This window comes from Nocardiopsis deserti, from assembly GCF_008638355.1.
Lineage (GTDB): Bacteria > Actinomycetota > Actinomycetes > Streptosporangiales > Streptosporangiaceae > Nocardiopsis > Nocardiopsis alborubida.
In genome coordinates this window covers 113446-171116 of record NZ_VWVS01000012.1, presented here as the reverse complement: position 1 = coordinate 171116, position 57671 = coordinate 113446, and the positions used below count along the sequence as shown (strand labels likewise).

General features: G+C 72.0%; 43 protein-coding genes and 3 tRNA genes (1 of these 46 running past the window's edge). 11 read left to right on the top strand and 35 right to left on the bottom strand.

The genetic code is table 11. The features are described 5' to 3' along the window. Positions 1 to 598: the 3' portion of a 2-phospho-L-lactate guanylyltransferase gene (gene cofC / locus FYW99_RS15840; protein WP_150252982.1), read on the top strand. It extends 95 nt beyond the left edge of the window; the window shows 598 of its 693 coding nt (coding positions 96-693); its start codon lies beyond the left edge, outside the window; the stop codon is at positions 596 to 598. 146 nt (positions 599 to 744) lie between these two features. On the opposite strand, the gene FYW99_RS15835 is transcribed toward cofC, so the two are convergent. The 3 genes from FYW99_RS15835 to leuC all read right to left on the bottom strand — a co-directional run bounded on the left by FYW99_RS15835 (position 745) and on the right by leuC (position 3404). Then, the gene (locus FYW99_RS15835) at positions 745 to 1026 is read right to left on the bottom strand and encodes an HU family DNA-binding protein (protein WP_013151244.1); all 282 of its coding nucleotides are present in this window, start codon (positions 1024 to 1026) and stop codon (positions 745 to 747) included. A gap of 349 nt (positions 1027 to 1375) precedes the next feature. Further along, a complete protein-coding gene (leuD, locus tag FYW99_RS15830; protein WP_150252813.1) occupies positions 1376 to 1972 on the bottom strand; it encodes a 3-isopropylmalate dehydratase small subunit in 597 nt (198 codons plus the stop codon). A 25-nt stretch (positions 1973 to 1997) separates the two neighbouring features. Next, positions 1998 to 3404, bottom strand: a complete 1407-nt coding sequence (gene leuC / locus FYW99_RS15825; protein WP_150252812.1) for a 3-isopropylmalate dehydratase large subunit — start codon at positions 3402 to 3404, stop codon at positions 1998 to 2000. Between the two features lie 153 nt (positions 3405 to 3557). Here leuC and FYW99_RS15820 point away from each other — a divergent pair, with 153 nt between their 5' ends. After that, positions 3558 to 4244 carry an IclR family transcriptional regulator gene (locus FYW99_RS15820; RefSeq protein WP_019608647.1) on the top strand — a complete coding sequence of 229 codons (687 nt, stop codon included), beginning with the start codon at positions 3558 to 3560 and terminating at the stop codon, positions 4242 to 4244. A 171-nt stretch (positions 4245 to 4415) separates the two neighbouring features. Here the strand turns inward: FYW99_RS15820 and FYW99_RS15815 are convergent, their stop codons facing one another. The 8 genes from FYW99_RS15815 to FYW99_RS15780 all read right to left on the bottom strand — a co-directional run bounded on the left by FYW99_RS15815 (position 4416) and on the right by FYW99_RS15780 (position 10080). Then, positions 4416 to 5333 (bottom strand): helix-turn-helix transcriptional regulator, encoded by a 918-nt coding sequence (locus FYW99_RS15815; RefSeq protein WP_150252811.1) that lies wholly within the window; start codon positions 5331 to 5333, stop codon positions 4416 to 4418. A gap of 187 nt (positions 5334 to 5520) precedes the next feature. Next, positions 5521 to 5784 carry a hypothetical protein gene (locus FYW99_RS15810; protein WP_061078216.1) on the bottom strand — a complete coding sequence of 88 codons (264 nt, stop codon included), beginning with the start codon at positions 5782 to 5784 and terminating at the stop codon, positions 5521 to 5523. 254 nt (positions 5785 to 6038) lie between these two features. After that, positions 6039 to 6114, bottom strand: a tRNA-Glu gene (locus tag FYW99_RS15805). A 110-nt stretch (positions 6115 to 6224) separates the two neighbouring features. Continuing rightward, positions 6225 to 6297, bottom strand: a tRNA-Glu gene (locus FYW99_RS15800). A 51-nt stretch (positions 6298 to 6348) separates the two neighbouring features. Further along, positions 6349 to 6420: transfer RNA gene (locus FYW99_RS15795), tRNA-Gln, on the bottom strand. Between the two features lie 134 nt (positions 6421 to 6554). Next, on the bottom strand, positions 6555 to 8000 hold the full coding sequence (gene gltX / locus FYW99_RS15790) for a glutamate--tRNA ligase (RefSeq protein ID WP_150252810.1): 1446 nt from the start codon (positions 7998 to 8000) through the stop codon (positions 6555 to 6557). Between the two features lie 127 nt (positions 8001 to 8127). Further along, positions 8128 to 9189 carry a GDSL-type esterase/lipase family protein gene (locus FYW99_RS15785; RefSeq protein ID WP_150252809.1) on the bottom strand — a complete coding sequence of 354 codons (1062 nt, stop codon included), beginning with the start codon at positions 9187 to 9189 and terminating at the stop codon, positions 8128 to 8130. Between the two features lie 90 nt (positions 9190 to 9279). After that, the gene (locus tag FYW99_RS15780) at positions 9280 to 10080 is read right to left on the bottom strand and encodes a fumarylacetoacetate hydrolase family protein (protein WP_017566304.1); all 801 of its coding nucleotides are present in this window, start codon (positions 10078 to 10080) and stop codon (positions 9280 to 9282) included. A gap of 337 nt (positions 10081 to 10417) precedes the next feature. On the opposite strand from FYW99_RS15780, the gene FYW99_RS15775 reads away from it, so the two are divergent. Next, on the top strand, positions 10418 to 11236 hold the full coding sequence (locus FYW99_RS15775) for a DUF3152 domain-containing protein (RefSeq protein ID WP_150252981.1): 819 nt from the start codon (positions 10418 to 10420) through the stop codon (positions 11234 to 11236). A 312-nt stretch (positions 11237 to 11548) separates the two neighbouring features. Here the strand turns inward: FYW99_RS15775 and cimA are convergent, their stop codons facing one another. The 11 genes from cimA to gatB form a co-directional block, all read right to left on the bottom strand. Then, positions 11549 to 13159: a citramalate synthase gene (cimA, locus tag FYW99_RS15770; RefSeq protein ID WP_150252808.1), complete on the bottom strand. Its 1611-nt coding sequence runs from the start codon at positions 13157 to 13159 to the stop codon at positions 11549 to 11551. Positions 13160 to 13471: 312 nt separating this feature from the next. Continuing rightward, on the bottom strand, positions 13472 to 14095 hold the full coding sequence (locus FYW99_RS15765) for a hypothetical protein (protein WP_150252807.1): 624 nt from the start codon (positions 14093 to 14095) through the stop codon (positions 13472 to 13474). 91 nt (positions 14096 to 14186) lie between these two features. Next, entirely contained in the window at positions 14187 to 15302 is a 1116-nt protein-coding gene (locus FYW99_RS15760; protein WP_150252806.1) for a branched-chain amino acid aminotransferase, read from the bottom strand. A gap of 247 nt (positions 15303 to 15549) precedes the next feature. After that, on the bottom strand, positions 15550 to 16614 hold the full coding sequence (locus tag FYW99_RS15755; protein ID WP_150252805.1) for a 3-isopropylmalate dehydrogenase: 1065 nt from the start codon (positions 16612 to 16614) through the stop codon (positions 15550 to 15552). Between the two features lie 775 nt (positions 16615 to 17389). Then, positions 17390 to 18979: a phosphoglycerate dehydrogenase gene (serA, locus tag FYW99_RS15750; RefSeq protein WP_150252804.1), complete on the bottom strand. Its 1590-nt coding sequence runs from the start codon at positions 18977 to 18979 to the stop codon at positions 17390 to 17392. A gap of 438 nt (positions 18980 to 19417) precedes the next feature. Next, entirely contained in the window at positions 19418 to 20413 is a 996-nt protein-coding gene (ilvC, locus tag FYW99_RS15745; protein WP_190394677.1) for a ketol-acid reductoisomerase, read from the bottom strand. 206 nt (positions 20414 to 20619) lie between these two features. Beyond that, entirely contained in the window at positions 20620 to 21144 is a 525-nt protein-coding gene (gene ilvN, locus FYW99_RS15740) for an acetolactate synthase small subunit (protein WP_150252803.1), read from the bottom strand. A gap of 20 nt (positions 21145 to 21164) precedes the next feature. Further along, complete coding sequence (locus FYW99_RS15735) at positions 21165 to 22925, bottom strand: acetolactate synthase large subunit (protein WP_150252802.1); 1761 nt, start codon at positions 22923 to 22925, stop codon at positions 21165 to 21167. 411 nt (positions 22926 to 23336) lie between these two features. Beyond that, complete coding sequence (locus FYW99_RS15730) at positions 23337 to 23564, bottom strand: hypothetical protein (protein ID WP_150252801.1); 228 nt, start codon at positions 23562 to 23564, stop codon at positions 23337 to 23339. Positions 23565 to 23625: 61 nt separating this feature from the next. Beyond that, positions 23626 to 26331 carry a putative bifunctional diguanylate cyclase/phosphodiesterase gene (locus tag FYW99_RS15725; protein ID WP_150252800.1) on the bottom strand — a complete coding sequence of 902 codons (2706 nt, stop codon included), beginning with the start codon at positions 26329 to 26331 and terminating at the stop codon, positions 23626 to 23628. Positions 26332 to 26924: 593 nt separating this feature from the next. After that, positions 26925 to 28421: an Asp-tRNA(Asn)/Glu-tRNA(Gln) amidotransferase subunit GatB gene (gene gatB / locus FYW99_RS15720; RefSeq protein WP_150252980.1), complete on the bottom strand. Its 1497-nt coding sequence runs from the start codon at positions 28419 to 28421 to the stop codon at positions 26925 to 26927. A 298-nt stretch (positions 28422 to 28719) separates the two neighbouring features. Here gatB and FYW99_RS15715 point away from each other — a divergent pair, with 298 nt between their 5' ends. From FYW99_RS15715 to FYW99_RS15700, 4 genes are all read left to right on the top strand, one after another. Then, positions 28720 to 29889: a thioester domain-containing protein gene (locus FYW99_RS15715; protein WP_150252799.1), complete on the top strand. Its 1170-nt coding sequence runs from the start codon at positions 28720 to 28722 to the stop codon at positions 29887 to 29889. Positions 29890 to 30298: 409 nt separating this feature from the next. Beyond that, positions 30299 to 31519 carry a thioester domain-containing protein gene (locus FYW99_RS15710; protein ID WP_150252798.1) on the top strand — a complete coding sequence of 407 codons (1221 nt, stop codon included), beginning with the start codon at positions 30299 to 30301 and terminating at the stop codon, positions 31517 to 31519. A 254-nt stretch (positions 31520 to 31773) separates the two neighbouring features. Next, positions 31774 to 32025: a hypothetical protein gene (locus FYW99_RS15705; protein WP_150252797.1), complete on the top strand. Its 252-nt coding sequence runs from the start codon at positions 31774 to 31776 to the stop codon at positions 32023 to 32025. Continuing rightward, complete coding sequence (locus tag FYW99_RS15700; RefSeq protein WP_150252796.1) at positions 32022 to 32960, top strand: SRPBCC family protein; 939 nt, start codon at positions 32022 to 32024, stop codon at positions 32958 to 32960. The genes FYW99_RS15705 and FYW99_RS15700 overlap by 4 nt, the downstream gene beginning before the upstream one ends. Positions 32961 to 33005: 45 nt before the next feature. On the opposite strand, the gene FYW99_RS15695 is transcribed toward FYW99_RS15700, so the two are convergent. Beyond that, positions 33006 to 33818, bottom strand: a complete 813-nt coding sequence (locus tag FYW99_RS15695; RefSeq protein ID WP_223839056.1) for a CPBP family intramembrane glutamic endopeptidase — start codon at positions 33816 to 33818, stop codon at positions 33006 to 33008. A gap of 749 nt (positions 33819 to 34567) precedes the next feature. On the opposite strand from FYW99_RS15695, the gene FYW99_RS15690 reads away from it, so the two are divergent. After that, on the top strand, positions 34568 to 35824 hold the full coding sequence (locus tag FYW99_RS15690; protein WP_150252795.1) for a thioester domain-containing protein: 1257 nt from the start codon (positions 34568 to 34570) through the stop codon (positions 35822 to 35824). Positions 35825 to 36183: 359 nt separating this feature from the next. Here the strand turns inward: FYW99_RS15690 and gatA are convergent, their stop codons facing one another. From gatA to mnmA, 7 genes are all read right to left on the bottom strand, one after another. After that, complete coding sequence (gene gatA / locus FYW99_RS15685; RefSeq protein WP_150252794.1) at positions 36184 to 37683, bottom strand: Asp-tRNA(Asn)/Glu-tRNA(Gln) amidotransferase subunit GatA; 1500 nt, start codon at positions 37681 to 37683, stop codon at positions 36184 to 36186. A 2-nt stretch (positions 37684 to 37685) separates the two neighbouring features. Continuing rightward, on the bottom strand, positions 37686 to 37985 hold the full coding sequence (gene gatC, locus FYW99_RS15680) for an Asp-tRNA(Asn)/Glu-tRNA(Gln) amidotransferase subunit GatC (protein ID WP_017566322.1): 300 nt from the start codon (positions 37983 to 37985) through the stop codon (positions 37686 to 37688). A gap of 146 nt (positions 37986 to 38131) precedes the next feature. Beyond that, the gene (locus FYW99_RS15675) at positions 38132 to 40180 is read right to left on the bottom strand and encodes a putative bifunctional diguanylate cyclase/phosphodiesterase (protein WP_150252793.1); all 2049 of its coding nucleotides are present in this window, start codon (positions 40178 to 40180) and stop codon (positions 38132 to 38134) included. Between the two features lie 309 nt (positions 40181 to 40489). Next, a complete protein-coding gene (ligA, locus tag FYW99_RS15670) occupies positions 40490 to 42892 on the bottom strand; it encodes an NAD-dependent DNA ligase LigA (protein WP_150252792.1) in 2403 nt (800 codons plus the stop codon). A gap of 40 nt (positions 42893 to 42932) precedes the next feature. Next, complete coding sequence (locus tag FYW99_RS15665) at positions 42933 to 43976, bottom strand: methionine synthase (RefSeq protein WP_150252791.1); 1044 nt, start codon at positions 43974 to 43976, stop codon at positions 42933 to 42935. Positions 43977 to 44035: 59 nt separating this feature from the next. Then, positions 44036 to 44644 carry a DedA family protein gene (locus FYW99_RS15660; protein ID WP_150252790.1) on the bottom strand — a complete coding sequence of 203 codons (609 nt, stop codon included), beginning with the start codon at positions 44642 to 44644 and terminating at the stop codon, positions 44036 to 44038. A gap of 173 nt (positions 44645 to 44817) precedes the next feature. After that, a complete protein-coding gene (mnmA, locus tag FYW99_RS15655; RefSeq protein ID WP_223839054.1) occupies positions 44818 to 45906 on the bottom strand; it encodes a tRNA 2-thiouridine(34) synthase MnmA in 1089 nt (362 codons plus the stop codon). A gap of 230 nt (positions 45907 to 46136) precedes the next feature. Between mnmA and FYW99_RS15650 the strand changes: the two genes are divergently transcribed. Both FYW99_RS15650 and FYW99_RS15645 read left to right on the top strand, forming a co-directional pair. Beyond that, positions 46137 to 47303, top strand: a complete 1167-nt coding sequence (locus FYW99_RS15650) for a DUF695 domain-containing protein (protein WP_150252789.1) — start codon at positions 46137 to 46139, stop codon at positions 47301 to 47303. A gap of 189 nt (positions 47304 to 47492) precedes the next feature. Continuing rightward, positions 47493 to 48431: a hypothetical protein gene (locus FYW99_RS15645; protein WP_223839095.1), complete on the top strand. Its 939-nt coding sequence runs from the start codon at positions 47493 to 47495 to the stop codon at positions 48429 to 48431. 62 nt (positions 48432 to 48493) lie between these two features. Here FYW99_RS15645 and FYW99_RS15640 read toward each other — a convergent pair whose 3' ends face one another. Both FYW99_RS15640 and FYW99_RS15635 read right to left on the bottom strand, forming a co-directional pair. Next, complete coding sequence (locus FYW99_RS15640; RefSeq protein ID WP_150252788.1) at positions 48494 to 49501, bottom strand: STM4015 family protein; 1008 nt, start codon at positions 49499 to 49501, stop codon at positions 48494 to 48496. Positions 49502 to 49712: 211 nt separating this feature from the next. Continuing rightward, positions 49713 to 50336 (bottom strand): DUF5956 family protein, encoded by a 624-nt coding sequence (locus tag FYW99_RS15635; protein WP_150252787.1) that lies wholly within the window; start codon positions 50334 to 50336, stop codon positions 49713 to 49715. A gap of 355 nt (positions 50337 to 50691) precedes the next feature. Between FYW99_RS15635 and FYW99_RS15630 the strand changes: the two genes are divergently transcribed. Further along, positions 50692 to 52404 carry a hypothetical protein gene (locus FYW99_RS15630; protein WP_150252786.1) on the top strand — a complete coding sequence of 571 codons (1713 nt, stop codon included), beginning with the start codon at positions 50692 to 50694 and terminating at the stop codon, positions 52402 to 52404. A 21-nt stretch (positions 52405 to 52425) separates the two neighbouring features. Here FYW99_RS15630 and FYW99_RS15625 read toward each other — a convergent pair whose 3' ends face one another. From FYW99_RS15625 to FYW99_RS15615, 3 genes are all read right to left on the bottom strand, one after another. Next, on the bottom strand, positions 52426 to 54609 hold the full coding sequence (locus tag FYW99_RS15625) for an NB-ARC domain-containing protein (protein ID WP_150252785.1): 2184 nt from the start codon (positions 54607 to 54609) through the stop codon (positions 52426 to 52428). Positions 54610 to 54849: 240 nt separating this feature from the next. Then, entirely contained in the window at positions 54850 to 56946 is a 2097-nt protein-coding gene (locus FYW99_RS15620) for a DUF262 and DUF1524 domain-containing protein (protein ID WP_150252784.1), read from the bottom strand. Positions 56947 to 57274: 328 nt separating this feature from the next. Next, positions 57275 to 57502: a hypothetical protein gene (locus FYW99_RS15615; protein ID WP_150252783.1), complete on the bottom strand. Its 228-nt coding sequence runs from the start codon at positions 57500 to 57502 to the stop codon at positions 57275 to 57277. Positions 57503 to 57671: the final 169 nt, after the last annotated feature.

Sequence of the window (57671 nt, the reverse complement as noted above, 5' to 3'; positions counted from 1 at the left end):
GCTGGCCCCGGCCGCGGGGGGCCGCCGCGAGGACCTGGCGCTGGCCATCGCCTGCGACACGGTGGCCGCGGCGCGGGCCTGCCCCACGGTGGCGGCGGTGTTCGCGGTGACCGAGGACGCGCGTGCGGGCGCCGAGCTGGCCCGTCTGGGCGCGGTGGTGGTGGGTGGCGAACCCGGTACGGGGCTGAACCCGGCGCTGGAGCACGGGGCGGCCGTCGCGCGGCGGCGCCTGCCCGCGCTCGGGGTGTGCGCCCTGTCCGCCGACCTGCCCGCGCTGCGCCCCGAGGAGCTGGAGCGGGTCCTGGCGGCGGCGGCCGGGCACGGGCGCTCCTTCCTGCCGGACGCTCCCGGCGTGGGCACGACGCTGTTCGCCGCCGCGCCCGGGCACCCGTTCATCCCGGCCTTCGAGGGCCCCTCGCGGGCCCGCCACCTGTCCGGGGGCGCCAGGGAGCTGGTGGTGCCGGACGTGGCGTCGGTGCGGCGCGACGTGGACACGTTCGAGGACCTGCGCGCCGCGGTGGCGCTGGGCGTGGGTCCCAGGACGCGCGGGCTGTGGGAGCTCGTGGGCGGCGGCCTGTGCCCGCAGAACGCGCCCTGAGCCCTCCTGAGGCCCTTCCACGCCTCCCCCTGGAACCCCTTACGGGCCAGGAGCCCCACGAGGCCTCAGGACCCCCGGGAACGCGTTCCGCCCGGGCCCCTCGAAGGGAACCCGGGCGGACGGACCCGTCGCCGTGTGGTGGCGGGTTACTTCTTGTCGCCGTTGACCAGAGCCTTGAAGTCAGCGCCAGCGCGGAACTTCGGAACGAAGCTCGCGGGGACGTTGATGGTGGCGCCGGTGGCGGGGTTGCGGGCCGTACGGGCCGCGCGCTCGGACTTCTCGAAAACGCCGAAGCCAGTGATGGCGACCTTGTCGCCCGACGCCACGGTGGCCTGAATGGTGTCAAGCACAGCGTTGACCGCTTCGGTCGCGGTCTTCTTGTCTCCGAGTCGATCGGAGATCGCGTCGATCAGGTCACGCTTGTTCATAAGGTTCCTCCGGTTCCCCCTTGCTCGCACGAAATTAGGGGAAGCAGAGGCCCTTACACAAATACAAACGCCTACGGGCAGGGCGTGTCGGGTCCATCCCCACCTGCGCGGCAGCTCCTACGGGGCTCCGGTCCAGACCGGAACCGCCTCCGACTTCAGTCCCTTTTGACCCCTTCTGCGAGCCTCAAATGCCTACGTATAACCGGATTCCGGGCACGAGACACGCTGAGCTTAAGGACGGAAGACCCGTAAGCAGGCGCTCACAGTACGTAAAGGTAAAATATTTCTGGACCGGGGGTGTCCTGCGTCACACAGGCCACGAATCCCCGGCCCAGAAGCCGATCAGTGTCTAGAGCGTCACCGGCAGCCAGGGCTTGCGGGTGCCCTCGAACTCCCCGATCGCGTCCGTGTGGCGCAGGGTCAGCGCGATGTCGTCCAGGCCCTCCAGGAGCCGCCAGCGGGTGTAGTCGTCCAGTTCGAAGGACTCCCGCACGCCCGCCGCCGGAACCCGCACCTCGCGCTCGACGAGGTCCACGGTCACCTCGGTGGCGGGGTCGGCCTCGACGGCCGCCCAGACGCGGTCGATGACCTCCTGCTCCAGCAGGACCGTCAGCAGGCCGCCCTTGAGCGAGTTGCCGCGGAAGATGTCGGCGAAGCGCGAGGACAGCACGGTCCTGAAGCCGTAGTCCTGGAGCGCCCACACGGCGTGCTCACGCGAGGAGCCGGTGCCGAAGTCCGGCCCGGCCACCAGCACGGACGCGCCCTGGTACTCGGGGCGGTTGAGGACGAAGTCGGGGTCGGACTTGCGCCACTCGGCGAACAGGCCGTCCTCGAAGCCGGTCCGGCTGACCCGCTTGAGGTAGACGGCCGGGATGATCTGGTCGGTGTCGACGTTGCTCGCGCGCAGCGGCACGGCCCGACCGGTGTGGACGTCGAACTTCTCCATGAGAGGTCTCTCCTAACGGGGCGCGCTAGAGGGCGGCCAGGTCGGCGGGCGAGGACAGGGTGCCGCGCACCGCGGTGGCGGCGGCGACCTGCGGCGACACCAGGTGGGTGCGTCCGCCGCGGCCCTGGCGGCCCTCGAAGTTGCGGTTGGAGGTGGAGGCGCTGCGCTCGCCGGGCTTGAGCTGGTCGGGGTTCATGCCCAGGCACATCGAGCAGCCCGCCTCGCGCCACTCGGCGCCGGCCTCCTCGAAGACCCGGCCCAGGCCCTCCTCGTTGGCCTGCTCCTTGACCCGCATGGAGCCGGGGACGACCAGCATGCGCACGCCCTCGGCCACCCTGCGGCCGCGGATGATCTCGGCGGCGGTGCGCAGGTCCTCGATGCGGCCGTTGGTGCACGATCCCAGGAAGACGGTGTCCACCCTCACCTCGCGCATCGGCGTTCCGGCTGCGAGGTCCATGTAGGCCAGGGCCTTCTCGGCCGCGGCGCGGGCGGAGGGGTCCTCGAACGAGGCGGGGTCGGGCACGGAGGCGTCCAGCGGCACGCCCTGGCCGGGGTTGGTGCCCCAGGTGACGAACGGGCTGAGCTCGTCGGCGTCCAGCACGACCTCGGCGTCGAAGACCGCGCCCTCGTCGGTGCGCAGGCTCTTCCAGTGCTCGACCGCGGCGTCGAAGTCCTCGCCCCGCGGCGCGTGCGCCCGGCCCCGGATGTAGTCGAACGTGGTCTGGTCCGGGGCGATCATCCCGGCGCGGGCGCCCGCCTCGATGGACATGTTGCACACGGTCATGCGGGCTTCCATGGACAGGGCCTCGATGGCCTCGCCCCGGTACTCGATGACGTAGCCCTGGCCGCCGCCGGTGCCGATCTTGGCGATGACCGCGAGGATGACGTCCTTGGCGGACACCCCCGGCCGCAGCGTGCCGTTCACGGTGACGGCCATCGTCTTGAAGGGAGCCATCGGCAGGGTCTGGGTGGCCAGGACGTGCTCGACCTGGCTGGTGCCGATGCCGAAGGCCAGGGCGCCGAACGCGCCGTGGGTGCTGGTGTGGCTGTCACCGCAGACGATGGTCATGCCCGGCTGGGTCAGGCCCAGCTGGGGGCCGACCACGTGCACCACGCCCTGCTCGATGTCGCCCATCGGGTGCAGCCGCACCCCGAAGTCGGAGCAGTTCTTGCGCAGCGTCTCGACCTGCTTGCGGGAGACCGGGTCGGCGATGGGGGCCAGCAGGTCCTGGGTGGGGACGTTGTGGTCCTCGGTGGCGATGGTCAGGTCCGGGCGGCGCACGGACCGGCCCGCCAGGCGCAGGCCCTCGAAGGCCTGCGGGCTGGTCACCTCGTGGACGAGGTGGAGGTCGATGTAGAGCAGGTCCGGCTCGCCGTCGGCACGTCGGACGACGTGCTCCTCCCAGACCTTCTCGGCCATCGTGCGTGCCATGGGCGATCGCCTCTCTCGTTGTCGTCTCGGGCGCGTCTCGTGTGGAGCCCTGCGCGGACTGCGGCCTGACTTGCATTCCATATTTCGAGACGGCAATATCAAGCCATGGACAACTCTAGCTCATCCAGCGGCGTCGGTGTCCTGGACAAGACCATGTCCGTCCTCGACGCCCTGGAGTCGGGACCGGCGTCCCTGGCCCAGTTGGTACAGATCACCGGTCTGGCCCGGCCGACGGCCCACCGGCTGGCGGTGGCGCTGGAGCGCCACCGCATGGTCACCCGCGACAGCCAGGGACGCTTCGTGCTGGGACCGCGCCTGGGTGAGCTGTCGATAGCGACCGGCGAGGACCGGCTGCTGGCCGTGGCCTCCCCCGTCCTGGTGCAGCTGCGCGACCTGACCGGGGAGAGCGCGCAGCTCTACCGCCGCCAGGGGGACCTGCGGGTGTGCGTGGCCGCCTCCGAGCGCAGCAGCGGGTTGCGCGACACGGTGCCGGTCGGCAGCGAGCTGCCCATGAACGCCGGTTCGGCCGCCCAGGTGCTGCTGGCCTGGGAGGACTCCGACCGGATCCGCCGCTCCCTGCTGGGGGCGCGGTTCACGGCGGCCAGCCTGGCCCAGGTGCGCCGCCGCCGGTGGGCCCAGAGCGTCGCCGAGCGCGAGCAGGGCGTGGCGTCGGTGTCCGCGCCGGTGTCGGGCCCCGGCGGACGCGTGATCGCCGCCGTGTCGGTGTCGGGCCCCATAGAGCGCCTGACCCGCTCCCCCGGCCGCATCCACTCCCAGGCGGTCCTGTCGGCGGCGGAGAAGATCAGCGAGTCCCTGCACAGCTACGAGGGCGCGCACTAGCCGGAGCGCCCGCCAGGAGGTCCTCCAGCGGCTCCGTTCGCCGCGATCTCGTACTTACAGCGGGGTTCGACCGCCGACATTGGCTATAAGTACAAGATCATCGCAGGTCAGAACCATCGCGCCGCACCAGCAACGTTTCCGGGCAGGCCTTGGCCCCGGGTCCGGGCGCCCTCAGGCGCCGACGAGGTCCATCGGAGACCGCGCGGTGATGGGCGCGGTCTTGGTGGACGCGCCCTCCGACGCGACGGTGAACTCGCTCTCGGGCGACAGGGCGATCATCCCCAGCCAGTCGCGCACGGTCATCCCGGGCACCAGCTCGGTCGCGTCACCGCGCTCGCCCTCCCCGTCGACCATGACCAGGGCGTGGATGCGGTTGGTCACCGTGGCGAGCACGACCGGGTGCTCGAAGGCCTCCAGTCTGCGGAAGACGTCCACCGCCTCGTCGCGGGGCGAGCAGACCAGCACCGTGTAGCGGCCGCGTGCGTCGCGCACCCGCGGGTTCTTCACCAGGTAGTGGATGAACTCGCGCGTGGTGCGGGCGTGCGCGGCCAGCAGCCTGGCCACCCGGCGCGCGTCGGGGCTGTTGGCGTGGCGGACCAGGGCGAGCTCGACCTTGCGCGAGGTCTGGAGCAGCCAGTCGATCTCGGTCATCTCCGCCCGCGTGGGCCGCAGCTGGCCGTCGTCCAGGCCGATCCCGCGCAGCCACGCGTTGACCTCCGACCACAGCCACACCAGGGAGCGGCCCACGGCCGCCTCCGGCGCGGGGAAGGGAACGCCGTCGTGCCGCTGCCCGCGGACCCACTGATCGACGTTCTGCCTGCTCCGGCCGGTGATCTCCGCGATGTCGGAGACCCCGACCAGTTCCCTGTCGAGGCGGACGATCCGCACACCGGGCACCGTCACGTGAACGCGCTCCACCAGCGACCTGGCCGCCGTGACCGCGTCCGGGCCGAGCGCGGCCACGGACAGGCGCGGGGAGCCGTGCCAGGAGGAGACGAGGGCGTCGAAGCTCTCACTGAGGGCCTGGACGGTGTCGTGGTCGTCCAGGTCGAACCCGTCCACGACGAAGACGAACTCGTACTCGGCCATCGGCCTCGCCTTCCTCCGGAGCGTCCTCCGGTGTGTGCCGGGCTACCGGCCACGGTCAACGGCCGCCGCGCCCCGGAACCCGCCGGGCGCCGCCCATCCGTTGGCAAACGTCAACACGAGGATACCCGGAACGGCCACGCCCCACCACGGCCGGGGGTCGCCGGAACCGTCTCCGTCCGAACCGGCCTCACTCGCGGGAACCGCCCGCGCCCCGCCGGGGGTCGTCCGGTGGCATCGGGCAGCGCCGCGCCTCCTGCCGGATACGGCGCGCGGCCCGGCCGGAGTTGCGCGGCGTCCCGGGGACCTGGATGCGGGTACAGCCGCAGTCGCAGTACAGGCGCCCCCAGTGTCCCTCCTGCCTCAGCACCCACCCCTGTTCGCACAGGTCCTTGAGGATCTCCCGGAGTTCCTTGTCCTGGTGGCTGCCCGGACCGAGCTCACGGCCGGTCACCGCGCGTCCGGAGGCGCCGGTCCGGTCCGGACGGCTGGGGAGGGGTGGTCGCTCTTCATACGCTCCGACAGGGGTTGGGCGGCCGGGAGACTGCGCCCACCCAGTATCCCAGGGACGCCGCACCGCCGCGGATCCGCCCTCCGAGGCCCGGGAGGGCTGTCGCGGTCCGAGAGGGATGTCGCGGTCCCGAAGCGTTTCCAGGGGCCACCGAGAAACACGAAAGGCCCCATCCTCGTGGATGGAGCCTCACCTGATGGTACCCCCGAGCGGATTCGAACCGCCGTTACCGCCTTGAGAGGGCGGCGTCCTAGGCCACTAGACGACGGGGGCCGGACTGGTTCGGGCGGACCTTGTACTACGATACCCACCCCAACCGGACACCGATGGCGTGCACCGGTCAGAAAGAAAGCCCCCACATGGTGAGAGCTTCTCCCTCTGTGTACCCCCGAGCGGATTCGAACCGCCGTTACCGCCTTGAGAGGGCGGCGTCCTAGGCCACTAGACGACGGGGGCGCGCTTTCGGGTCTGCGACCCGCGCGGTCAGCGCCTCAACGCTGACCGGAGCTGGGATACCAGGACTCGAACCTAGACTAACTGAACCAGAATCAGTCGTGCTGCCGATTACACCATATCCCAATGCTTTGGGAGGACCCGGTCCGCTTTCGCTTCCCCGTCCCCCTCGGCGACGTGGACAACTCTAGCGGACATTCGGAGTACTCGCGAACCGGAATCGGGGCGGCCGGGCTGTGGCTCCGACCACCCCGTCCGCCTCAGGACCCGGCGGGGTCCTCCTGCGCGCCCAGCTTCGCCAGGGCCGCGGCCAGCCGCTCCTGGACGCGCTCACGGCCGAGCAGCTCCAGCGACTCGAAGAGCGGCAGGCCGACGGTGCGGCCGGTGACCGCGACGCGCACGGGGGCCTGCGCCTTGCCCAGCTTCAGACCCAGCGAGGCGCCGACCTCCTCGGTGGCGGCCTTGAGATCCTCGGCGGCCCACGGCAGCTCCGGGTCGGCGAAGCGCGCCAGGGCGGCCTGGAGCATCTCCCGCCCCACTCCCGGCTTCATGGCCTTGGCCCAGCTCTTCTCGTCCTCCACGGGCTCGTGGAGGAAGAGGAAGTCCACGTTCGGCACGATCTCGCTGAGCACCGCCACGCGGCTCTGCGCGAGCGGGGCGACGGCGGCGAAGACCGCCGGGTCGTAGTCGGCCGGGTCCCACGGAGCCGCGTCGCCGGTCAGCCACGGCTGGCAGCGCTCGGCGAACTCGTCGGCGGAGAGAGCGCGGATGTACTCGCCGTTGAAGGCGCGCAGCTTCTTCTCGTCGAAGAAGGCGCTGGAGCTGTTGACGTCCTCCACCCGGAACAGCGGCTGCATCTGCGGCCACGGCATGATCTCGCGGTCGTCACCCGGCGCCCAGCCCAGCAGCATGAGGTAGTTGACCATCGCCTCCGGCAGGTAACCCTCCTCCTGGTAGGACTCCAGGGCGACCTTGTCGCGGCGCTTGGAGAGCTTCTTGCGCTGCTCGTTGACGATGACCGGCAGGTGCGCCCACACCGGCGGGGTCAGCCCCAGCGCCTCCCACAGCAGCTGCTGCTTGGGCGTGTTGGACAGGTGCTCCTCGCCACGCACGACGTGGGTGATGCGCATCTCGACGTCGTCGACGACGTTGGCCAGCACGAACAGCGGAGAGCCGTCGGCGCGGGCGATCACGAAGTCCTCGATGGCGGAGTGCTCGAACTCCACGCGGCCGCGGATCCGGTCCTCCACGACGGTGGGGCCGCCCTCGGGCACGCGGAAGCGCAGGGCCCGGCCCGGGGCGGGCGCCAGGTTCCGGTCGCGGCAGAACCCGTCGTAGCCCAGGTTGGGGTTGTCGCGCCGCTCCTGCACCTGCTCGCGGGTGCAGTCGCAGTAGTAGGCGCGGCCGTTCTTGTACAGCTCCTGCGCGGTCTCGCGGTGCTTGTCCGCGTACTCCGACTGGAAGTAGGGGCCCTCGAAGTGCGGGTCGTCCTCGCCGATGCCGAGCCAGGCCAGCGCGCGGATGATGCCCTCGGTCCACTCGGGGCGGTTGCGTGCGGCGTCGGTGTCCTCGACGCGCAGCACCATGCGGCCCTCGGGCCGCTGCTGTGCCAGCGCCCAGTTGAACAGCGCGGAGCGCGCGCCGCCGACGTGGAACATGCCCGTGGGGGACGGGGCGAAGCGGGTACGAATCGAAGTCTCAGTCACGCGCCCAGGGTATCCGCGCCGGGCGGGGGCCCGGGGAAACCCGCTGGTCCCCGCCACGTGCACGGGACCGTTCCCCAGCCGGGAGGCGGGAGGCGGATCGGGGCGGTGGTCGGCGCCCCGCTCCGCCTCACCCCCCGGCTGAGGCCGTGGGCAGCGGGCGCGGGTAGGCCCGGCCGATCCCGTAGCCCTCCGCGAGGGCGTCGGCGAAGGCCGCGGCGATCTTGACCTCCCCGCGCGCGTTGGGGTGGGTGCCGTCGTAGGTGTCGGAGGCCACGTCCCAGTCCTCACCGCCCGCCACGTCCAGGCTGATCACCGGCGAGCGCTCCGTGGACATGTCGGCGGCGACCTCGCGGATCAGGACGTTGTAGGCGTACACGCGCAGGGCGAAGCCCTCGTCGGACTCGGCCAGGGCGATGGGCAGCGCCTCGGCGAGCACGACCCGCAGGTGCGGGTTCGCCTCGCGCGCCGCCTCCACGTAGCCGCGCAGCCGGTACTCCATCTCCTCCATCGTGACCGGCCACAGCAGGTCGTTCACGCCGAGCATGACGCACAGCACGTCAGGCCGGTGGACGCGGACGTCCTCCCGGATGGAGGAGGAGGCGTCGAGGAGGGTGCGGCCCCACAGGGCGTTGTGCTCCTGGTCGAAGTCGGGGTTCCGGTACTCGGCGGTGTCCGGGTCGCCGTCCGCGCCGGGCCAGACGACACCGTCCTCCGGCGACGGCTCGTCGGGGCCCGGCGCGGAGGGGGCCGCCTCGGGAGCGCCCCCGTCGGCGCCGTCCTGCTCCGTGCCGTCCTGCTCCGTGCCGTCCTCCCGGTAGTCCTCGGCGGGGTCGCCGTCCGGGCTCGGCGTCGCCTCGTCCTCGGCGGTGGGGACCGGCAGGATCATGTCGCGGGACGCGGGGTCGCTGTAGGGGCCGACGAAGTCCAGCTCCTCCACGTGCGGGGAGAGGTGGTTCCACAGGTGGTAGCGCCAGGTCCGGTCGCCGTTGGCGCCCTGGGTCATCGAGTCGCCCGCCAGCATGATGCGGCGCGGTTCGCTCACGGTTCCCCCTGTCGGTGTGCCGGTGCCGCCCTCACCGTCGTCGGTGCGCGCGGCCGTCCAGTAGGCGGTCCCCGCGGCCAGGAGCACGAGGGCGAGCACACCGGCCAGGACGAGGAAGCCGGTGCGGCGGCGTCGGGGGATGGTCAACGTACTGCCTTCCACTCGTGCGCGGGCCGGCGGCGCGGGCGCCGCCGACCCCCCGGTCCGCGTACGGGATCGGCGCGGACGGGAAAACCCTCAGTCGCGGGCCACCACGCGGTTGGTGATGGTGCCCAGCCGCTCCACCGTCACCGCGACCTCCTGGCCGACCTCGACCGGGCCCACCCCGGCGGGGGTGCCGGTGAGGACCACGTCACCGGGGAGCAGCGTCATGAAGGAGGTGACGTAGGCGATGATGCCCGGGATGTCGTGGATGAACTGCGACGTGCGCCCGTCCTGGCGGGTCTGGCCGTCCACGGTGGTGGTGACGGCCAGGTCCTGCGCCTCCTCGATGCTCATCCCGGTGGTGATCCAGGGACCGATGGGGCAGAAGGAGTCGAAGCCCTTGGCCCGCGTCCACTGCTTGTCCTTCTTCTGGAGGTCGCGGGCGGTGACGTCGTTGGCGACGGTGTAGCCGAAGATGACGTCCTTGGCGCGCTCGCGCGGCACCTCGCGGCAGGGGCGGGAGATGACGATGGCCAGCTCGCCCTCGTAGTCCACCCGCTCGGAGACGGCGGGGCGGAAGATCGGGTCGTGGGGCCCGGTCACGGCGGTGGAGGGCTTGAGGAAGACGACGGGCTCGTCGGTGGACTCCCCCGTGACGTCCTTCATCTCCGCGACGTGGTCCGCGTAGTTCTTGCCGATGCAGACCACCTTGGTCGGCAGCACCGGTGACAGCAGCCGGACGTCGGAGAGCTTGGCCCGCTCGCCGGTCAGCTGGATGTCGCCGATGAGGGGGTGGCCGCTCAGCCGGGCGACGAACTCCTCCCCTGTGTCGGAATCCTTCTCTACCAGGCCGAACCCGACCTCGTCACCGGACGCGAACCGCGCGATGCGCACCTGATGCCTCCCAGCAGCCCTGTTGTCTCGCTTGCGGTTGAAGGGTATCGGCGCGGCGGGCGGCCGGGAGCGGACGGGACCCCTCCGGGGGGAGTCGAAGGACACACCACGACCGCGTCCCGGACGGCACCAACACGCATGAGAGCCCCAAAAGGTCACAGGACATTCCATGCCCTCCCACACCTGGCCTTCCCGGACACTGCCTTGGCCTTTCCTTGGGGCGAACTCTGGCATGCTGGGTCCGTCGTCCGCCGTCGAGAGGCTGATTCCCGTGCCCACGCCCGCTTCGCCCAGGGGTCGTCCCCGTGCCCGGCACCGCAAGCGCCGCCGGTACCCGATGGGTCTGGCGCTGGGTCTGTGCCTGGTCTCCGGGTCCTCCACCGTGCTCATGGTGAGCGTGCCCGGCTACGGGCCCGACCTCGGCGACCCCGCCGAGACCTCCGCGTCCGGACCGGTCGGCGACGGGGTTCCCGAGGAGGGCGGCGACCGGCGCACCTCCGCGGAGGACCGGGACTCGGCGGACGGGACCACCCCCGGGCCGGAGTCCTCCGCCGGTTCCGGCGAGCGTGCCGGGGAGGAAGAGGCGCCGCCGCTGCTCCGCTCCGTGGAGGAGGAGGTCGAGAGCGCCGACGGCGAGTTCTCCGTGCTGGAGGGCGAGAGCGACGTCATGGGCGACGGCCCGGTGACCACCTTCGCCGTGGAGGTCGAGAAGGGGCTGCCCGGGGAGTCCGAGGACTTCGCGGCCGCCGTGGAGGAGATCCTGGGCGACCCGCGCAGCTGGGGCGACGACGGCGAGCGCGCCATGCAGCGGGTGGACGGCGACGACGCCGACGTCCGCGTGCTGCTGGCGGCACCGGAGACCGTGGACCGGCTGTGCGCCCCGCTGAACACCGACGGGTACGTGTCCTGCGCGAACGGGAACCGGGCGATCATCAACCAGAACCGCTGGGTGTCGGGCGTCCCCCACTTCGAGGACGACCTGGAGACCTACCGGATCTACCTGATCAACCACGAGGTGGGCCACACCCTGGGCCACGGCCACGTGGACTGCCCCGGCGAGGGCGAACCGGCCCCGGTGATGCAGCAGCAGACCCTGGGCCTCCAGGGATGCGAGCCCAACGGCTGGGTCCACCCCGGGAACGACCCCGAGGACTGAGGGGCCCGCCCCGAGGGCGTGCGTGCTTCTCCGCCCGACACCGCACGCAGATTCGGTGACTCCGAGTATCGATTCGGACACGAAAAGCGATGACAGGCCGCCGTGGGGGGAGGCCGGGACCAGCCCGCGCACACCGTGGACGGACGCACGCGGCGACCGGCGCGCACACGCTTTGAGTGGGCACGGCGAGCTGGCACGGCGAGGCGGCACGGGGAGTGGAAGCGGCGCGGGGGACGGGGCCGCTGCCGCCCTGCCCCCGCACTCTGTCCGATCCCCGGGAGTCGGGACCCGGCTCCCGGGGAGGGCCGCCGGTCAGCCCTGCGGATAGCCCTGACGGAGGAGCCCGTAGGTGATGGCCTGTTCGAGGGCGACCCAGGACGCGTCGACGACGTTGGGTCCCACGCCGACCGTGGTCCACTCCCCCGACCCGTCGCTGAAGGTGATGAGGATGCGGGTGATGGCGTTGGTGCCGGAGCTGCCCTCCAGGATGCGGACCTTGTAGTCGGTCAGCTCCAGTCCGGCCAGCGCGGTGTACACGCTCTCCATGGCGCTGCGCAGTGCCCGGTCCAGGGCGTTGACGGGACCGTTGCCCTCCGCGGTGGCGATCACGCGCTCGCCCTTGACCAGCAGCTTGACGGTGGCCTCGGTGAGGCTCTCGTAGTCGCTGGACAGGGGGCTGGAGCCGACCCGGGGACGGCGTTCGGTGATGACGCGCCAGGACTCGGTGTCGAAGTAGCGGACCGGCTCCCCCAGCTCCTCGCGCAGCAGCAGGTCCAGGGAGGCGTCGGCGGCCTCGAAGCTGTAGCCCGACAGTTCCAGGCCCTTGACCCGCTCCACGACCCGCCCCGACAGGGCGCGGTCTCCGGACAGGTCCAGGCCCAGCTCCCTGGCCTTGAGCTCGATGGAGGCGCGCCCGGCCATGTCGGAGACGAGCATGCGCATGGTGTTGCCGACCAGCTCGGGATCCGTGTGCTGGTACAGGTCGGGGTCGACCTTGATCGCGGAGGCGTGCAGCCCCGCCTTGTGGGCGAAGGCCGACACCCCCACGTAGGGCTGGTGCGTGTCGGGGGCGAGGTTGACGGTCTCGGCGATGGCGGTGGACACGCGGGTCATCTCGGCCAGGCAGCCCTCGGGGAGGACCTCGCGGCCGCGCTTGAGCGTGAGCGCGCCGACCACGGAGAAGAGGTTGGCGTTGCCGACCCGCTCGCCGTAGCCGTTGGCGGTGCACTGCACGTGGGTGGCGCCCGCGTCCACGGCGGCGAGGGTGTTGGCGACGGCGCAGCCGGTGTCGTCCTGGGCGTGGATGCCCAGGCGTGCTCCGGTGGCCTCGCGGACCTCGGTGACGACGCGGGTGATGTCGGTGGGGAGCATGCCCCCGTTGGTGTCGCACAGGACGACGACGTCGGCCCCGGCCCCGGCGGCTGCGCGGACCACGTCGAGCGCGTGGTCGGGGTTGTGGAGGTATCCGTCGAAGAAGTGCTCGCAGTCCACGAACACGCGCTGGCCGTGTTCGCACAGGTGGGACACCGTGTCGGCGATCATGGCGAGGTTCTCGTCGAGGGTCGTGCGCAGCGCGCGCTCGACGTGCCGGTCGTCACTCTTGGCGACAAGGGTGACGACCGGTGCGCCGCTGTCGCGCAGTGCGGCCACCTGTGGGTCGTCGGCGGCCCGCACACCGGCACGGCGGGTCGCGCCGAACGCGGTGAGTTGCGCGTGCTCCAGCGTCAGCTCTCGTGAAGCCCGCTGGAAGAACTCGGTGTCCTTGGGGTTGGCCCCCGGCCACCCTCCCTCGATGAACGCCACCCCGAAGTCGTCCAGCAGCTTGGCGATGGCCAGCTTGTCGGAGACCCGCAGGTTGATCCCCTCGCGCTGGGCCCCGTCGCGCAGCGTGGTGTCGAAGACGTGGAAACTGTCGTCCCTCATGGGTGGAACTCCCGAAGGTGGATGCTGTGGTGTGGCCGACCGGGCCCCGCCAACAAAAAAGACCCCTCGTGGACACGAGAGGTCAGCGCGCTGGCGGCGTCCGATGGTCAGCCAGCGCGCCTCACGATAATGAGCACCTGAGACGGCATGAGGTCAGTGTGCCACACGATGGCGGAGTTCCCGGTGCTCAACGGCAGATTGTCCCACTATTCGAGACGGTGGTTTCTCACACCGGACATAACCGGCACCCGTCCGTCTCCGACCCGAACCCGTCCGGAGCCTTCCACGGGGACCGGGGTACGCGGCGGCCGGTCAGTCGGCGTGGGGAGTGTCGTAGAACTCGGCGTAGTCCTCCGGGTCCGGCTCGACCACCTCGGGGACCACGGCGTCCTCCTGCTGCTCGCGGTACTCGTCGAGGCGCTCCTGGTCCCACTCGTTGACGATCGGTGGTCGGGGCTGAGGGCTGTTGAGAATGCCCTCCAGGATCTCCTCGCGCGGGTCGACCCCGCCCTCCGGAGCCGCGCCACCGGTCCCGCCGGAGGTCCCGCCGGAGGTCCCGGCCCCGCCCGAGGCCGTTCCGGGGCCCGGGTCGGCCGCTGCGTCCGAGCCGCCTGGGCCCTCCGTGTCCGCGGTCTCTTGCGACGCCTCCGCCTCCTCCGCGGGGTCGGGCAGCAGGGACACGGTCCGCCGTTCGGAGTCGCCGTCCTCCCGCGCTTCGGAGCCCGCCGACTCCGGTGAGGCGGCGGGTGCCGGGGGCGTCAGCGCCGCGGCGACCGCCACCGTTCCGTAGGTCAGGCCGCCGACCACCAGACCGGCGGCGGCGACCAGGGCGCAGCGCGCGGGCCAGGGGTTCGGGACGCGCACCGGTCCCGTCTCCTCGGTGGAGGGCTCGACGGCGGCGGTCTCGACAGCGGTGGCGGCTTCGGACGCGGACACGGGGACTCCTGGGGGATGGGGCGGGACTGGAGGTGAGGGGAGGGAAAGCCGGGGCGGGCCGCCCGGGGGGGGACGGCCCGCCGGGGTCACGCTAGAACCGGGTGATCCAGTCGTGCTTGTCGGCGCGCAGGCCCGTCTGGATGCCCACCAGCTCCTCGCGCAGGCGCATGGTGACCGGGCCCGGGGTGCCGTCGCCGACGGTGAACTCGCCGTCGTCGCCCTTCACCCGGCCGACGGGGGTGATGACGGCCGCGGTGCCGCAGGCGAACACCTCGGTGAGCTCGCCGGACTCGGCCGCCTCGCGCCACTCGTCGGTGGAGATCGGCGACTCCTCGGCCGGGATGCCCAGGTCGGGGGCCAGGGTCAGCAGCGACTCGCGGGTGATGCCCGGCAGCAGGGTCCCGGTCAGCGGGGGCGTGCGCAGCCGCGCGTTCTCACCCGAGCCGAACACGAACCACAGGTTCATGCCGCCCATCTCCTCGACCCAGCGGTGCTCGCGGGCGTCGAGCCAGACCACCTGGTCGCAGCCCTGCTCCACGGCCTGCGCCTGGGCGAGGAAGCTCGCCGCGTAGTTGCCCGCGAACTTGGCCGCGCCCGTGCCGCCCGGCGCGGCGCGCGTGTAGTCCTTGGACAGCCACACCGTCACCGGCTGGACGCCGCCCGAGAAGTAGGAACCGACCGGCGAGGCGATCAGCAGGTAGACGTAGGAGCGGGACGGGTGGTTGACGCCGAGGCCGACGTCCGTGGCGACCATGAACGGGCGCAGGTACAGGCTGAAGTCCTCCTTGGTCGGCACCCAGTCGCCGTCGTGCTCCAGGAGGAGTTCGATGGACTTCAGGAAGAGGTCCTCGGGGAGCTCGGGCATCGCCATACGTGCCGCGCTGCGGTTGAAGCGGGCCGCGTTGGACTCGGGGCGGAAGGAGGCGAGCGAGCCGTCGGGGTGCCGGTAGGCCTTGAGGCCCTCGAAGATCTCCTGGGCGTAGTGGAGGGCGGCGGTGGCCGGATCCAGGCTCAGCGGACCGTACGGCTCCAGCTTCGCGTCGTGCCACCCCTTCCCCTCGGTGTAGTGGATGCTCACCATGTGGTCGGTGAACACCTTGCCGAACCCGGGACTCTCCAGCAGTGCCTCTCGTTCCTGCGGGGTCTTCCGCCTGTCGGAGAGCTGGATGTCGAACGTCAACCCGCTTGTGGTGGTGTCGTTGTTCATGGTGTCGGTGGTCCTCTCGGGTGCATCAGGCCGGCAGCATCGCCGGCCTGGGATCTAGTCTGTCTGAAGAGCGCACCCGGTGCCAGAGCAGGAGTGATGCACGCGGGGGCGGCACCGCTCGGGGAACGGAGCCGCACGCGGACACGGCGACGGGCGCGCTCGGGAACCCGGGCGCGCCCGTCGACGGTGAAGGTGAACAGGGCCGTCAGCCGCGCCTCGGGAAAGGGCAGGGCTTCCGGCGTGTGCGTCAGCCCTGCTCGGCTACTCGCGCGGCGAGGTCGTCGCCGATCTGGGAGGTGGAGCGGACCGCGCCGTTCTGGGCGCGGGTCTTGAGGTCCGTGGCGACCGCCGCCTCGATCCGGCGGGCCGCCTCGGGCACTCCCAGGTGCTCCAGCATGGTCGCGGCCGAGAGCACCGTGGCGGTGGGGTCGGCCTTGCCCTGGCCCGCGATGTCGGGCGCGGAGCCGTGGACGGGCTCGAACATGCTGGGGAAGGTGTTGTCCGGGTTGATGTTGCCGCTGGCGGCCAGCCCGATGCCGCCGGTGATGGCGGCGCCGATGTCGGTGATGATGTCGCCGAAGAGGTTGTCGGTGACCACCACGTCGAAGCGGGCGGGCTGGTTGACGAAGAACATCGACGCGGCGTCGACGTGGCAGTAGTCCACGGCGACCTGCGGGTACTCGGCGCCGACCTCCCGGACCACGCGCTGCCACAGCTCACCCGCGAAGGTCAGGACGTTGTCCTTGTGGACCAGGGTGAGCTTGCGGCGGGGGCGGGAGGCGGCCTTGTCGAAGGCGTAGCGCACGACGCGCTCCACCCCGAAGCGGGTGTTGACGCTGTCCTGGGTGGCGATCTCGTGCGGGGTGCCCTTGCGCAGGACGCCCCCGGCGCCCGCGTAGGGGCCCTCGGTGCCCTCGCGGACCACCAGCATGTCGATGTCCTCGGGGCCCACGCCGGCGAGCGGGCTGTCCACCCCCGGGTAGAGGCGGACGGGGCGCAGGTTGACGTAGTGGTCGAAGTCGAAGCGCAGGCGCAGCAGCAGGCCGCGCTCCAGGACGCCGCTGGGGACCGACGGGTCGCCGACGGCGCCGAGGTAGATGGCCTCGTGCCCGGCGAGCTCGGCCTCGACCGAGTCGGGCAGGGTCTCACCGGTGCGGTGCCAGAGCCGGGCACCCAGCTCGTACTCGGTGGTCTCCACGGCGAGGTCGTGCTGGGAGGCCGCGACCTCCAGCACCTTGAGCCCTTCGGCGATGACCTCGGGACCGATCCCGTCGCCGGGAATGACCGCCAGTTTCACGGTGCGCGCTGCCATACGGACTGCCTCTGCTTCGACACGGCCCCACCGGCCGCTTCTCATATGGTGAGACCAGGATGAACACTGAATGAGACAACCCTACCGCCCCGGCGGAGTGCGGGTGCCTCCGGCCGGGGGTTCGCGCGGCCGTCGCCGGGACCGGGCCTCAGGCCCGCCGGTTGAGGGCGTCCTGCAGGGCGCGGTTGATCTCGTCCTGGGAGTCGGGCGCGGACGGGTACTCGATCATGTCGTACATGCGATCCTCCGGATGCGTTGCGTGACCGGAGCCGGGAACGGCGCGGCCAGGGAATGCTCTGCGGCGGTGTGCACTACGGGACCGGGGTTCGGGACGGATCGCGCCGAACGGCGGCGGAGCGCGGAACGTGGGCGGCGGTGTCCACGGCGGAAAGGAGCTTCCCCGGCGGGATCGACTGCCGTGGAACACCCGCACGGGCCCCGGGTGGGGGCACTCGCGGCGCCGGGCGGCGGCGTCCGGCTGTGGAACCGGTGCCGCTGACTCCTAGGACCTCAGAATATCGGATGTCCAACTATATGGCCAGGGTTTCTCACCATGCGAGACAGCCTGGCGTCGTGGCTGGTCAGAGCCCACCTGCTTCGGGTCTCGGGCCTACGACATAACAACAGAAATATGAAGAAAAGCCGCGAAGCGCACACAGCTCACCGCGCCGCACGGTCCCCGGACGGCACGAGGGGCCGCACCGCACGCGGCGCCCGTGAGCGCCGGATGCGGTGCGGCCCCTGTCGCGGCCACCGGAGAGGACTCCCGGGTCCCCTAGTCCTCCAGGTCGACCTGGCGGCTGATGTCGGCGTCGATCTCGGCGGAGATCGAGGCGAGGGTCTCGTCGGGCACCGCGGAGTCCACGGTGAGCGCGATCAGCGCCTTGCCGCCCTCCTGGTCCCGGATGACCTGCATGCCCGCGATGTTGACACCGGCCTCGCCCAGCAGGGCGCCGACCGTGCCGACCACGCCGGGCCGGTCCTCGTAGGACAGGAACACCATGTGCTCGGCCAGGCCGATCTCCATGGTGTAGTTGTTGATCTCCACCAGCTTCTCGACCTGGCGGGGGCCGGTCAGGGTGCCCGAGACCGACACGCGGGTGCCGTCGGCGAGCACGCCGCGGACCGTGATGAGGTTGCGCCAGTCGGTGTTGTCGTCGCTGGTGACGAGGTTGACCTCGACACCGCGCTCCTTGGCGAGCAGCGGGGCGTTGACGAAGGTCACGGTGTCCTCGACCACGTCGGCGAACACGCCCTTGAGGGCGGCCAGCTCCAGCACCTTGACGTCGTGCGAGGCGATCTCGCCGCGCACCTCGACGTCGATGCGGCTGGCGATGGTGCCCGCCAGGGAGGTGAACACGCGGCCGAGCTTCTCGGTCAGGGGCAGACCCGGCTTGACGTCCTCGGCCACGCCGGTGCCCTGTACGTTCACGGCGTCGGGGACGAACTCGCCGGAGAGGGCCAGCTTGACCGAGCGGGCGACCTGGGTGCCCGCCTTCTCCTGGGCCTCGGCGGTGCTGGCGCCCAGGTGGGGGGCCACGACCACGTTCTCGAACTCGAAGAGGGGGCTGTCCGTGCACGGCTCCTTGGCGAACACGTCGATGCCCGCGCCCGCCACACGGCCGTCCTTGAGGGCCCGGTAGAGCGCGTCCTCGTCGAGGATGCCGCCGCGCGCGGCGTTGATGACGCGCACGTTGGGCTTGACCTTGCTCAGGGCCTCGTCACTGATCAGGCCCAGCGTGTCCTTGTTCTTGGGCAGGTGGATGGTGATGAAGTCCGAGCGCTCCAGCAGCTCGTCGAGCGTGGTCATCTCCACGCCGATCTGGGCCGCGCGGGCGGGCTGCACGAAGGGGTCGTAGGCGATGACCTGGGTGCCGAAGGCCGACAGGCGCTGCGCGACCAGGGCACCGATGCGGCCGAGGCCGACGATGCCGACGGTCTTCTCGTAGAGCTCGACGCCGGTGTACTTGGAGCGCTTCCACTCGCCGTTGATCAGGGCGTTGTGCGCCGGGGCGGTGTTGCGGGCGCTGGCCAGCAGCAGGTTGATGGCCTGCTCCGCGGCGCTGATGATGTTGGAGGTGGGCGCGTTGACCACCAGGACGCCGGCCTTGGTGGCGGCCTCCACGTCCACGTTGTCCAGACCGACACCGGCCCGGGCCACCACCTGGAGGCGGGAGGCGGCGGCGATCGCCTCGGCGTCCACCTGCGTCGCGCTGCGCACGATGAGGGCGTCGACGTCGGCGAGGGCCGGCAGGAGCTGGGACCGGTCGGCGCCGTCGACGTGGCGTACCTCGAAGTCCTCCTCGAGCAGCGCGATTCCGGCGGGCGAGAGCTTTTCCGCTACGAGTACGGCGGGTTTGGGCACAACGGTTCCTTTTCGGGTGGTGCGGCCCGACCGCGCAGGTGGTGGGCGCTGCCCGGATCGGGGGTGACGGCTGGTCGAAAGTCTACCGGCGGGGTAGGGAAGCCTGACGGGGACGGGTGGCCAAGGGCCGCCCGTCCCCGTGGTCCACCGGCCCCCGGCCCTGGAGTCCGTCCTGTGAACGGGCCTCAGCGCAAGGGGGTTTGTTCGGGCGCCCACGGGGTTCTGGAGGGGCTGGAGGTGAGACTGCGAGGAACGAGCCGTCCCGCCGGAGGCACCCCTGTGCCCGTTTCAACCCGGTTCCTGCTCTCCGGGCGCCCGAACAACGAAAGTACTGCGCTTCGCGTCCGTTGAGGGCGGTAGCCCGCCTCGTCGCGTAGCGCCCCTGCGGGCGACGGCGGGCGACGGGCGGGCCGAAGCGAAGCGGAGCCCCCAGAGGAACTAGGCCTTGAGCCAGCTCATCAGCGGGCGCAGCTCGGCGCCCACCTTCTCGATCTGCTCGTTCTGCTCGGCCTCGCGGCGCTTGGTGAAGGTCGGCTGTCCGGCGTCGAACTCGTCCATGAGCTCCTTGGCGTAGGAGCCGTCCTGGATCTCGCCGAGGATCTTGCGCATCTCCTGGCGGGTCTGCTCGGTGATCAGGCGCGGGCCGCGGGTGTAGCCGCCGTACTCGGCGTTGTCCGAGACCGACCAGTTCATCTTGGAGATGCCGCCCTCGTACATGAGGTCGACGATGAGCTTGAGCTCGTGCAGGCACTCGAAGTAGGCGATCTCCGGCTGGTAGCCCGCCTCGACCAGGGTGGCGAAACCGGCCTTGACCAGCTCCTCGGTGCCACCGCAGAGCACGGCCTGCTCGCCGAACAGGTCGGTCTCGGTCTCCTCGGTGAACGTCGTCTTGATCACGCCCGCCCTGGTGCCGCCGATGCCCTTGGCCCAGGACAGCGCCAGGTCCCAGGCCTGCCCGCTGGCGTCCTTCTCGACCGCGACCAGGCAGGGCACGCCGCGCCCGGCCTCGTACTGGCGGCGGACCAGGTGGCCCGGGCCCTTGGGGGCGACCATGGCCACGTCCACGCCCTCGGGCGGGGTGATGAGGCCGTAGCGGATGCTGAAGCCGTGGCCGAAGAAGAGGGCGTTGCCCGCCTCCAGGTTCGGCGCGATCTCGGCCGCGTACAGGTCCCGGTGGATGTGGTCGGGGACCAGGATCATGACGACGTCGGCCTCGCGGGTGGCCTCCGCGGGGGTGAGGACGCGCAGGCCCTCCTCCTCGGCCTTGGCCCGGCTCTTGGACCCCTCGGCGAGGCCGATCCGCACGTCCACGCCCGAGTCGCGCAGCGACAGCGCGTGCGCGTGGCCCTGGCTGCCGTAGCCGATCACGGCGACCTTCTTGCTCTGGATGAGCGAGAGGTCCGCGGCGTCGTCGTAGTACATCTGTGCTGCCACTTGGGGTTGCTCCTTGTTTCTCAGTTTCGTGTGGGACGCGGTGGGGTCCGTGTGCGCCCGGGCCCCGGGTCGAGGTTCGGGCGCCTACGGGGTTCTGGAGGCGACGGGGGCGTGTTCGCGAGGAACGAGCCAACACGCCGTAGGCGCCGAAGGTTCCCGTTCTCCAGGCGCCCGGACCAGCGAGCGGAGCGAGTCAGGAAACACTGCTACGCGCTGCGCTCGACCGTGCGGAGGGATCGGTCGGTGATCGACCGGGGTCCGCGTCCCAGGGCGACCAGCCCTGATTTGACGAGTTCCCGGATGCCGAACGGCTCCAGGTTCCTGACCAGGGCATCGAGCTTCGCGGGGTCGCCGGTGGCCTCGATGACGACGACGTCCGGGCTGACGTCCACGACGTGCGCGCGGAACAGCTCGGCCGTCTGTAGCACGTGGGTGCGGCTGGACGCGTCGGCCTTGACCTTGACGAGCAGGAGCTCGCGCCGGACCGACGCGGTGGTGTCCATCTCCACGATCTTGACGACGTTGACCAGCTTGTTGAGCTGTTTGGTCACCTGCTCCAAGGGGTGGAGGTCGCAGTTGACCACGATTGTCATCCGGGACAGTCCTGGGTACTCGGTGTTGCTCACACTGAGCGAGTCGATGTTGAAGCCTCGACGGGAGAAGAGGGCGGAGGCGCGGGCGAGGATACCCGGGGTGTCCTCCACCAGAACGGAAAGCGTGTGACTGCTCATGGTGGTTTCGCCTGTTCCTCTTAGTCCTCGTGTTCCCAGTTCGGCGCCATGTCGCGCGCGTACTGGATGTTGTCGTTGCTGACGCCGGGACCGACCATCGGCCAGACCATGGCGTCGTGGTTGACGGTGAAGTCCACGACGACGGGGGCGTCGTTGATCGCCATGGCCTTCTCGATGGTGGCGTCGATGTCCTCGGCTCGCTCGCAGCGCAGGCCGACACAACCGTACGCCTCCGCGAGGCGGACGAAGTCGGGAATGCGGACCTTCTCGTCGCGCGGGGAGGTCTGGAGGTCGGTGTTGGAGTAGCGGCCCTCGTAGAACAGGGTCTGCCACTGGCGGACCATGCCCAGGTTGCCGTTGTTGACCACGGCGACCTTGATCGGGATGCCCTCGATCGCGCAGGTGGCCAGTTCCTGGTTGGTCATCTGGAAGCAGCCGTCGCCGTCGACCGACCACACGGTCCGGTCGGGGTCGCCGACCTTGGCGCCGAGCGCGGCGGGGACGGAGAAGCCCATGGTGCCCAGGCCGCCGGAGTTGACGAAGGAGCCGGGGCGCTCGTAGTCGATGAACTGGGCGGCCCACATCTGGTGCTGGCCCACGCCCGCCACGTAGGTGGCCTCCGGGCCGACGACCTTGCCCAGGCGCTCGATGACGGCCTGCGGGGACAGGCTGCCGTCCTCGGGGGCCTCGTAACCCTTGGGGTAGGTGTTGCGCAGGCGGTTGAGCTGCTGCCACCAGGCCCCGTAGTCGCCCTGGCGCCCCTTCTCCTGGTCGGCGCGCACGGCCACGACCAGGTCTGCGAGGACCTCGCGGCAGTCGCCGACGATGGGCACGTCGGCGTGGCGGTTCTTGGAGATCTCGGCCGGGTCGATGTCGGCGTGGACGATCTTGGCGTCGGGGGCGAAGCTGTCCAGGCGGCCGGTGACGCGGTCGTCGAAGCGCGCGCCCAGGGCGACGATGAGATCGGCCTTCTGGAGGGCGCCGACGGCTGCGACGTCGCCGTGCATGCCGGGCATGCCCACCGACTGCGGGTGGCTGTCGGGGAAGACACCGCGGGCCATCAGGGTGGAGACGACGGGTGCGCCGGTGAGCTCGGCCAGAACGCGCAGTTCGGCGGAGGCTCCGGCCCGCAGGACGCCGCCGCCGACGTAGAACACCGGGCGCCGGGCCTCGGCGATCATGCGGGCGGCCTCGCGGACCTGCTTGCCGTGCGGCTTGGTGACCGGGCGGTAGCCGGGCAGTTCGAGGCGCTCGGGCCAGACGAACTCGGCGGAGTTCTGCAGGGCGTCCTTGGAGATGTCGACCAGGACGGGGCCGGGGCGTCCGCTGGAGGCGATGTGGAAGGCCTCGGCGACGATCCGCGGGATCTCGCGCACGTCCTTGACCAGGAAGTTGTGCTTGGTGATCGGCATGGTGATGCCGCAGATGTCGGCTTCCTGGAAGGCGTCGGTGCCGATCATCGGGGAGGCGACCTGGCCGGTGATGGCGACCATCGGGACCGAGTCCATGTGCGCGTCGGCGAGCGGGGTGACCAGGTTGGTGGCGCCGGGCCCGCTGGTGGCCATGCACACCCCCGGGCGGCCGGTGGCGTAGGCGTAGCCCTCGGCGGCGTGACCTGCTCCCTGTTCGTGGCGCATGAGGATGTGGCGCACCTTGGCCGAGTCGTAGAGCGGGTCGTAGGCCGGGAGGATGGCGCCGCCGGGAATCCCGAAGACAGTGTCAACGCCGACCTGCTCCAGCGACCTGATCAGCGATTGGGCGCCGGTCATCTGCTCGGTCATCTCAAGATCCTTCAGCGAGGGTCAGAGCGGCACGGGGGCTCTGGCCTGGTGGGTCTGGCTCTGGGCCTGGCAATAAAAAAACCCCCACCGCCGACGGCGGTTGAGGGGTGGCGCGCAGCAGAAGAAACTCAGCGGGCTGCGCGCCGACCAAGTACGAGAATCAGGGAGTTGCTCTGCACGTTCACCACATTGGCCGACGGAGAGGCCGCCCGTCAACCAGAACGACATATTGTCTCGTTATTTGAGACGGAAATGTCAGAATGCGGCCCCACCTGGCGACACGACAACCCCTGTGAACTGGGAGAATACTGACAAGTCACCCCGGTTGCGTGTGACGCACACCGCACGGGCGGCGGCCGGGGTCCGAGGAGTGGGACGGGGTACGCGGGAAGCGCACGCCCGTCCGCCCGTTCAGAGGAAGAGGTCCTCCGCGCCGTCGACCCTGGCCGCCCGGCGGACCCACCGGTCCAGCTCGTCCAGATCCGAGGACGCGGTGATCCGGTCGCGCACCTCGTCGGGCACCGCGATTCCCCGGGCGTCCAGTACGCCGAGGATCGCCGCGGCCTTGCCCTCGGCACGGCCCTCACGAGAGGGACGGCCGATCAGTTCGGTCCGGAATCCGTAGTCACGCACAGACATGATCTCCCCCAGGGAGTTCCGGGCGGTCGCGGACGGAGCCGCGGTCCGCGTTGGGACCGGCTCAGAGGCTGGCCCCGGCCTCGCCGCCGACGAGCGACTCCACACCGCTCGCGGGCATCGGCCGGGCCACCAGGAACCCCTGGCCGTGGTCGCAGCCCATCGCGCGCAGCTGCTCCAGCTGCTCGGGGCGCTCGATGCCCTCGGCCACCACCTGCACGCCCAGGTCGCGCCCCAGCTGGATGATCGTGTGCGTGAGCAGCGTGACCGTGTCGTCGCGGCCCAGGTCCGCCACGAACGACGGGTCGATCTTGATCGCGTCCACGCTCAGCCTGCGCAGGTGCGCCAGGGACGCGTAGCCCATCCCGTAGTCGTCGATGGCCAGTCGCACGCCGAGCTCGCGCAGTTCGCCCAGGCGCTGCACGGCCTCCCCGCCGTCGTCGAGCAGGACCTCCTCGTCGACCTCCAGGGTCAGCACCTCGGCCGGAAGCCCCGTCTCGGCGAGGACCCCCGCCACCGACTCCACGAAGCGCGGAGACAGCACCTGCTTGACCGAAAGGTTCACCGACAGGCCGATGTCCCAGTCCGAGACCCGCCACACCGCGACCTTCCCGCAGGCCTCGCGCAGGATCCGCTCGCCCAGCGGCACGATCAGGCCCGACTCCTCGGCCGCGCCGATGAAGCCCTCCGGGCCGACCGTCTCGCCGTCGCGGTCCCAGCGCACCAGCGCCTCCACCGAGGTCACCTGGGAGCTGCCCAGGTCCACGACGGGCTGGTACTCCAGGAAGAACTCGTCCTTGGCCAGCGCCTCGCGCAGACGGATCTGGAGTTCCAGGCGCGAGACCACCGTGTCGTGCATGTGCGCGGCGTACACCTCCACGTGGCCCGCCCCGCGCTCCTTGGCGCGGGTCATGGCCACGTCGGCGTTGCGCAGCAGCTCGCCGCTGTCGGTGACCGGTTCGGCGAAGGCCACGCCGATGCTGGCGGTCAGCATGATGTCCCGGTCGGCGACGGGGAACGGCTCCGAGGCGATCACCCGCCCCAGGCGCTCGGCCAGGTCCACCACCCGCTGGGCCCGGGACACGTTCTCGACCAGGACCGCGAACTCGTCGCCGCCCCAGCGCGCCAGGGTCGCGTCGGAGTCCACCTCGCCGCGCAGCCTGCGGGCCGCCTGGCCGAGCAGGTGGTCGCCGCGCACGTGCCCGGCGGAGTCGTTGACCGCCGTGAACCCGTCCAGGTCCAGGAAGATCACCGCGACCTCGCCCTCGGGCTCCTCGTTGATCGCCCGGTGCGCCAGGACGTCGCTGGCCCGCTCCTCCAGGTAGGCCCGGTTGGGCAGGCCGGTCACACCGTCGTGGAACGTCAGGTGCTCCACCTCGTCCTGGAGCGCCACCTGCGCGCTGATGTCGCGGGTGGTCACCAGCAGCCGGTCGGGCTCGCCGGGCTGCTCGTACAGGGACATGGTGGACTCGGTGTGCCGCCAGGTCCCGTCGGCCGCCCGCACGCGCAGCCGCATGTGCACACCCTGCGCGCCGCGCTCGGAGAACAGGTCGGTGACCGCCTTGGTGCGCCCCAGGTCCTCGGGGTGGATGAGCGCGGTGACCGGGGCGGCGAGCACGTCGTCGAGCCGGTAGCCGAAGGCCTCGGCCGTGCCCGGGCTGACGTAGTTCACGCCGCCGTCGCGGTCCAGCACGAGGATCACGTCGCCGCTGTTGCGCGCCAGCTCGTGGAAGTGGACCTCGCGGTTGCGCACCATGCGGGAGAGGGTGGCGTTCTCCTCCAGCATGCCCACCATGCGCACCAGCAGCACCACCACGGCGGTGCCCGCGGCCAGCGGCAGCACCGGCGCCACCCCGGCCAGGCGGACCCCGGCCACGGTCAGCACCACGGCGGCCGCGAACACGGCGCCGATCGCGGCGAGCTCGGGCGCGAACCGGTACAGCCCCCGACCGGTGATCCGGCGCGGGTCGGTGCCGGGCCGGTGCTCCACGAGCCACGGCAGGGCGCCCAGCAGGGCGAAGCCCAGGAACCTGACCGGGTGTTCGACCCCGCCGAGGACGGGCGGGCCGGTCAGGCGGGTGAGCGCGCCGAGGATGTCCGCCCCGGCGATGACGATGAGTGCGCCGATGGCCACCAGCACCGCGCGCCGCGTGCTGTGCGGCGACATGAAGACCAGCGGTACGAGCAGGCACAGCACGACGATGTCGGCGACCGGGTAGACCAGGGCGAAGCCGAGGAACCCGGCGCCCTCACCGAGTTCCTGGTAGAGCGGGGAGAACAGCAGCAGCCACACCACGGAGAAGACCGCGGCGGCGCACACGTAGCTGTCGGTGACGTGGCGCACGGCGGTCCGCAGGCCGCCCGGCCACGGCGCGAACTTGGTGAAGCCGATCACGAAGAGTGGCAGGGCCGCGAGGGCGAAGAGGTCACCCAGAGTGAGTGACAGGGCCGTGGCGGAGCTGAACAGGCGGATCAGACCGTGAGTGACGCCACCCGCGCACCAGGCGAGCGCGGCGAAGCCGAGGTGGCGCAGCGCGGAGGGTCCGTCCGCGCCGTCGGCGTGGGCGTCCCGGTCGGCGCCGGTGGCCGCCCAGCGGCGCGAGGCGTAGAGCAGCGACAGCCCGGCGGCACCGGCCGCGACGGACGTGGGCCACTCGCCGAGCGCGGCGGTCACACTGCTCTGCGCCGAGGGGATGAGGGTCCCCACGAGGTAGAGCAGGAACAGCGCCACCAAGGCCACGATCCACAGGCGGCGTGCCCGGGTTCCCATTACCGACCTCCCAGTGGGCGCGTCACGGTCGACGCGGCGTACCGCCGCGGTCACGCTCTCTCCTCGGACATGGAGCACCCACCTCGCGTCGTTCGAGTCCGGGCGCGGCACAGCGCCCGGCACCGCGTCTGCCGCCCAGGATCTCGCGGGACTGGGACGGGCCGGTGGCGGAACGGCCCGGGGGACCGTACACGTCCCCGTGCGTCGCAACCCTACGCAACCAAGGTCACACAGCGATTGAGGACCGGATGAGAGATGACGACGGAACCATCACCCACAGTGATGCCCGCGCCCCGCCCGTCCGGTACCCGTCCCGGCGCGTCGCGGCCCCCGCGGGACACCCGCCACCGCGCGCGGAGCGCGGTGCGGTTCCCGGAACGGGGCCCCGGACCCCTCCCGTCCACCCGGCCGACCACGGCCCATGCAGGGTGCCACCTCACACCGACAGAACAGGACGAACCGGACTGCAAGGGGCACGGCCTCCCCGGAGCGGCCGTCCGCGGCGGCCGTCTTCGGAGTGCGTCCGCCGCGGGGGAAGGCCGAGGGGCACCGGGCGGGGAGGCCCGGTGCCGTACGGAGGCCGCCGGAACGGATCAGCTCGCGCCGAGTTTGGCCAGGATGAGTTCGCGGGCGCGTCCGGCGTCGGCCTGGCCGCGGGTCGCCTTCATCACGGCACCCACCAGGGCACCGGCCGCGGCGACCTTGCCGCCGCGCACCTTGTCGGCGGCGTCGGGGTTGGCGGCGATGGCCTCGTCCACGGCCGCGCCGAGCGCGCCGTCGTCGCTGACCACCTTGAGGCCGCGGGCCTCGACCACGGCGTCGGGCTCGCCCTCACCGGCCAGCACGCCCTCCACCACCTGGCGGGCGAGCTTGTTGGTGAGCGTGCCCTCGGCGACCAGGGCGATGACGCGCGCGACCTGCGCCGGGGTGATGGGCAGGGCGGTCAGCTCCACCTCCTGCTCGGTGGCGCGGCGCGAGAGCTCGTTGAGCCACAGCTTGCGCGCCTCGGCCGACGGGGCGCCCTCGGCCACGGTCGCCGCGACCAGGTCGATGGCGTCGGCGTTGACCAGGTCGCGCAGTTCGGTGTCGGTGAGGTCCCACTCGGCGCGGACACGCGCGCGCTTGGCGGCGGGCAGCTCCGGCAGGGTGGCGCGCAGCTCCTCCACCCACTCCTCGGAGGGCGCGACGGGCACCAGGTCGGGGTCGGGGAAGTAGCGGTAGTCCTGCGCCTCCTCCTTGGAGCGGCCGGAGATGCTGCGGCCGGTGTTCTCCTGGAAGTGGCGGGTCTCCTGCACGACCCTCTGCCCGGCGTCGAGCACGCCCGCCTGGCGCTCGATCTCCGAGCGCACGGCCCGTTCGACCGAGCGCAGCGAGTTGACGTTCTTGGTCTCGCTGCGGGTGCCCCACTCCGAGGCGCCGCGCGGGTTGACGGAGACGTTGACGTCGCAGCGCATGGAGCCCTCCTCCATGCGCACGTCGGAGATGCCCAGGGAGCGGACCAGGTCGCGCAGCTCGGCGGCGTAGGCGCGGGCGACCAGGGGCGCCAGCTCACCGGTGCCGGTGACCGGCTTGGTCACGATCTCCAGCAGCGGGATGCCCGCGCGGTTGTAGTCGACGATGGAGTAGTCGGCGCCGTGGATGCGGCCGGTGGCCCCGCCCACGTGGGAGGTCTTGCCGGTGTCCTCCTCCATGTGGACCCGCTCGATGTCCACGCGGAACACGCGCGGGCCGTCGGGGGTGTCGACGGTGACGTCGAGGTGGCCGTCGACGCAGATCGGCTCGTCGTACTGGGAGATCTGGTAGTTCTTCGGCATGTCCGGATAGAAGTAGTTCTTCCGGGCGAACCTGCCCCAGGGGGCGATGGAGCAGTTCAGCGCCAGGCCCAGCCGGATGGCGCCCTCGACCGCCTTCTCGTTGACGACCGGCAGGGAGCCGGGCAGCGCCAGGCAGACCGGGCACACCTGCGTGTTGGGGTCGGCGCCGAACGCGGTGGGGCAGGAGCAGAACATCTTGGAGGCGGTGCCCAGCTCGATGTGGGTCTCCAGGCCGAGCACGGGCTCGTACCTGGCCAGTGCCTGCTCGTAGGCCACCGGCGCAGGACCGCTGTTCGTGGCAGAGCTGGGACGTACCGCGTGGGCCATCGCCGCAAACCCGCTTCCGTAGACGACATACCTTCCAGCTCAGCCTACCGAGCGCGCGGGAGTGGGGTGCCCTACAGCGGAGTCACGACCGGGTCACCGGACATCACGGCCAGTACACGATTGGGACGCTGTCAGGGGAATGTCCGCTGCCCCCGGGTGCCGGACCGTTAGTCTGGGTGGCCCAGGAAGACGATTTCGCCGGTGGCCCCACAGTGTGGCCGCCGCCTTCTCACGGGAGCGCACGAGCATGTCCGGCATCCTGCGTCGGTACGCCGCGCTGCTTTCCACCTCGGCCCTGATCGGCACCCTGCTCGGTGCCCCGGCGGCCAGCGCCGACGACTTCTCACGCGTGGACCGCGACCCCGTCGAGGGCGCGCTGCTCGTGCTCGCCGACGGCCGGGAGATCGACACGGCGCTGTTCAGTCTGCGCGTGGCCGAGCACGCCTCGGTCCGGGCCTACACGGTGACCGCGGACGAGGAGGTCCAGCCGTACGCCGCCTACGTGGAGTCAGCGTGGTCCGACGTTCCGGAGTGGACCGAAACCCCACAGGAAACGGATCCCGCCGACAGGGCGCACTGGATCGTCTCCCACTCCTATCCGACGGTCGACATGGAGTCCCTGCAGGAGGGACCGGACCTGTCCCAGCTGGACGAGGCCCGGGCGATCGCGGGTACCCAGGCCGCCCTGTGGCACGTGCTGGAGGGGGTGCAGCCGGATCCCGGCGCCAACGACCCCGCGGTCATGGCCCTGTACGACCACCTGCTGGAGGGCAGCGCGTCCGCGGCGGACAACACCGTCTCCCGCTCCCTGGCGGTGTCGCCGTCCCACGTGGAGGCGGTCGCCCCCGAGGAGCCGCTGGGGCCCTTGACCGTGCACAGCTCCGGAGCGGAGCCGGTGTCGGTGTCGGTGCGCGGCGCCCCGGCGTCGTGGCTGGTCGACGCCGAGGGAGAACAGGTCACGCAGACGAGCGACGGCGAGCGGGTGTTCCTGGACGTGGACCCGTCGGTCCCGGCGGGAGTGGCGACCCTGCACCTGCACGGCCGGGACCTCCCGCTGCCGCAGGGGCGCCTGTTCACCGGCAGGGACGGCGTGCGCACCCGGTCCCTGGTGACCGCGGAGGCGGGTTCGGCGACGAGTTCGGCCACCGCGACGTTCACGTGGCACCCGGAGCAGACCGAGGAGGCGGTGGCCGGGGCGAGCCCGGAGCCCGTGCCGGAGGAGGAGCCCCCCGCCCTCGACGAGGCCGCCGAGGAGGAGGTTCCCACCGAGGTGGTATCTCCCACAGCGGAGGACCGAATCCTCGAGGACGATCTGGCCGTCACCGGAACCTGGCTGTCCGGTCTGCTGATCATCGCGGGGGCTCTGGTGGTATCAGGCCTGATCATCCTGGTCGTGGGACGCAAACGACGCGACTGACCGCGTTCGGGGACGCGGAACTCCCGCTTTCGTTGCATAGCTTTTGGCCATAATGCGGATCTACCTGCGAGGAATTTTTTCCTGCCCGTATCCGGTCACATTTTCCGCGAACCAGCTTGGAAGTGGCGAAGGGGATCGCTAGTATCAGGCGAGCGTTGGCACCCACGGCGAGCGCGACCGGCTCCCGCGTCACAGCGAGCCCTACCGGAAGATCGCGCCCACCCCACACGGCGCCACGATCCGACCCCGACGTGGTGACCCCCCGGAACGGGTGAACGCAGCAGGCGGCACCGGTTTTTCTCCGGCGACCGTCGCGCCGTGGCCACCGTTGTCCGTCCCATCGGTTCCCGACGCCCTTTGGGAAGGCATTCTTCCATCCGGTTACCCCTAGAACACACCGGGACACAATTTGAGCAACTCCTCCCTCCCCCGCACCGTCGGCCGCACCGGCCTGGCGGCCACCGCAGCCGCGTTCCTGGCCTTCGGCCTCGCCGCCCCCGCGGCCGCGGACCCCGCGGAGACCTACGAGGGCTCCGCCCGCGCCCAGTACCTCGACAACGCCGAGGACGGCAGCGACGTCGCCACCAGCGGCGGCACCATCGGCACCAGCCTCTTCAACCTCAAGCTCGAAGACGGCACGGTCCTGACGACCTACTGCATCGACTTCGAGACCAACATCCAGGGCGGCGCTTGGTACCGCGAGGACGACTGGGCCAACTACCCCGGCAAGGGCGAGTTCGCCGCGCCCGCCAAGGTCCACTGGATCCTCCAGAACGCCTACCCGGCCAAGACCGCCGAGGAGCTGGGCGCGGACGCCGGTGTCGAGGGCCTGAGCCAGCGGGACGCCCTGGGCGCCACCCAGGCCGCGATCTGGCACTTCAGCAACGGCGTGACCCTTGAGGAGCAGGGCAACTCCGACGCGATCAAGGCGGTCTACGCCTACCTGATCGAGAACGCCGAGGAGCTGCCGCAGACCGCCGAGCCCGCCCCGGCCCTGAGCATCACCCCGGGCACGGCCTCCGGCACCGCCGGCGAGACCGTCGGTGAGTTCCTCATCGAGACCAACGCCAGCGCCATCCCGGTCGACTTGCAGGCCCCCGAGGGCGTCACGCTGGTCGACCTGGAGACCGGTGAGCCCGTCACCGAGGTCGGCAACGGTGACACCGTCGGCTTCTCCGTCCCGGCCGACGCCGAGGCGGGCCAGGCCAGCTTCACCCTGGAGACCAGCGCGACCGTCGCCACCGGCCGCCTGTTCAAGGGCGAGGAGGAGTACCAGCCGACCCAGACCCTGATCACCGCCGAGGGCGGCCAGACCAGCGTGTCCGCGTCCGCCTCGGCCGACTGGACCGTGGGCGGCGGCGAGACCCCGCCCCCCACCGACGAGCCCAGCGAGCCGGAGTCCCCCGAGCCCAGCGAGCCCGAGAGCCCGGAGCCGAGCGACGAGCCCTCCGAGCCCGCTGACAAGCCGTCCGAGCCCGCCGACGACCAGAACGAGCCGACTCTGCCCGTGACCGGTGGCGCGCTCGCCGGCCTGGTCGCGGCCGGTGTGGCCGCCCTGGGCGCCGGTGGCGGCGCCATCTACCTGAGCCGCAAGCGCAAGGCCGCCAACGGTCAGGACCTGGAGGGCTAGTACCCCTCCCGCCGTCCGAGGACGGTGGAGCCTGAGGGCCCGCTTCCGTGGGAGACCACGGAAGCGGGCCCTTCGTGTTGTCCGGCGGGGGAAGGCGGGCGGACGGCCGTGTGCCGGGGCGGCCCGGAGCCGGGTCAGGGCACGGAATCCGCCTGCCGCGCGGGTGTGCACCGACACGCGCGCGACCCAGGACGGCAGCAGAAGTCGCGCAACCCAGGTTGACAACGCGAGGGCGCGCAACCTAGGTTGACGCCATGGATGCGGTACAGCTGGCGGCCACCGCCTCGGACACCTCGACCCCCGTGCAGGGCCTGCGCGCCGTCGCCTCGTTGCGCGCGGTGGTCGACTCCCTGGAGCTGCGGCAGGTCGAACAGGCACTGCGGTCGGGTGAGTCGTGGAGCTCCATAGCCGCCGCGCTCGGGGTGACCCGTCAGGCCGTCCACAAGAAGTACGGAAAACGGCTGAGCCACGTCGATGCAACCGAAAGCAAGAGAGGTCAACGATGACGAACCCGTCGGCGAAACAGGGCCTGATCAACAGGGGCTTCGACCGGATCGCGACCTCCGGGGCCGCGAACCGCGAGGCCGCCCGCGCGGGCCACGCCGAAGTCGGCTTCGAGCACCTGCTGTTGGGAGTGCTGGTCACCGGCGGTCCGGGTGCCCGTCTGCTCATGGACTCCGGGGTGGGCCTGACCGAAGCGCGCTCGGCGATCGACGAGATCCTCCGCGAGGACCTCGCCCTGCTGGGGGTCGACGTACCCGTACCGGCTCCGTCCGGCGAGGATCCGAAGGGGTGGCTTCGGTTCACTCCCCGACTGGAGGAGCTTGAGTACGACATCCCGTTGGCCGGGGGCGACACGGCCCTGCTCGCGGCGCTGATCGACGACGGGGGTGGCCGGGTGCGACGGGTGCTGGACCGGCTGGGCGTGGACACCGACAAGATCCGCCGCGACCTCGGCGAGCTGGCGGAGGGACCGCAGGCTCCAGAGCCGTCCCCGGCGGACGGCGCCGACACCTCCGAACAGCCGCCCGAGGGCTGGGAGTACACGAACTACGACCTTGAGGTGCCCGTGTCGCCCGAACGGGTCTGGGAACTGGTCAGCGACCCGGAGCGCCGGGGCGAGTGGGACCCGGCCTCCGTCTCGTCGCGGCAGCTCGGCGACGGCGTCGTGGAGCTGACCAACAGCACCACGGAGAAGGCGGTCAGGGAGTCGATCACGCACAGCGTCCCCGGCCGTGAGGTCACCTGGACGCAGGACGACAGCGGTCTCGCACTGCGCATCCTCATCGAACCGCTGGGGGACCGTTCCAGGCTGCACCTGCGCCGGGCCTGGCGCAACGGCCTGAAGCACCGGGCCATCGCCAACCGCGTGGTCACGTGGATCAACTGGCAGAACCTCCGGGGGCACGCCCAGTCCATCGCCCAGGCCGCCGCGTCGTAGCGGGCACCGCCGGGTGTGGGGCTGCGGCCCCCGCCCGCCGCGGTGTCACAGCCCGCCGAGGGCGATGGCCGCGACCAGCCCGTTGTTGCAACAGTGCAGCACGACCGACGGGATGATGGACTCGTACCGGCGGTGCAGCCACCCCAGCCACAGGCCCAGGACCAGGGTGTAGGGCATCAGCAGGGGGGCCACGTGGACGAGGGAGAACACGACGGCCGAGAGCACGACCGCCGCCCACGGCGCCACGTGACGCGACAGGGCGCCGTGGAGCATGCCGCGGAAGAGGACCTCCTCGACGAAGGGGAAGAGCAGCACCGAGCCCAGGGCCATGGTGATGCCCGCGGGGAGCGGAAGGTCCGCCACGAGGCTGGAGGAGGTCGAGGACGAGGAGCCGTCCGCCCCCTCCCCCGAGCCCAGGAGGGAGGCCACGCCGAGCGCGGCGCCCGTAGAGAGCGCCGCGGACACGATGGCCAGGGGGACCCACAGCAGGAGGCCGAGGGGGACGCGGTTCGGCCTGGTGAGACCCACGTCGCTCAGGGTCAGGCGCGGTCCGCGTCGCATGAGAAGAATGTGGCCCGCGGCGCAGGCCGCCAGCGGGGTGAGCAGCACCAGAGGACCGATCGCCAGGGCGATCCGGGCCACGGGCGTCCAGTCCGCGGCGGCGAACGTGACCGCCAGCAGACCCGCGCCGAGCAGCAGCGCCCCGGAAACCGCCGTGACCGCGCCGAGGAGCGCCGTGTCCCGGAGGCGCACCCGGGTTCCCAGCAGCGGGGCGGCACCGCGCCCGAGGCGCCCGACGCCTGTGGGAGCGGCCCGGCCGGGATCGCGGGCGCTGGCGGTGCCCATGTCAGCGTTCACTTCTCTCCATCAAAAAAAGGGGCATATCGTTCTTTATGCACCCATACTCCCCCATGGTGGCCGACGTAGAAGCATTCTCCTTCTCGCCCCCGCCCCCGATCCTGGAGGACCCGGGACCGCGGAGGTCGGGCGGACCGGAACCGGTCCGGTCCCGGTGGAAGCCGGGTGAGAGGCGGGCAGGCGAGGCCGAGCGGAGAAACTCCGGTGAACCGGGGGTGACGGACCGGGAGCGCCCTCGGTCGTCGCCGGTCGCCTCCACACGGCTTGGCACGCGAAGAGGGTGCGCGGACCCGGTGTACCGGTGTGAGGGCAGCACAGAGCCGGAGCCCCTGGGGACCCCCCGCTATCCACGTTAGACCTGCGCGAACACGCCGCACCAGATCCGGTTCCCGCCTGTGGACAACCCGGAACGGGAACTCGGCGTCCTCTCTGTGCACGCCCCTCGACCCTCTTCGGGTCCGGTACGCGATCCCGGAAACACGGGGTTGGAGGGGACAGGACATATCGCTAATATCGGACGGGCGCTAACAGCTTTCCGCTGTGGCCCGGGCTCGGGTCCGGGCCCGTCCCCGCAACCGACCGCGCCGGAGAGGTTCCCCCGGCCGGACGGTCTCCCGCCCCTTCCGTGGCACTCCGCACACCGCTGTTGACCTGGCCACCCCCGACAGCCGACCGCCACCGTCCGCCGTACGGCGACCGGTCATGGCGGACGGCTCGGTTGGCACCGTGACATCCCCACAGGAAAAGACGTGACGTACGTGTCCCTCCCCCATTCCGTCGGGCGCGCGACTCTCGCCGCCTCCGCCGCCGCGCTCCTCGCCTTCGGGCTCGCCGCTCCGGCCTCCGCCGACCCCGTGGAGACCTACGAGGGCTCCGTCCGCGCCCAGTACCCTGCCACCGCGCAGAGCGGTCACATCGTGACCATGCAGGGCGCCGAGCCCACCAGTGCCAGTCTGTTCGACCTTCGTCTGGAGAACGGCGACGTTCTCACGACCTACTGCATCGACTTCAGCACCGACATCGTCGACCAGGCCTGGTACCTCGAGGACGAGTGGGCCAACTACCCCGGCAAGGGCGACTTCGCCGCGCCCGGCAAGGTCCACTGGATCCTCCAGAACAGCTACCCGAGCATCAGCGCGGCCGACCTGGCCGATGCGGCCCAGGTCAGGGGGCTGACCGACGCCGAGGCCCTGACCGCGACGCAGGCGGCGATCTGGCACTTCAGCAACGGCACGGAGCTGTCCCGGGTCACCGCGAACCCCAACGTCGGCGGCAGGGTCGACAACGGTGCGGTGACCAAGACCTACCGCTACTTGGTGGACGAGGCCGTGGAGTTGGAGCAGGAGCCCGAGCCCACGCTCAGCATCACGCCGCACGAGGCCACCGGCAGCGCGGGCGAGACGATCGGTGAGTTCCTCGTCGAGACCAGCGACGAGGACGGCATCGAGGTCAGCGTCCAGGCCCCCGAGGGCGTCGAGGTCCAGTTGGTCGACCTGGAGAGCGGCGAGCCCGTCACCACGGTCAACAACGGTGACACCGTCGGCCTGGCCGTTCCGGAGGGCGCGGCGGAGGGCACCGCCTCCTTCTCCCTGGAGACCACGGCCACTGTGCAGTCCGGCCGCCTGTTCAAGGGCGAGGAGGAGTACCAGCCGACCCAGACCCTGATCACCGCCGAGGACAGCGAGGTCACCGTCTCCGCCTCGGCCTCGGTCTCCTGGACCGGCGGCGGCGAGACCCCGCCCCCCACCGACGAGCCCAGCGAGCCGGAGTCCCCCGAGCCCAGCGAGCCCGAGAGCCCGGAGCCGTCCCCGAGCGACGAGCCCTCCGAACCCGGTGACGAGCCGTCCGAGCCCGCCGACGACCAGAACGAGCCCAGTCTGCCGGTGACCGGTGGCGCGCTCGTCGGCCTGGTCGCCGCCGGTGTGGCCGCGCTCGGCGCGGGCGGCGGCGCCCTCTACCTGAGCCGCAGGCGCAAGGCCACCGACAGCCAGGACCTGGAGGGCTAGTCCCCCTCCGGCCGCCGCGGGGCGGCCGTGACCGAGGGCCCGTTCCGGAACAGTTCCGGGGCGGGCCCTCGGCGTTGGCGCCCATGACCGCCGCCGGAACGGCGCGAGGGCAGCACGAAACCGGGAAGCCCCGGGGACCCCCCGATATCCACGTTAGAGCCGCGTGCGGACACCCCACCAGCCCGGATTCCGCCTGTGGACAACGCCCCGCTGGTTTCCGGAACCCGGCGGCCTCTCCTCCGAAGCGCGCGGAGCCGTTGGCGGGCCCCAGGGGGCTCCCGGGTACCGACAGCACGGCGCCCGCCGTCCCTCCCCGGGGACGGCGGGCGCTCGGATGACGCTGTCGCGGCCGCTGGCTCCTAGCGGGCGACCGCGTAGGGGCTGCGGGCCAGCAGGTCGCCGTCGCGCTCGGTCAGCGCGCGCTCGACCGCCGCCGCGACCCGGTAGGTGCGGTCGTCGGCCAGGGCCGGGGCCATGATCTGGAAGCCGACGGGCAGGCCGTCCTCCGGGGCCAGGCCGCACGGCACCGACAGCGACGCGTTCCCGGCCAGGTTGGACGGGATCGTGCACAGGTCGGCCAGGTACATGGCCATCGGGTCCTCGGAGCGCTCGCCGATCGGGAACGCCGTGGTCGGCGTCGTCGGCGAGACCAGCACGTCCACGTTCTCGAACGCGGCGTCGAAGTCGCGCTTGATCAGCGTGCGCACCTGCTGGGCGCTGCCGTAGTAGGCGTCGTAGTAGCCGCTCGACAGGGCGTAGGTGCCCAGCATGATGCGGCGCTTGACCTCGGGGCCGAAACCCTGGGCCCTGGTCAGCGACATGACCTCCTCGGCGCTGCGCGTGCCGTCGTCGCCCACCCGCAGGCCGTAGCGCATGGCGTCGAAGCGGGCGAGGTTGGACGAGCACTCGCTGGGCGCGATGAGGTAGTACGCCGACAGGGCGGCGTCGAAGCTCGGGCAGGACAGCTCCACGATCTTCGCGCCGAGGGACTCCAGCAGCTCCAGCGTCTCGTGGAAGCGCTGGCGCACGCCCGGCTGGAAGCCGTCGCTGTCCAGTTCGCTGACCACGCCCACGCGCAGCCCGTCGACGTCGCCCAGGCGGGCGGCGTCCACGACCGGCGGGACCGGGGCGTCGATGGAGGTGGAGTCACGCGGGTCGTGCCCGGAGAAGGCCTCGTGGAGCAGGGCGGCGTCGAGCACGTTGCGCGCGAACGGGCCCGGGGTGTCCAGGGAGGAGGCGAAGGCGATCATCCCGTAACGGGAGGCGCCGCCGTAGGTGGGCTTGGCGCCGACCAGGCCGCACACGGCGGCGGGCTGGCGGATGGAGCCGCCGGTGTCGGTGCCGGTGGCCAGGGGCGCCTCGAACGCGGCCACGGCCGCGGAGGAGCCGCCGGAGGAGCCGCCCGGGATGCGGTCGGTGTCCCACGGGTTGCGGGTGACCTGGTAGGCGGAGTTCTCCGTGGAGGAGCCCATGGCGAACTCGTCCATGTTGGTCTTGCCCAGGATGACCAGCCCGGCCTCGCGCAGGCGCGCGGTGACGGTGGCGTCGTAGGGCGGCTGCCAGCCCTCGAGCATCTTCGAGGCGGCGGTGGTGGGCATGTCCTTGGTGGTGAACACGTCCTTGTGGGCGACCGGGACACCGGCGAGCGGGCCCAACTCCTCACCGGCGGCGCGGCGGGCGTCCACCGCGCGGGCCTGCTCCAGCGCGGTCTCGCGGCGCACGTGCAGGAAGGCGTTGATCTCACCGTCCACGGACTCGATCCGGTCCAGGTAGGCGGTGGTGGCCTCCTCCGAGGACACCCGCCCCTCCCGGATGGCCTCGCCGAGTCCGGCGGCGGTCAGGCTGATGACGTCGCTCACCACTACTCACCCTCTCCGAGGATCCGCGGAACCCGGAAGCGCTGGTTCTCCACCGCCGGGGCGCCGGCCAGCGCCTGGTCGTGGGCGAGGCCGGGCCTGGCCTCGTCGGGGCGGTAGACGTTGGTCAGCGGCAGGGCGTGCGAGCTGGGCGGGATGTCGCCCTGGGCGACCTCCTGCACCTTGGCCACGGCGGTCAGGATGTCACCGAGCTGGGCGGCGAGCGTGTCGAGCTCGCTCTCGTCGAGCGCCAGCCGCGACAACCGGGCGAGGTGCGCGACCTCATCGCGGGTGATGGCGGTCATGGAATGCGAACCGTTTCTTCGGCGGAAGGACTATCGGGACCAATCCTATGGCTCCGGTGCCGGTCCCGGCGCCGGTCGGTCCGCGAACGCCGGTCGGCCGGGCGGTACGGGTTCCACGGGGTCCTCGCCGCTCGGCGGCTCCCCGGTCAGACGCGGGTGCCCGCCGCGGTCCCGCCGTCGTGGGCGGCGACCCAGTCGGCGACCTCCCGCGCGGTCAGCGGTGCGGCGAAGTGGTGGCCCTGGGCGGCGTGGCAGCCGGTGTCGCGGGCGGCGCGGGCGAGCTCGGCGTTCTGGACGCCCTCCGCGGTGGCGCGCATGCCCAGCGCCTTGACCAGGGCGATGGCGGCGCGGACGACGGTGTGGCCGTTGTCGGACCGGTCCACCAGGCGGGCGGTGAAGGACTCGTGGATCTTGACCTCGTCCAGGGGCAGCCCGGCGAGCTGGGCGAGGGTGAAGTGGCCGGTGCCGAAGTCGTCCAGGGACAGGCCGACGCCGAGGTCGCGCAGGCGGCGGGCGGCCGAGGTGGCGGCGTCGGTGTCGGTGATCAGCGCGTGCTCGCCGATCTCCAGGACCAGCCGGTCGGCCGGTACGCCGTGCTCGCGCAGCGCGGAGGCGACGGTGGCGGGCAGCGCGGGGTCGAGCAGTTCGCGCACGCCGAGGTTGACGGCGACGGGCAGGTCGAGGCCCTCGGCGTGCCAGCGGGCCGCGCGGGCCAGGGTGATGTCCAGGACCTGGCCGGTGAAGGCGCGCAGCAGGTTGGACTGCTCCACGACCGGCATGAACTCCTCGGGGGAGAGCAGTCCGCGGCTGGGGTGGCGCCAGCGGGCCAGGGCCTCCAGGCCGATGGGGCGTTCGTCGCCCAGGTCGACCTTGGGCTGGTAGTGCATCTCCAGGGCGCCCTCGGACAGGCCGCGGCGCAGTTCGGTGTACAGGCTGAGCCGGGCGGTGGAGTTGCGGTCCTTGCCGGGGTCGTAGGACTCCACGCCGGTGCGGTCGGCCTTGGCGACGTACATGGCCACGTCGGCGCGCTGCATGAGGAGCGCGAAGTCGGGCGCGTCGTGGGGGTGCAGGGCGATGCCGATGCTGGCCTGGAGGTCGAAGTCCATGCCGTCCAGGCGGACCGGTTCGGCGAGGGCGCCGCGCAGCCGGAAGGCCACCTCGCACGCGGAGGCGCTGTCGCGGACCTGGGGCAGCAGGACGGCGAACTCGTCCCCGCCCAGACGGGAGACGAGGTCTCCGGGGCGGACGCTGTGGGTGAGCCTGCGCGCGACGGTCTGGAGGAGGCGGTCGCCGGTGGGGTGGCCCAGGGTGTCGTTGACCTCCTTGAACCGGTCGAGGTCGAGCAGGAGCAGGCCGACGCTGCCGCCGCGCTGCTGGGCGTGGGCGACCTCCTCGTGGGCGCGGAGGGTGAGGAGCTTGCGGTTGGCCAGGCCGGTGAGCTCGTCGTGGTTGGCCTGGTGGTCGCGTTTGACCGACAGCATGGCGCTCGTGTAGAGAGCGCCGAGCGGGAGGGCGAACAGCGGGACGTAGAGCACCGAGTGGGTCGCGGTCACGACCACGAGCGGGGCGAGGCTGAGCAGGACGCCGTTGACGTGCACCTGCTGGGCGAGACCCTTGGACATGGCCTGCCGGAGGGGGACGCGTTCGTGCATGGCCACCGCGCACAGGACCAGGACGCGGTTGACCGCGAAGTAGCCCGCCCCGGCGAGGGCGACGGCCAGGAGCTCGCCCGCGGCGGGCAGCCACGTGCCCTGGACGGCTCCGGGCAGCAGGAGGCGCAGGACGGCGTCGGCGACGCCGAGCGAGAGCGTGTACTGGGCGGCGTTGAAGGCGATGCGGTGGGGGGCGTGGCCGCGCGCGAACCCGGAGACCGCGGTGGCGACGACCTGGGCCAGGGCGGCCACGGGCAGGCCGTGGAGGATGACGAGGGCGAGGGAGAAGGGCAGCGAGGTGGGCACGCCGTCACCGGGTGCCTGGCCCGGGAGGGAGAGGGGGCGCAGTTCGCCGAGGACGATCATGCACAGCAGAACCCAGATGAGCGGTTCGACGGCGAGCGCGCGCAGCTCGCCCGTCCCCAGCCCGAGGCCGGAGACGACCAGCAGGACCGCCCCGGCGGCCGTGGCGCCCAGCATGTACAGCCAGAGCGGTGTCCCGACCCGGGGACCGATGTCCCGTGTGCTGTGGGGATCCTTCATGCCTGGTCCTTGTGAGGGGGCCGCGGAGTACGGCGGCGCCGGACGGTGCCGCCGCTCCTGCTCGGGGTTCCCAGTACCCGGCCACCCCTCATGGCCGAATCCTGGTTTTGGATACACCCGCATCCTGTGCGTTACCGTCCACCTTACGTGGTTTCGTCACCAACTGTCGCTTGCCGGGAACTATCAGTTAACCAAGGCGGGGCCGCGTGTGGTGAGAGATCCCCAAAAAGGTACGCGGGTCCGACACGGCCACGGGCCCGGTACACCCCGGGTCCCGCGGCCGTGGTCAGCGGTTGCGGTCCGTCTTCCTCAGGCGTCGCCCCTGGCAGCCTCCGCCGTCTCGGCGTCGGCGGCGGTTTCGGCTGCCTGCGTTTCGGCTGTTCCGGAGACCGGGTCCGCCTCGGACCCGGACCCGGACCCGGACCCGGTCCCGGCCTGGGCCTCGGTGGCCTCCTCGGCCCCGGGCTCCTCGGGCGCGGGGTTGATGCGCTTGACCGCGGCCGCGTCGGGACCGGCCTCCAGCAGGACGCGGAAGCCCTCCTCGTCCAGGACCGGCACCCCCAGCTTGACGGCCTTGTCGTACTTGGAGCCGGGACTGTCGCCGACCACCACGAACCCGGTCTTCTTGGACACCGACGCCGTGGCCCGGCCGCCGCGCTCGGCGATCGCCTCCTTGGCCCCGTCGCGGCTGAAGCCCTCCAGTGACCCGGTCACCACGACGGTGACCCCCTCCAGGTGGCGCGGCCTGGACCCGTCGTCCTCGTCCTCCATGCGCACCCCGGCGTCGGCCCACTTGCGGACGATCTCGGCGTGCCAGTCCACCGCGAACCACTCGCGGATGGAGGCGGCGATGGTCGGGCCGACGCCGTCGACCGACGCCAGTTCCTCCTCACTGGCCGCGCGGATGGCGTCCATGGAGCGGAAGTGGCGGGCCAGGTCCTCGGCCGCGCGCGGTCCCACGTGCCGGATGGACAGCGCCACCAGCACCCGCCACAGCGGCTTGGACTTGGCCTCCTCCAGCTGCTCGAAGAGCTTCTCGACCGTCTTCTTGGGCTCGCCCTTCTTGTTGGCGAAGAAGGACACCACCTTGGGTTCGCCGGTCTTGGGATCGGTCTTGGGCTCGGTGGTGTCGGGGTCGAGCACGTGGGTGCGGATGGGCAGCAGCATGTCGACGGTGAGGTCGAACAGGTCGCCCTCGTCGCGCATCGGCGGCTGGGCGGGCTCCAGCGGCTGGGTGAGTGCGGTGGCGGCCACGTAGCCCAGCGCCTCGATGTCCAGGGCCTTGCGGCTGGCCACGAAGAACAGGCGCTCGCGCAGCTGGCCGGGGCAGGAGCGGGCGTTGGGGCAGCGCAGGTCGACGTCGCCCTCCTTCTGCTGACCGAGCGGGGTCCCGCACTCGGGGCAGGTCTCGGGCATGGCGAAGGCCCGCTCGGTGCCGTCGCGGCGGTCGAGCACCGGGGCGACGATCTCGGGGATGACGTCGCCCGCCTTGCGCAGCACGACGGTGTCGCCGATGAGGACGCCCTTGCGCTCGACCTCGCGCGCGTTGTGCAGGGTGGCGAACTCGACCTCGGAACCGGCCACGACCACCGGCTCCATGACGCCGTAGGGGGTGACGCGCCCGGTGCGGCCCACGCCCACCTTGATGTCGAGCAGGCGGGTGGTGACCTCCTCGGGCGGGTACTTGTAGGCGATCGCCCAGCGCGGGACGCGGCTGGTGGAGCCCAGGCGCCGCTGGAGGGCGAAGTCGTCGACCTTGATGACGATGCCGTCGATCTCGTAGGCGGGCTCGTGGCGGTGGGCCGCGTAGTACCCCACGTACTCGCGGACCTCGTCCATGGTGGTGACGACCCGGTAGCGGTCGCTGAGCGGCAGCCCCCACTCCCCCAGCAGTCGGTAGGCCTGCGACTGGCTGGTGAACTTCACATCCTCTGGGGCGCCCGCAGGGGCGTCAACACCCCAACCTCCGTCTGCCTCGCCATACCCAGCGGGAACGTAGGCGCCCACGCCGTGCACGATCATCGACAGCGGCCGGGTGGCGGTGACGCGGGGGTCCTTCTGGCGCAGCGACCCGGCGGCGGCGTTGCGGGGGTTGGCGAAGGGGGTGTGCTCGCCCGAGGCGGTGATGCGCTCGTTGAGTTTGCCGAAGTCCTCCACCGGCAGGAAGACCTCGCCGCGCACCTCCAGCAGCTCGGGCGCGGGGCGCACGCTCTCGTCCAGGCGCTCGGGGACGACCCCGATGGTGCGCACGTTGAGGGTGATGTCCTCGCCGACGCGGCCGTCGCCGCGGGTGGCGGCGCGCACGAGGCGTCCCCGCTCGTACACCAGGTCCACGGCCAGGCCGTCGATCTTGAGCTCGCACAGGTAGCCGTTGACGGGCACCTCCGCACTGGCCCGGTCGGCCCAGGCGTTGAGCTCGTCGACGTCGAAGGCGTTGCCCAGGCTCTCCATACGCACCAGGTGCTCGACCGCGGCGAAGTCGACGCTGATGGGCGCGCCGACCTTCTGCGTGGGCGAGTCCTGGGTGGCCAGGGCGGGGTAGGAGTCCTCGATGCCGACCAGCTCGCGCATGAGGGTGTCGTACTCGGCGTCGGAGACCACCGGTGTGCCCAGGTAGTACCGGTAACTGTGGTCGTCCAGTTCCTGGCACAGCTCGGTGTGCCGGGCGCGAACCTCGTCGGGGATGTCGGTGGTGGTGTCGGGCGCGCTCACTCGGTACCTTTCTCGCTCTCGTGCTCGCCTGCTGCGGGCGCTACCTTCGGGGTTCGTCCCGCAGGACCCGGGCACCGGCGCGGGAGGCGCTCAGGGCCGCCCTCGCGTGGCCGGGAGAAGCGCCCGCCAGCCCGCACATGGGCGTGGTGACCACCGCGCGGGAGAGCAGGTCGGGGGAGAATCCCAGCCGGTTCCACAACTCGCGAACAGGATCGACAGTAGCGGCGGGGTCCGACATTCGGGCGGCCTGCGCGGGCGTGCCGTCGTCGCTGGAGGGGACCACGCCGAGCAGGAGTCCGATGCCCGCCTCCACGGCCGTGCCGACCGTCTCGTCGTGGTCGCGGGTGAGGAGGAGGGCGTTGAGGCTCAGCGCCCGGGCGCCGCTGCGGCGCAGCAGGTCGACGGGGACTCCGGGAGCGCAGCAGTGCGCGGCGGGGACGGCCCCGATGTCGGCGATCGCGGCGAAGAGGACGCGCAGGACGGCCTCGACGCGCACCCGGTCGACGGCGGGCAGACGGCCGTAGCCGCTGGCGGTGGGCAGGGCGCCCAGCAGGACCGCGGGCAGGGAGGGCTCGTCGACCTGGACGAGGAGCCGGGCGCCGGGGACCCGCCTGCGGACCTCCGCCAGGTGCGCCAGGACACCCTCCAGGTGGGACTCGGCCAGGTCGCGGCAGGCCCCCGGGTCGGAGACCAGGCGCTGCCCGTTGCGCAGCTCGACCGACGCCGCCAGGGTCCACGGCCCGGCGACCTGCACCTTGAGGGTGCCGGTGAAGCCGTGGGCGTGCTCGGTGAGGGCGTCGAGGTCGTAGGACATGAGGCTGGCCGCGCGGCCCAGGTCGCGCCCGGGGCTGTCGGCGACCCGCCAGCCGCTGGGCTGGACCTCCACGGGGAACTCCACCAGGAGGCCGCCGGTGCGGCCGACCATGTCGGCGCCGACGCCGCGCGCGGGAAGCTCGGGCAGGTGCGGCAGGTCGGGGAGTTCGCCGAGGACGGTGCGCATCGCCTCGTCGGGGTCCTCTCCCGGCCAGGACCCGACCCCGGTGGAGGACGCGGCGGGCCAGGGGTAGGGGTGCTGTTCGCTCACATCGCCCAAGGTTAGGGCAACGAGAGGCGGGAGGCGCTACCGGCGGGACACGCCGACGCTTAACCCGCGGAGGCGCGGCGGGAGTCGGTGACGCCGTCGTTCCCGGGCGTGTCGGCGCCGTCCTGGTCGGCGCTCCCGCCCCCGGCGGCGCCGGAGGCCCCCTCAGCGGGGTCCCCTGACTCCTCGGAGGCTCCGTCGGCGGCGCGGGAGCGGCGGGAGCGCAGCACCATCACGGCCACGACCGCCGCGGCCAGCGCGGCCACGCCGAGGGCCGCCCACGGCGAGTCCAGGAACAGGGAGAACCAGGTGCCCACCAGGCCGCCGATGACCACGCCCCACAGGCCCGCCCAGATCAGCGAGCCGACGAACATCGCGGCGAGGTAGCGGAGGAAGCGCATGCGCATGGCGCCCGCGGCGAGGTTGACGGCGGTCTGCACGCCGACGGTGCAAAAGCTCAGGGTGACCACGGGCGCGCCGTAGCGGTCGATGCGCCGCCGGGCGGCGTCCAGCCGGGGGCCGAGTCTGGCGCCCATCCGGCTGCGGGTCACCCCGGCGCCCAGGCCGCGGCCGATCCAGTACGTGGCCTGGGCACGGCACAGGACCACGCCGAGCAGCGTGAAGTAGACGATCCAGAACGGCTGGCCGTCGAGGAAATCGAACTCCGGCATGGGCAGGCCCCCTCACCTCGCCCCGCAACTATGCTATGCCTTACCTAAGTTCGGCAAGGGATCGCGGGCGACGAACCAGGTGGGGCGTCCCACTCCGGCCGTCGCCGCGTTCCCGGACGGTCCCCCCGGACCGCCCCTCAGGGCGCCCCCGGACCGCCGGGCGGGGCGGTCCGTCAGACCGCGGCCCCGGTCCTGGAGGTGGCGGAGATCGTGGCCGACCCCAGCACCGTGTCGTCCTGGTAGACCACCACGGCCTGTCCGGTGGCCACGCCGGTGGCGGGCTCGGCCAGCCGGACGACCAGCTCGGGGCCCCCGTCGCCCTCGCGCTGCCACACGCTCGCCGGGTAGACCTCCCCGTGGGCGCGCAGCTGCACGTGGCAGTCGGTCGGCTCGGTCAGGGGCTCGCTGCCGCTCCACACGGGGCGCACGCCCGTGATGGCGTCCACCCGCAGGGACGCCCGCGGCCCCACCGTGACGGAGTTGTCGACCGGCTCGATGGACAGCACGTACCGCGGGTGTGCGGCGCCGCCCAGGCCCAGGCCCTTGCGCTGGCCCACGGTGAAGGTGTGCGAGCCGTTGTGCGTGCCCACCACCGTGCCGTCCTCGTCCCGGATCGGCCCCGGCCTCTCGCCGATGCGCCGGTTGAGGAAGCCCGCCGTGTCACCGTCGGCGATGAAGCAGATGTCGTGGCTGTCGGGCTTGTCCGCCACCGACAGGCCGCGCCGCTCGGCCTCCGCGCGCACCTCGTCCTTGGTGCAGTCCCCCAGCGGGAACACCGCGTGCTCCAGCTGCTCGGCGTTGAGCACGCCCAGCACGTAGGACTGGTCCTTGGCCGCGTCCACGCTGCGCACCAGGCGCCCGTCGACCTTGCGGACGTGGTGTCCGGTGGCCACGGCGTCGAAGCCCAGGGCGACGGCCCGGTCCAGCACCGCCTCGAACTTGATCTTCTCGTTGCAGCGCAGACAGGGGTTGGGGGTGTTGCCCGCCTCGTACTCGGCCACGAAGTCCTGCACGACCTCACGGTCGAACTCCTCCGACATGTCCCACACGTAGAAGGGGATGCCGATGACGTCGGCGGCCCGCCGCGCGTCGTGGGAGTCCTCCACGGTGCAGCAGCCGCGCGCGCCCGTGCGGTAGGACTGCGGGTTCTTGGAGAGCGCCAGGTGGACACCGGTGACGTCGTGGCCGGCCTCGGCCACACGGGCCGCGGCGACCGCGGAGTCGACCCCGCCCGACATGGCGGCGAGTACACGCAAAGTCATAGTGGGTCCAGGGTATGCGCTAGTGGGGAGACAGAAACCCCGGCCGGGGGGACGGAAAACACGCGCCGGGGAGACGGGAACGCGCGTCAGGGACGCGGGGAGACCCGGTCGGTGCACGGCAGCGCCCGGCACGGGGCCCGGCCGCCGCCCCCGGGACGGGGAACCGTCCGGTGGGCGCTACCCCGGCCGCGACGGCGAGTGTGGTCGTCCGCTTCTGCGAAAATTGGGACATGGCTCTGTTCCGTCGTCGCCGCTCCGCCGACTCCACCTCCTCAGTCACCGCCTTCTGGGACGCCTGGCCCGCCGAACGCGAGGCCCTGGCCAGTGCGGTCGAGTCGGACCAGCCCGTGCCCGCCGAGGTGTCCGAGCGCGTCACCGCGCTGGTCCGCTCGATCCACCCGGACATGGAGTGGGAGGTGGGCCGCGCCCCGAAGCCGAGCAGCGGCCTGGAGGACCTCGACCTGTCGGCCGACGTGGACCCGGGCAAGCTCCTGGAGCAGCTGGCCGCCCTGGACGACCCGTCCCGGCTGACCGACGGCCCCGCCTACACCCTGACGCTGCGCCCCGGCGGTTCGGAGGAGGCGCGCATCCTGTCCGAGCGCTGGGCGCGCTCGGCCCCCGAGGACTCCCGGTGGCTGTTCCAGCCGGTGCGGCCCGCCGACCACGACCAGCTGTCCGCCACCGTCAACCTGGACGACCACGAGCTCGACCTGTCGCACGTGTCGGTGTCCATGCGGGTCGACCACGCGACAGGCAAGGTCGAGGTGGGCGTGTACCACCCCGACAACATGTTCCTGCCCGAGAGCACGCGCGCGGCAGTGGCCGAGCACGTCACCCTGCTGGCGCTGGGCGAGGACGACCGGGTGCGGTGGATCGGCGAGACGGCTCCGCTGGACGAGCCGCCGCTGGACCCGCTGCCGCCCACGTCGATGCCCGCCGTGGTGCGGCAGATGGCGGACATGCTCGGCGGTTCGGGCGGCTGGGCGACGCTGCACGGGCGCATCCCCCTCCAGGGCGCGGTGGAGATCCTGCTCCGCCACCCGCTGACCCGCCGCGACTTCCCGGCGTTCACGCTCTTCGTACAGGTGGTCGTGCCGTACACGCACACGGACGAGGACAGGCTGCCCACCGGTGCCTCCGCTTCGGCGCTGGACGACCTGGAGGCCCGGATCTCGGGTGTGCTGGGGGACAACGGCGCGCTGTTCATGCGCCAGACCGTGGGCGGCAGGCGCGACTACCGCTACTACCTGGACCCGGACTCGGGTGTGCTGCCCGAGTTCGAGGCCGTGCTGACGGACTGGTCCGAGGGGGAGGTCAAGCTGCGCAGCCAGCTCGACCCGTCCTGGGCGCAGTTCAACACCGCGCGCAGGCCGTTCCGCCGCCAGCTGGGCGAGTAGGGCGCAGCGGGGGAGCCGGCCGGGGCGGCGGTTCACCCCCGCGGGGGAGCCGATCACCGGTTCTTGGTCCGCCGCCGACTCCGGGGCCGTCGGGGTCAAGCCGAAATCCCGCCTGGCACATCTGGCTCCCAAGACACAACAGGCGTAACGTGTCATTCCCGCCGGGAGGATGATGCGGCCTTGGACGGTGTGCTGCCACGAGCACCCTCGGGCCGGCCTCGGGTCGCCGCGGTCGGCGCGGTCCTCTCCCTGTGCCTGGTGGGGGCTCCGCTGATGTCGCTGTTCCCCGTGGGGGTCTGGGACACCGCCCGCGCCCTGACGATGAGCGGCGCGGGCCAGGGGGTGCTGCTGCTCGCGCCGGTGGTCGCCGGGGGCGTCCTGCTCATGTTCTGGCTGGGGTCCCAGTGGCTGGAGAGATCCGGTGTGAACCATCCCTCCGCGTCGGCCGCGCTGGTGACGGCCACCGCCATGGCCACGCCCGTGGTCGTCACGTTCCTGGCCCCGGAGATCATGCCGCTGCCCTGGGGGACGACAGCCAACACCGCCTTCCTGTCCGGGGCCGTCGCGACGCTGGGCATGGGCGCGTCGATGCTGGTGGACCGGCCGTCCGGCCGCTGGCGGCCGGGGGTGCTGCCCGCCGTGGCGGTGGTCGCCGGCCTGCTCGCGGCGCTGCCCGCCGCGGGCGACGCGGTGCTCGCGCGGGCGGCCGACGAGCGTTCGCGCACGCAGATCATGTCCTTCGAGCAGACCATCGCGGTGCTGGACCACCCGGGCTGGTCGCTGACCCAGGTGCACGAGGTGGAAGGCGGCCTGCGCCTGACCTACCGCGACGAGGACGGAGCCCCGTTGCACGTACTGACCTGGAACGACGCGCGTTCGGCCAATACCGTGCTGCGCGCGGGCTGCGGTTTCCCCGGCACGTGGTGCCGCGACCTGGGGGAGGAGGCGGTGGTCGTGCACCACTCCGACGGCCACCCGAGCGAGCTGCGCACACACCTCGGCGACGGCACGGTGGCGGGCCTGCGCCCCGAGCCGGGCACGCCCGCCGACCTGGTCGGGGTGTCCCGGGCGCTGCGCCCCGAGGAGCCCGGTGAGCGCAGCGCCCTCGTGGAGGCCGTCACCGCGTGAGGTGTCGCGCGGGCCCGTCCCCGCCGTGCGCGGTCCGGTTGCCCGGCTCCCCAGCGTCCCGGCTACTCCGCCGCCGCGGTGTAGTACTCCAGTTCGCCGTCTCCGTAGTCCTCGGGCTCCATCGGCTCGGAGAGGTCGACCTCGACCCCGCTTCCGGCGAACGCGGCCCGCACCCGCTCCACCGTCTCCCCGCTCATGAAGTGGTGGTGCAGGTCCAGCCTGCGCAGACCGGCGAAGGCTTCGTTGCGTTCGACGAGTGCCCGGGCTCCCTTGTCGGTGAGGATGCCCAGGGACAGGTCCAGCACCTCCAGGCGCCTGACCACGGGTGCGTCGGCCAGCACCGGGATCCACGCGTCCACGTCCTCGGCGTTGCGCACGCCCAGGTAGCGCAGCCCGGGGAACGCCCCGCCCGAGAGCACCGGCTCCAGGTCGTGGGGGCGGACGTCACGGCCGTAGTCCTCCATCCCCAGCCACAGCTCCAGGTGCTCCAGCGCGGGCAGGCCCGAGGACGCCACCTCGCGCACGACCCGGCCCGGCAGACCGCCGCTCTCCAGGGTGAGGGAGCGCAGGCCGGTGTGGGAGGGCACGTGCAGTCTGAGGCCGCCCGCGCCCAGGGCGCTGGCGGCGCCCCGCGTGGCCAGCTCCTCCAGGCGGGGGAAGGCGGCCAGCAGCGGCGCCACGTCACCCTGGCTGATCCAGGAGAGCTCGCACTCGTCGGAGGTGATGTCGCCGACGAAGACCGAGCGCAGGTTCGGCAGCGCGTCGGCGTGCTCGACCAGCAACTCCACGGCCTCCTCCGGGCCGCACTGGTCGGGGCTGACCCAGTCACCGAGGACCAGTGCCGTCACATGTTCGGTGGCCACCTCGGACACGAAGAGGGCGAAGTACTCGTCGTAGTCGTCCTCTGGATGCCTCCCGTCGCTTCCACTGGTCCGCAGCCGCCAGGCCGTGGAGGCGGGATCGTGCGGGTTCCCGCCCTGCCAGCGGATCCGTTCCAGCCGTTCCTCCCGCGTGCCCTTGGCGGGGAACTCGACCACGGGCAGGCCCGCGAACTCGATGAGGTTGGCCATGGGGGCTCTCTTTCCGGGGGGATGGGGGTGGGGGCTGGTTTCCCCATGCCTAGCAGTCCCGGGCGACAGACAGGCACGCCCGTAGCCGTCATCTGGGACGGGCTCCGCTCACCTGTCTGCTCCCCACCCCCACCCTGTCGTCCCGTGCGGGTGCCGCTCCACCGATCGCACCCCGCCGTCCCGTGTTCCGCTCCGCCGACCCGCGCACCCGTCAGGGTCCGTCGAGCGAGTCCGGGAGCGCGGACCGGCAGGGGACCCCGTACAGGCGCCGGGCCAGGTTCCTCATGGCCCCGCGCATCCCCGGCGGGTCCTGCTCGTCCGAGCCCACCGACGCCAGGTGGGACGAGAACGAGCCGAAGAGGCGGTCGCCGTCGCGGATCCCCTCGGGCAGTTCGGCGAACCACCGGTACCCGCACGGCTGGTGCGGCACTCCGGCCTCCGTCAGGAAGTCGTCGATGCCGCTGTCGACACCCGCCCGGTCAGTGCGCGTCCTCTCCTCCCACCGCTGGACACGCCTCCCCCTGTTCTCACAGGTCACATGTACCGGGGAGGGCGTCCGCACCTCCGGGCACCGGACGGCGTGCTCGGGGCCGATCGCCCAGGCGACAAGGGCGTGCCAGCCGGTTTCGGGGACCTCGACGAACGACCTTCCGCGGAGTTGGGGGTGTTCGCCGGTGTCCGCCTCGTGCGGGGGCCGGGGAAGGACGGGGTACTCCGACCACGAGCGTCCGCTCAGGTCCTTCCGGCGCCCGCCCACATGGAAGTGGACCAGCTCCGCCTTGGTCTCCTCCCACGCCCTGGAGGCCCGGCGGTCGCCTTCACGCCCGTCGCTCATGGACAGCACCCTTTCCCGGGGTCTGGGGAGTCGTCTCGCCTGTTTGTACCGCGCGGCGGAAGCACGGAACCAGGGGCGAGGGGAGCGGCCGCGTGGCCGGGAGCGGCCACGCCCTCGGAGGGCCTCCCCCGCGGGACAGGAGCCCGCTCCCCCGAGGCGGAGCGGCCATGTCCGTGGAGGCTGCCATGCGCGTGGAGGCCGTCCACGGCACGGGCGGGCAGAGCCCCGGTCCCCCGAGGCGGAGAAACCGCGCGGGGACCCGGCCGCGACCCGGGCGGGAACGGACCGCGGGCACGGAGGCGAAGCCGCCCACTACCCTGGTGGGCACAGATCCCGGCGGTCGTAGGGACAACTGTTGACCGACTCCCCGTACGTACAAGCCAACTCCGGCGGCGAGGCTCCGCGCTGGCGGACCTTCGACGGGCCCGTCGTGCTGGCCCTCGCCCGCACGTTCACCTCCGCCGTACGGGTCCTGGAGAGCCTCACCCTGTTCCGCGGCGACACCCGCGTGCTGTTCGTGTTCGCCTACGACGGCACCTCCGCGTTCAACGCCGGGACCGAGCGGCTGCTCGCCGAGCACCAGGTGTGCCTGGTCCCCTGGGAGTCGCGCCTGGAGGTCGAGCCCGCGCTGGTGCTCACCGCCACCGAGAACGCCGACCTCACCGGTTTCTCCTGCCCCGTGGTCGTGCTGCCGCACGGCGTCGGGTTCCAGAAGTACGTCCCCGACCACCGCAGCGGCGGGGTCCGCCTGTCCGGGGTACCCCGCCCCGAGTTCCACGACGCCGACAACGTCCATCTCGTCCTGTCCCACCCTGCCCAGCGCGAACAGCTGCGGGCCGCGCGCGTCCCGCTCGCCGAACACGCCGTGGTCGTCGGCGACCCCGCACGCGACCGCCTCCTGGCCGGGCGGCGCATGCGCGACCGCTACCGGGAGCGCATGGGCGTGCGGCCGGACCAGAGGCTCGTGGTCGCGACCTCCACCTGGGGCCCCGAAGGACTGATCGGCAGCCGCCCCCTGCTCCCCGGCTCCCTCCTGGGCGCGCTCCCCCACGACGGCTACCGGGTCGCGGCCGTGCTGCACCCCAACGTGTGGTTCGCGCACAGCCCCTGGCAGGTGCGGCACATGCTCGCCGACGCGCTGGACGCGGGCCTGCTGCTCATCCCGCCGCACTCCGGGTGGGGCGCGGCCATGGTCGCGGCCGACTGCGTGGTCGGCGACCACGGCAGCGTCACCCTGTACGGCGCGGCCATGGACCACCCCGTGCTGCTGGCCGCGATGGGCTCGGAGTCCGTGCCCGGCACGGCGGTGTCGGAGCTGGCCCGGACCGCCGCCCGGCTGGCCCCGGAGGACCTGCGCCGCCAGGTGGAGGCTGCCATCGACGGCCACCGCCCCGGTCTGCACAGCGGGGCCGCCGACCTCGCCTTCGCCCACCCGGGACAGGGTTGGCGGCGTCTGACGGAGCTGCTGTACGGCCTGCTGGGGCTGGAACCGCGTCCGTCGGACCGGGTCGGGGAGGACACCGGGCGGAGCCTCCCCCCGCCCGTGGCGGATCCGGCGACCGGTACGCCGCGGTCGTTCGAGGTGCACGGACGGCTGGAGGGGCCTCAGGAGGTGTCCCTCGAACGCTTTCCCGCGGCGTCGCGCACGGTCCCCGACCCGCCGCACGGGACCTTCCGCCACCTGTGCGCCTACGAGACCGAGGAGCGCGACGCGCTGGCCAACTCGGCGTCGGTGGTGTGCCGCGACGCTCCCCCCGGCGAGGCGGACCACGGCACGGCGCCCGCCGGCTCCTGGGCCGCGCGGACGCTGAGGTCCTACCCGGGCGCTCTGGCGGTCGCCTGCGCGACCGGCCCGGGCACCCTCCTCGTGGTGCGCGACGGGCGCCGGTTCCTGGTCCGGTCCCGGCCGCCGCTGCCGCCCGCCCTGGCCGCGGGTGCGGTGTACACGTTCCTGCGCTCGTCCGCGCAGGTCCCCGACCATGTCAAGGTCTGGGTCGGCTCGGTGCCCAGGGAGTGCGTGGTCGAGTCCCTGCCGCCGTCCGACCCCTCGGACCCCGGCCCAGCGTGATCCTCCCCAAGGTGATCCGGCTCAGGGGGACCCGGTCCCGCCGCCCTCCGCCAGCCTCGCCGCGATCTCCCTGGCCCGGGGGCTGCCCAGCCCTTCGAGGAGCCGCCCGGCCTCCGCGAGGTGGGTACGGGCGTCACCGGTGGCGCCCAGGCCCTCCAGCACGTCGGCGAGGGCCTCATGGGCCTCGGCCTCGTAGTAACCCAGGTCCTCCCTGCCCGACTCCTTCGTCTTCTTCCTGAACTCGGCCACCGCTCCGGTGAGTTCGGCCACCGCCTCGCGAACGCGCCCCGCGGAGGCGTGGGCCAGGCCCAGGGCCGTCCGGGCCCGCGCGGCCATGCGGTCGTCCGCCCCCTCCGGCAACGACAGCAGCCGCTCGCGCGCGTCGCGGATGTCGGCGACCGCCGCCTCGGCCTGCCCGGCCGCGGTGCGGGCGCTCCCGCGGAAGAGGATCGCCAGAGCGACCCCGCGCACCGCCGACGGGCTGTCGCTGGCCTCGTTGTGGCGTACCGAGCGGTCGAAGGCCTCCACTGCGGCGGAGGGGTCGCTCCTTTCCAGGAAACGGGCGTGGAACTCCCAGACCGATCCCTTGAGCAGGTCGTCCGTGAGGTCCTCGGCCAGCTCGACCGCGCGGACGGACCGGGCGCGCGCGTCGTCCTCGCGACCCAGGTCCAGCAGGGGCCGGGTGGTCAGCGAGCACAGGCGGGCCTCGGCGACGGTGTGGCCGAGCGCGCGGGCGGCGTCGGCACCGGCCTCACCGGTGGCGGCCCAGTCGTGCAGGAAGCGCTGGTCCAGGTAGAGGGCGGTGGCCAGTTCCGCGAACCGCCAGGTGTGGTCGTGCAGGCCCAGGTCGGCGCAGCCCAGGACGACAGCCAGCAGGGTGGGGCGCTCCCGCAGCAGCCACTCGCGCGCGGCCCCGGTTCCGTCGAAGGGGTCCCGCGCGCCCTCCAGCAGGGACTCCAGGTCGACCGCGCGCAGCCGCTCGCCGCGCGCGTGCCGCTCGGCGAAGCCCAGGACGACCATGTAGGCGTCGAGCATGCCCGTCAGCCGCAGCCGCCGGTCGGCTTCGCCGTCCTCGGCCTCGGCGCGTTCGCGCGCGTGGGTGCGGACGAGGTCGTGGCGAAAGCGCAGCCCGTCGCGGTCCTCCTCGACCAGGTTCGCCGTGATCAGCTCCCGCAGAGCGCCGTTGCCCGTGCCTTCGTCTCCCGTGCCCTCGTCCTCCGCACCGCCCACCGACGCCGCGTCGACCAGGGACCGGTCGAACCTGGGCCCCGGCCACGTGCCCAGGGCCCGGTAGAGGGCGGCGGCCGGGGCGGGCAGGGCGTCGTAGGCGGCCTTGAAGAGCACGTCGAGGTTCCGTTCGTCGTCGCCGATGGCACGCAGCACCCCTCGGGCGCCCCCGATCCGGGCCGCCAGCGCCCTCGCGCTCCCGGGCCCTCCGCGCTGGAGCTGACCGCCGACCAGGACCAGTGCCAGGGGCAGGCCGCCGCACACCCTGAGCAGCGTCCCCACCGCGTCGGGATCCTCCTCGGACAGGGAGTGGTCGGTCCTGCGTTCCAGCAGCTCCAGGGAGGCGTCACGGTTGAGGGGGTCGAGGTCGCGGATCCGGGCGCCGGTGTCGATCGCCAGCTCGCCCAGTTCCGGTCCGTCCCGGGAGACCAGGACCAGGCTGCCGCGGCCCGAGGGGACCAGGGCGCGCACCTGCGCGGGCTCCCAGGCGCCCTCCACCAGGACCAGGAGCCGCCTGCCGCGTGTGCGGGTGCGGTACTCGCCGTGCCAGTCCCGTGGGTCCTCGGGCAACGCGCGCTTGTCCACGCCCAGGGCGCGCAGGAACTGGGCCAGCGCCGCGCCGCTGTCCTCCTGACGTCCGCGCGCGTAGGAGAAGGTCAGCTGGCCGCCGGTGAAGTAGGAGTCGGTGGCGTAGGCGATCTTGGCCAGGAGGGAGGTCTTTCCGATGCCCAGGGGACCCTGGTACACCACGACCTTGGGGGGCGCGTCCGGGTCCAGGAGGCCGCGCACCCAGTTCTGCGGCCCCTCGTGGTTGACGAAGTCCGCGGTCGGGGACTCCACCTGCATGGGGACCGCGGGCGTGTCGGGAGAGGCGTGGATGTTCACGTCGCCGTGGATGCTGCGCGCCTGGACGGATTGCCCGTGGTTGTCCCGCTGGGAGTTACGCGTCTGGTGAGGCCCGGGGGTTTCGGCGCTCATACGTCTCCTGCTCGGGGTGGTGACCGGCCTGCGGTCACCCTACCCAGACGGGCGTCCGGGCGGGCCTCCGTGGCCGGGTCCGGCCCGGGACGCCGCCCCCCCGAGGGGCTTCGGGGCCGGTGTGCGCCGATGTGTGCGGAGCCCCGGCACACGGGGAGGCGCTCCCGGTCGGAACCGGAAGCGCCTTCTCCTGCCCGGCCCTGCCCGGAACGCGACGACCGCCTCAGCCGCCCGGGCCGGTCACTCGCCCACCTGGTATTCGTACGCCTGGCGGACGAGGCCCATGACATAGGCGAGGTCGGTTTCGCCGTCCAGTCTGATCTGCACGTTCCCGTTGCCCCACTTGCCTTTGCCGGTCACGTCCAGGGCGATGCCGCGCTCGTCGCGCAGGGCCTCGAAGGGCATGTTGAGGGTGAGCCACAGGAGTTCGGTCCGCGCGATCACGTCGACGAAGTTGGTCTCGGCCTTGTAGGCGACGTACCTCTTCAGGAAGGTCTCGGTGACGACGTCGTCGAAGGCGAGCACCTCCTTCCTGAGCCTCTCGAACAGGGCGCGCGGCACCGGCCGCTCCAGGTTCGGGTGATCCTCGATGGAGTACTCCGACTCGGCCCTCGGCGGGTTCGCGGGCAGGACCCCCTCGGGCAGGACCGGCCGGGGCCAGATCTCCACCGCCTGCGCGGCCAGCCGGTCCGCCCGCGCCGTGATCTCCTGCTCGTTCCAGGCGTCCAGTGTGCCCAGCCCCTGGTTCAGCCGGAGCGGGCTCTCCTTGAAACCGCCCGGCATGTCCCGTTTCTTGGCGAAGGGGTGATCGCTGTACTCGGAGTTGTAGCCGGTCAGCGTCAGATTCCCGAGCGTGTGCAGGTAGCGTGCCCGCACCGCGACCCAGTCCTCGCCGAGGTCCTTCCTCCACTCCTCGGAGAGGTTCTCGTTCTGCGGGAGGATGTGCTCGATCGTGTAGTCCTCGATCGGCACGTACTCCTTGCGGCCGAAGTTCTCCAACCGCCGCAGGAGGTAGGACCTCCGTGGGAAGTTGTACAGGTTCCTCGTGGTCAGGTGGGAGACGAACTCCTCGTCGGTGGGGAAGGCCCGGTAGCTCGTCATCCCCAGCAGGTGCGCCTCGACGCTCTCGACGTACCGTTCCTTGTCGATCGACCTCGTGAACGTGCTGAACGTCCGGTTGAGGGAGTTGGTCGCCACACGGCAGACGGCCCGGCGGAAGATGTACGAGGTCACCATCCCGATGACGGAGACCAGCTCGTCTCGGTCCAGGACCCTGAGTTCGTAGTCGGTGTAGAGCTCCAGCAGCAGCGGGTAGACCACGTCCGCCTTGATCTCCCGCAGGTCGCGGAACGCCTCGGCGAGCTCCTTGTCCTGCTCGTGCCCCAGGGCGACGGCGCAGTACCGCCGCGCGTAGGCGCGGAGCTCGCTGACCAGGGACTCGACCGTCCGCCCCTGGGCGCTGGCGGCGCGGGCGTGGGCCTTGAAGGCGCCGTAGACGTCCCCCACCCGCGGGATCTCCCCCGTCACGACCGTCAGGTAGTGGCGGACGAAGTCGTCGAACTGCTTCTCGTAGGCGGCCTGGCCGAAGTCGGCCTCCATCTGCCGCCAGTACTCGGTGTAGAGCCTCTCCTGGAGGGAGGGCCTGATCCCCATCAGCACGAAGTTGCGGATCAGGTCGGCCTGTGTCAGTCGCAGGCCGGTGGAGTTCATGGACTCGAAGATCAGCTGCGGGTTGTCCTGTGTGCGGTCCAGGCGGATGTCGACGACGACCAGCTTCGCCAGTCCCCGGCACACCGCCGCCAGGTCCGTGTCCTCCCTGCCCAGGTGCTCCAGGAACCGCTCGAAGTTCTGGCGCACGCGTTCCGAGGCGTCCGACGGGAGGTCCGAGCCGCGGACGATCGCCTTCAGGGTCTCCTTGTCCCGCTCGGAGAGCAGGAGCCTGTAGTAGTCCTCACCGTCCTCGTCCTCGTTGACCAGGTAGCCCTTACGCAGCTTCGGGGGTGAGAACCCCTTCAGTGGTTCGCGCTCCCCCTCGGGCCCGCGCTCCAGGACACGGGCCAGAGCCGCGATCAACAGGGTGACCGTGGTCATCCGCTGCTGGCCGTCGATGACCAGGTTGGGCTCCTGCGAGGTCAGGTTCGACAGGCCCTTCTCCACGTGGACGATCGATCCTGTGAAGTGCGACTCCGGGGCGTCGTCGCCTCCAGCCCGCTGGATGTCCGCCATCAGCTGGTCGCACTCCGCGACGGACCAGGAGTAGGCGCGCTGGTAGATCGGGATCACGAACTGGTGACCCGTCCTCATCAGGTTGAGCAGTGGCGTCTCAGAAGCCTTCACGGTGTGGGTACCTTCTCCAGCCGGTCGCGGAGCGGCACGGGGAAGCCGCTCCCTCACAGGAACACGAGTGTTCCAGCTCTCTGCGACAAAGGCTTCCCCGAGTTCGGAGGACAAGGCCGGCGGGATATCCCGCTGGGGTACTCGCCCGGTATCTGACGGGGGGCCGTCCGCCCCCTCGAAGGCTTGGAAGGTCTGCGGGCCCGGGACCGCGGGAGGGGGGAGGAACGTGAAGGCGCCCCCGGACGGAACCGGGGGCGCCTTTCGGTGCCGGGATCAGGAGACGGGCGGAGTCAACCGCCTCGGCTGGTGGATCCGCTTTCGCGGTGCCTCAGCCGTTTTCCTTCTTGATGCGCTCGACGAGCATCTTCTTGCCCTGGTCGCCGGCCTTCTGGTTGTTCTCCTGGATCCGGCGGAACCACGTGGCGAGCTCGTCGTCACCCTGTTTCTCGGCGTCCTTGATGTAGCCCTCCAGGCGCCAGACGTTCTCCAGCGACTGGTGGACGGCCCAGACCAGGTTGTAGTTCTTGTCCTTGAGCGGGCTCTCGGGCTCAGCCATGACAACCTCCTCGGTGTCGTGTCTTTCCGCTGCCGGGGTCCCACTGCCCAACCCGCCCGCGGGTACACACAGCGACGGGCGACGGCACGGCCCCGGGCGTCCTCCCACCAGGACAGGAGCGGTCCGGCGCGCGACCAGCTGCACGCCCCTCCCGTACCGGGACCGGGGC

Coding starts and splice junctions, on each gene's coding strand:
- FYW99_RS15705 (WP_150252797.1), top strand. CDS start 31,774: ATGGATGCGGTACAGCTGGCGGCCACCGCCTCGGACACCTCGACCCCC.
- FYW99_RS15755 (WP_150252805.1), bottom strand. CDS start 16,614: ATGGCAGCGCGCACCGTGAAACTGGCGGTCATTCCCGGCGACGGGATC.
- FYW99_RS15815 (WP_150252811.1), bottom strand. CDS start 5,333: ATGGCCGAGTACGAGTTCGTCTTCGTCGTGGACGGGTTCGACCTGGAC.
- FYW99_RS15625 (WP_150252785.1), bottom strand. CDS start 54,609: ATGAGCGCCGAAACCCCCGGGCCTCACCAGACGCGTAACTCCCAGCGG.
- FYW99_RS15640 (WP_150252788.1), bottom strand. CDS start 49,501: ATGGCCAACCTCATCGAGTTCGCGGGCCTGCCCGTGGTCGAGTTCCCC.
- FYW99_RS15660 (WP_150252790.1), bottom strand. CDS start 44,644: ATGCCGGAGTTCGATTTCCTCGACGGCCAGCCGTTCTGGATCGTCTAC.
- FYW99_RS15715 (WP_150252799.1), top strand. CDS start 28,720: ATGTCCGGCATCCTGCGTCGGTACGCCGCGCTGCTTTCCACCTCGGCC.
- FYW99_RS15635 (WP_150252787.1), bottom strand. CDS start 50,336: ATGAGCGACGGGCGTGAAGGCGACCGCCGGGCCTCCAGGGCGTGGGAG.
- FYW99_RS15700 (WP_150252796.1), top strand. CDS start 32,022: ATGACGAACCCGTCGGCGAAACAGGGCCTGATCAACAGGGGCTTCGAC.
- leuC (WP_150252812.1), bottom strand. CDS start 3,404: ATGGCACGCACGATGGCCGAGAAGGTCTGGGAGGAGCACGTCGTCCGA.
- mnmA (WP_223839054.1), bottom strand. CDS start 45,906: ATGACTTTGCGTGTACTCGCCGCCATGTCGGGCGGGGTCGACTCCGCG.
- cimA (WP_150252808.1), bottom strand. CDS start 13,159: ATGAGGGACGACAGTTTCCACGTCTTCGACACCACGCTGCGCGACGGG.
- FYW99_RS15760 (WP_150252806.1), bottom strand. CDS start 15,302: ATGAACAACGACACCACCACAAGCGGGTTGACGTTCGACATCCAGCTC.
- FYW99_RS15735 (WP_150252802.1), bottom strand. CDS start 22,925: ATGACCGAGCAGATGACCGGCGCCCAATCGCTGATCAGGTCGCTGGAG.
- FYW99_RS15835 (WP_013151244.1), bottom strand. CDS start 1,026: ATGAACAAGCGTGACCTGATCGACGCGATCTCCGATCGACTCGGAGAC.
- FYW99_RS15820 (WP_019608647.1), top strand. CDS start 3,558: ATGTCCGTCCTCGACGCCCTGGAGTCGGGACCGGCGTCCCTGGCCCAG.
- ilvN (WP_150252803.1), bottom strand. CDS start 21,144: ATGAGCAGTCACACGCTTTCCGTTCTGGTGGAGGACACCCCGGGTATC.
- FYW99_RS15675 (WP_150252793.1), bottom strand. CDS start 40,180: ATGAAGGATCCCCACAGCACACGGGACATCGGTCCCCGGGTCGGGACA.
- FYW99_RS15650 (WP_150252789.1), top strand. CDS start 46,137: ATGGCTCTGTTCCGTCGTCGCCGCTCCGCCGACTCCACCTCCTCAGTC.
- gatC (WP_017566322.1), bottom strand. CDS start 37,985: ATGACCGCCATCACCCGCGATGAGGTCGCGCACCTCGCCCGGTTGTCG.
- FYW99_RS15775 (WP_150252981.1), top strand. CDS start 10,418: ATGGGTCTGGCGCTGGGTCTGTGCCTGGTCTCCGGGTCCTCCACCGTG.
- FYW99_RS15730 (WP_150252801.1), bottom strand. CDS start 23,564: ATGTCTGTGCGTGACTACGGATTCCGGACCGAACTGATCGGCCGTCCC.
- FYW99_RS15615 (WP_150252783.1), bottom strand. CDS start 57,502: ATGGCTGAGCCCGAGAGCCCGCTCAAGGACAAGAACTACAACCTGGTC.
- leuD (WP_150252813.1), bottom strand. CDS start 1,972: ATGGAGAAGTTCGACGTCCACACCGGTCGGGCCGTGCCGCTGCGCGCG.
- FYW99_RS15725 (WP_150252800.1), bottom strand. CDS start 26,331: ATGGGAACCCGGGCACGCCGCCTGTGGATCGTGGCCTTGGTGGCGCTG.